47 protein-coding genes (1 of these 47 only partly in view) are annotated in these 57,671 nt (G+C 63.5%); 26 read left to right on the forward strand and 21 right to left on the reverse strand.

All coding sequences use genetic code 11. From position 1 onward, the window contains the following. Positions 1–7 precede the first annotated feature (7 nt). The 7 genes from ACD578_RS22765 to ACD578_RS22795 all read right to left on the reverse strand — a co-directional run bounded on the left by ACD578_RS22765 (position 8) and on the right by ACD578_RS22795 (position 8,491). Positions 8–2,575, reverse strand: a complete 2,568-nt coding sequence (locus ACD578_RS22765; protein ID WP_404288742.1) for an ATP-binding protein — start codon at positions 2,573–2,575, stop codon at positions 8–10. A gap of 497 nt (positions 2,576–3,072) precedes the next feature. Next, positions 3,073–4,473, reverse strand: a complete 1,401-nt coding sequence (gene ahcY / locus ACD578_RS22770) for an adenosylhomocysteinase (protein ID WP_404288745.1) — start codon at positions 4,471–4,473, stop codon at positions 3,073–3,075. A gap of 105 nt (positions 4,474–4,578) precedes the next feature. After that, positions 4,579–4,899: an HPr family phosphocarrier protein gene (locus ACD578_RS22775; RefSeq protein WP_152709453.1), complete on the reverse strand. Its 321-nt coding sequence runs from the start codon at positions 4,897–4,899 to the stop codon at positions 4,579–4,581. An 8-nt stretch (positions 4,900–4,907) separates the two neighbouring features. After that, entirely contained in the window at positions 4,908–5,309 is a 402-nt protein-coding gene (locus ACD578_RS22780; protein ID WP_036360951.1) for a PTS sugar transporter subunit IIA, read from the reverse strand. A gap of 88 nt (positions 5,310–5,397) precedes the next feature. Then, on the reverse strand, positions 5,398–5,853 hold the full coding sequence (locus ACD578_RS22785; RefSeq protein ID WP_404288748.1) for an HPr kinase/phosphorylase: 456 nt from the start codon (positions 5,851–5,853) through the stop codon (positions 5,398–5,400). Further along, positions 5,850–7,703 carry a sensor histidine kinase gene (locus ACD578_RS22790; RefSeq protein WP_152709449.1) on the reverse strand — a complete coding sequence of 618 codons (1,854 nt, stop codon included), beginning with the start codon at positions 7,701–7,703 and terminating at the stop codon, positions 5,850–5,852. The genes ACD578_RS22785 and ACD578_RS22790 overlap by 4 nt, the downstream gene beginning before the upstream one ends. Positions 7,704–7,792: 89 nt before the next feature. Next, positions 7,793–8,491, reverse strand: coding sequence for a response regulator transcription factor (locus tag ACD578_RS22795; protein ID WP_036354150.1), 699 nt, complete (start codon positions 8,489–8,491; stop codon positions 7,793–7,795). A 524-nt stretch (positions 8,492–9,015) separates the two neighbouring features. Between ACD578_RS22795 and ACD578_RS22800 the strand changes: the two genes are divergently transcribed. The 3 genes from ACD578_RS22800 (at position 9,016) to ACD578_RS22810 (ending at position 12,514) form a co-directional block, all read left to right on the forward strand. Next, positions 9,016–10,626, forward strand: coding sequence for a phosphoenolpyruvate carboxykinase (locus tag ACD578_RS22800; RefSeq protein ID WP_404288751.1), 1,611 nt, complete (start codon positions 9,016–9,018; stop codon positions 10,624–10,626). A gap of 180 nt (positions 10,627–10,806) precedes the next feature. Next, positions 10,807–11,727 carry a DMT family transporter gene (locus ACD578_RS22805; RefSeq protein WP_404288753.1) on the forward strand — a complete coding sequence of 307 codons (921 nt, stop codon included), beginning with the start codon at positions 10,807–10,809 and terminating at the stop codon, positions 11,725–11,727. Then, positions 11,720–12,514 (forward strand): SDR family NAD(P)-dependent oxidoreductase, encoded by a 795-nt coding sequence (locus ACD578_RS22810; RefSeq protein ID WP_404288755.1) that lies wholly within the window; start codon positions 11,720–11,722, stop codon positions 12,512–12,514. The genes ACD578_RS22805 and ACD578_RS22810 overlap by 8 nt, the downstream gene beginning before the upstream one ends. Here the strand turns inward: ACD578_RS22810 and ACD578_RS22815 are convergent, their stop codons facing one another. The 3 genes from ACD578_RS22815 to ACD578_RS22825 form a co-directional block, all read right to left on the reverse strand. Continuing rightward, positions 12,515–13,564, reverse strand: coding sequence for an aldose epimerase family protein (locus ACD578_RS22815; protein WP_404288757.1), 1,050 nt, complete (start codon positions 13,562–13,564; stop codon positions 12,515–12,517). Positions 13,565–13,625: 61 nt separating this feature from the next. Further along, the gene (araD, locus tag ACD578_RS22820) at positions 13,626–15,347 is read right to left on the reverse strand and encodes an L-arabinonate dehydratase (protein WP_404288759.1); all 1,722 of its coding nucleotides are present in this window, start codon (positions 15,345–15,347) and stop codon (positions 13,626–13,628) included. Between the two features lie 122 nt (positions 15,348–15,469). Then, entirely contained in the window at positions 15,470–16,258 is a 789-nt protein-coding gene (locus tag ACD578_RS22825) for a FadR/GntR family transcriptional regulator (protein WP_404288761.1), read from the reverse strand. 350 nt (positions 16,259–16,608) lie between these two features. Between ACD578_RS22825 and ACD578_RS22830 the strand changes: the two genes are divergently transcribed. From ACD578_RS22830 to ACD578_RS22885, 12 genes are all read left to right on the forward strand, one after another. Next, a complete protein-coding gene (locus tag ACD578_RS22830; protein WP_404288763.1) occupies positions 16,609–17,577 on the forward strand; it encodes a Bug family tripartite tricarboxylate transporter substrate binding protein in 969 nt (322 codons plus the stop codon). A gap of 78 nt (positions 17,578–17,655) precedes the next feature. After that, positions 17,656–18,594 carry a dihydrodipicolinate synthase family protein gene (locus ACD578_RS22835; RefSeq protein WP_404288765.1) on the forward strand — a complete coding sequence of 313 codons (939 nt, stop codon included), beginning with the start codon at positions 17,656–17,658 and terminating at the stop codon, positions 18,592–18,594. Positions 18,595–18,657: 63 nt separating this feature from the next. After that, positions 18,658–20,115 (forward strand): FAD-binding oxidoreductase, encoded by a 1,458-nt coding sequence (locus tag ACD578_RS22840; RefSeq protein ID WP_404288767.1) that lies wholly within the window; start codon positions 18,658–18,660, stop codon positions 20,113–20,115. Positions 20,116–20,256: 141 nt separating this feature from the next. Then, entirely contained in the window at positions 20,257–20,898 is a 642-nt protein-coding gene (locus tag ACD578_RS22845; protein WP_404288769.1) for a TetR family transcriptional regulator, read from the forward strand. 121 nt (positions 20,899–21,019) lie between these two features. Further along, positions 21,020–21,826 carry an ABC transporter permease gene (locus ACD578_RS22850; RefSeq protein ID WP_404288771.1) on the forward strand — a complete coding sequence of 269 codons (807 nt, stop codon included), beginning with the start codon at positions 21,020–21,022 and terminating at the stop codon, positions 21,824–21,826. Positions 21,827–21,866: 40 nt separating this feature from the next. Then, positions 21,867–22,877, forward strand: coding sequence for an ABC transporter substrate-binding protein (locus ACD578_RS22855; protein ID WP_404288773.1), 1,011 nt, complete (start codon positions 21,867–21,869; stop codon positions 22,875–22,877). A gap of 17 nt (positions 22,878–22,894) precedes the next feature. Beyond that, entirely contained in the window at positions 22,895–23,707 is an 813-nt protein-coding gene (locus ACD578_RS22860; protein ID WP_404288775.1) for an ABC transporter ATP-binding protein, read from the forward strand. Between the two features lie 5 nt (positions 23,708–23,712). Then, the gene (locus tag ACD578_RS22865) at positions 23,713–25,098 is read left to right on the forward strand and encodes an enolase C-terminal domain-like protein (protein WP_404288777.1); all 1,386 of its coding nucleotides are present in this window, start codon (positions 23,713–23,715) and stop codon (positions 25,096–25,098) included. 15 nt (positions 25,099–25,113) lie between these two features. Further along, the gene (locus ACD578_RS22870; RefSeq protein WP_404288779.1) at positions 25,114–26,301 is read left to right on the forward strand and encodes a Gfo/Idh/MocA family protein; all 1,188 of its coding nucleotides are present in this window, start codon (positions 25,114–25,116) and stop codon (positions 26,299–26,301) included. Further along, positions 26,288–27,478, forward strand: coding sequence for a dihydrodipicolinate synthase family protein (locus ACD578_RS22875; protein WP_404288781.1), 1,191 nt, complete (start codon positions 26,288–26,290; stop codon positions 27,476–27,478). The genes ACD578_RS22870 and ACD578_RS22875 overlap by 14 nt, the downstream gene beginning before the upstream one ends. Before the next feature lie 3 nt (positions 27,479–27,481). Further along, positions 27,482–28,348, forward strand: coding sequence for a sugar phosphate isomerase/epimerase family protein (locus tag ACD578_RS22880; RefSeq protein WP_404288783.1), 867 nt, complete (start codon positions 27,482–27,484; stop codon positions 28,346–28,348). 47 nt (positions 28,349–28,395) lie between these two features. Continuing rightward, complete coding sequence (locus ACD578_RS22885; RefSeq protein ID WP_404288785.1) at positions 28,396–29,673, forward strand: ABC transporter substrate-binding protein; 1,278 nt, start codon at positions 28,396–28,398, stop codon at positions 29,671–29,673. Positions 29,674–29,723: 50 nt separating this feature from the next. Here the strand turns inward: ACD578_RS22885 and ACD578_RS22890 are convergent, their stop codons facing one another. Further along, positions 29,724–30,836: an Ldh family oxidoreductase gene (locus tag ACD578_RS22890; protein WP_404288787.1), complete on the reverse strand. Its 1,113-nt coding sequence runs from the start codon at positions 30,834–30,836 to the stop codon at positions 29,724–29,726. Between the two features lie 84 nt (positions 30,837–30,920). Continuing rightward, positions 30,921–32,171 carry a Gfo/Idh/MocA family protein gene (locus tag ACD578_RS22895; RefSeq protein WP_404288789.1) on the reverse strand — a complete coding sequence of 417 codons (1,251 nt, stop codon included), beginning with the start codon at positions 32,169–32,171 and terminating at the stop codon, positions 30,921–30,923. A 362-nt stretch (positions 32,172–32,533) separates the two neighbouring features. Between ACD578_RS22895 and ACD578_RS22900 the strand changes: the two genes are divergently transcribed. The 6 genes from ACD578_RS22900 to ACD578_RS22925 all read left to right on the forward strand — a co-directional run bounded on the left by ACD578_RS22900 (position 32,534) and on the right by ACD578_RS22925 (position 38,565). Further along, a complete protein-coding gene (locus tag ACD578_RS22900) occupies positions 32,534–33,814 on the forward strand; it encodes an ABC transporter substrate-binding protein (protein ID WP_404288791.1) in 1,281 nt (426 codons plus the stop codon). Between the two features lie 88 nt (positions 33,815–33,902). Beyond that, positions 33,903–34,844 (forward strand): carbohydrate ABC transporter permease, encoded by a 942-nt coding sequence (locus ACD578_RS22905; RefSeq protein ID WP_244626956.1) that lies wholly within the window; start codon positions 33,903–33,905, stop codon positions 34,842–34,844. Continuing rightward, positions 34,837–35,706 carry a carbohydrate ABC transporter permease gene (locus tag ACD578_RS22910; protein WP_152709409.1) on the forward strand — a complete coding sequence of 290 codons (870 nt, stop codon included), beginning with the start codon at positions 34,837–34,839 and terminating at the stop codon, positions 35,704–35,706. Before ACD578_RS22905 ends, ACD578_RS22910 begins: the two co-directional genes overlap by 8 nt. A gap of 11 nt (positions 35,707–35,717) precedes the next feature. Then, positions 35,718–36,749, forward strand: coding sequence for a Gfo/Idh/MocA family protein (locus ACD578_RS22915; RefSeq protein ID WP_404288794.1), 1,032 nt, complete (start codon positions 35,718–35,720; stop codon positions 36,747–36,749). Continuing rightward, positions 36,749–37,627 carry an SMP-30/gluconolactonase/LRE family protein gene (locus ACD578_RS22920; RefSeq protein WP_404288796.1) on the forward strand — a complete coding sequence of 293 codons (879 nt, stop codon included), beginning with the start codon at positions 36,749–36,751 and terminating at the stop codon, positions 37,625–37,627. The genes ACD578_RS22915 and ACD578_RS22920 overlap by 1 nt, the downstream gene beginning before the upstream one ends. A 134-nt stretch (positions 37,628–37,761) precedes the next feature. After that, complete coding sequence (locus ACD578_RS22925; RefSeq protein ID WP_404288798.1) at positions 37,762–38,565, forward strand: NAD-dependent epimerase/dehydratase family protein; 804 nt, start codon at positions 37,762–37,764, stop codon at positions 38,563–38,565. Between the two features lie 93 nt (positions 38,566–38,658). Here the strand turns inward: ACD578_RS22925 and ACD578_RS22930 are convergent, their stop codons facing one another. Further along, on the reverse strand, positions 38,659–39,759 hold the full coding sequence (locus tag ACD578_RS22930) for a Gfo/Idh/MocA family protein (protein ID WP_404288800.1): 1,101 nt from the start codon (positions 39,757–39,759) through the stop codon (positions 38,659–38,661). A gap of 310 nt (positions 39,760–40,069) precedes the next feature. Between ACD578_RS22930 and ACD578_RS22935 the strand changes: the two genes are divergently transcribed. Both ACD578_RS22935 and ACD578_RS22940 read left to right on the forward strand, forming a co-directional pair. After that, positions 40,070–41,125 carry an ABC transporter ATP-binding protein gene (locus tag ACD578_RS22935; RefSeq protein ID WP_404288802.1) on the forward strand — a complete coding sequence of 352 codons (1,056 nt, stop codon included), beginning with the start codon at positions 40,070–40,072 and terminating at the stop codon, positions 41,123–41,125. 360 nt (positions 41,126–41,485) lie between these two features. Next, positions 41,486–42,586 carry an NAD(P)/FAD-dependent oxidoreductase gene (locus tag ACD578_RS22940; protein ID WP_404294002.1) on the forward strand — a complete coding sequence of 367 codons (1,101 nt, stop codon included), beginning with the start codon at positions 41,486–41,488 and terminating at the stop codon, positions 42,584–42,586. On the opposite strand, the gene ACD578_RS22945 is transcribed toward ACD578_RS22940, so the two are convergent. Further along, positions 42,583–43,989: a sodium:proton antiporter gene (locus tag ACD578_RS22945; RefSeq protein ID WP_404288804.1), complete on the reverse strand. Its 1,407-nt coding sequence runs from the start codon at positions 43,987–43,989 to the stop codon at positions 42,583–42,585. The two genes, ACD578_RS22940 and ACD578_RS22945, sit on opposite strands and share 4 nt — an antisense overlap. A 279-nt stretch (positions 43,990–44,268) precedes the next feature. On the opposite strand from ACD578_RS22945, the gene ACD578_RS22950 reads away from it, so the two are divergent. Next, positions 44,269–45,057, forward strand: coding sequence for a class II glutamine amidotransferase (locus ACD578_RS22950; protein WP_404288806.1), 789 nt, complete (start codon positions 44,269–44,271; stop codon positions 45,055–45,057). A gap of 17 nt (positions 45,058–45,074) precedes the next feature. Here the strand turns inward: ACD578_RS22950 and ACD578_RS22955 are convergent, their stop codons facing one another. The 6 genes from ACD578_RS22955 to ACD578_RS22980 all read right to left on the reverse strand — a co-directional run bounded on the left by ACD578_RS22955 (position 45,075) and on the right by ACD578_RS22980 (position 54,792). Then, positions 45,075–45,359, reverse strand: coding sequence for a hypothetical protein (locus tag ACD578_RS22955; RefSeq protein ID WP_404288808.1), 285 nt, complete (start codon positions 45,357–45,359; stop codon positions 45,075–45,077). 159 nt (positions 45,360–45,518) lie between these two features. Continuing rightward, positions 45,519–46,229: a glutathione S-transferase gene (locus tag ACD578_RS22960; protein WP_404288810.1), complete on the reverse strand. Its 711-nt coding sequence runs from the start codon at positions 46,227–46,229 to the stop codon at positions 45,519–45,521. Positions 46,230–46,426: 197 nt separating this feature from the next. After that, positions 46,427–49,213: a calcium-binding protein gene (locus tag ACD578_RS22965; RefSeq protein ID WP_404288812.1), complete on the reverse strand. Its 2,787-nt coding sequence runs from the start codon at positions 49,211–49,213 to the stop codon at positions 46,427–46,429. Between the two features lie 1,578 nt (positions 49,214–50,791). Beyond that, positions 50,792–51,088 (reverse strand): antibiotic biosynthesis monooxygenase family protein, encoded by a 297-nt coding sequence (locus ACD578_RS22970; RefSeq protein WP_404294004.1) that lies wholly within the window; start codon positions 51,086–51,088, stop codon positions 50,792–50,794. Positions 51,089–51,096: 8 nt separating this feature from the next. Further along, positions 51,097–54,156 carry a DNA polymerase I gene (gene polA, locus ACD578_RS22975; RefSeq protein ID WP_404288814.1) on the reverse strand — a complete coding sequence of 1,020 codons (3,060 nt, stop codon included), beginning with the start codon at positions 54,154–54,156 and terminating at the stop codon, positions 51,097–51,099. 57 nt (positions 54,157–54,213) lie between these two features. Further along, positions 54,214–54,792: a hydrolase gene (locus ACD578_RS22980; RefSeq protein WP_404288816.1), complete on the reverse strand. Its 579-nt coding sequence runs from the start codon at positions 54,790–54,792 to the stop codon at positions 54,214–54,216. A gap of 93 nt (positions 54,793–54,885) precedes the next feature. Here ACD578_RS22980 and ACD578_RS22985 point away from each other — a divergent pair, with 93 nt between their 5' ends. Then, positions 54,886–55,503 (forward strand): TetR/AcrR family transcriptional regulator, encoded by a 618-nt coding sequence (locus ACD578_RS22985; protein WP_404288818.1) that lies wholly within the window; start codon positions 54,886–54,888, stop codon positions 55,501–55,503. Positions 55,504–55,516: 13 nt separating this feature from the next. On the opposite strand, the gene ACD578_RS22990 is transcribed toward ACD578_RS22985, so the two are convergent. Beyond that, complete coding sequence (locus ACD578_RS22990; RefSeq protein ID WP_404288820.1) at positions 55,517–56,734, reverse strand: ROK family protein; 1,218 nt, start codon at positions 56,732–56,734, stop codon at positions 55,517–55,519. Positions 56,735–56,950: 216 nt separating this feature from the next. On the opposite strand from ACD578_RS22990, the gene xylF reads away from it, so the two are divergent. Next, on the forward strand, positions 56,951–57,671 hold the 5' portion of the coding sequence (gene xylF / locus ACD578_RS22995; protein ID WP_404288822.1) for a D-xylose ABC transporter substrate-binding protein. It continues 323 nt past the right edge of the window; only the first 721 of its 1,044 coding nucleotides appear in the window; it begins with the start codon at positions 56,951–56,953; the stop codon falls past the right edge of the window.

Below are 57,671 nucleotides of genomic sequence, written 5' to 3' on the forward strand. Positions count from 1 at the left end.
GCTGTTCCTACTCGGCTGCGATTGGAGTTAGCGCAGATTGCGCGGATCGGCCATCGGACGGCGTCTCGTGCCGGTCATTGGGGAAGACGCACGTGACAGTAGTGCCGACGCCCGGCGCGGACGATATCTCGATGCGTCCGCCATGCAGTTCCACGAAGGAGCGCACGATGGACAAGCCCAAGCCCACGCCGCGGTGGCGGGTTCCGAGCGTATGGCTCTCGAACCGCTCGAAGATGCGTGCCTTGATCTCGGGCGGAATGCCGCGGCCCTGGTCCTTCACGTCGAAGATCACCTCGCCGCCGCGCTTGCGCGCCGAGACCCGGATGGTCTGGCCGGGCGATGAGAATCCGACCGCATTGGAGAGCAGATTGAACAGGATCTGGCGCACGCGCTTCCCATCAGCCACGAAGGTGCCGATGTCGTCCGGGGTGTCGATGACGAGATTGAGCGAGGACTCGGCAAGCCGATCCTCCAACCCGCGCATGGCGGCCGCGATGGTGGAACGGATGTCGACGATCTCCGGCGTCAGCTCCAGCGAACCGGTGTCGATGGAGGCGAGATCGAGAATGTCGTTGAGGATCGCAAGCAGTGCCGCCGAGGAGCGCATGATGTGATCGGCATAATCGCGCTGGCGCGGATTGAGCGCGCCCACGGTCTCGTCGCCGAGCAATTGCGTGAAGCCGATGATGTTGGTGAGCGGCGAGCGCAGCTCGTAGGACACGTGATGCACGAATTCGTCGCGCAGCCGCGAGGCGCGCTCCAGCGCCTCGTTGCGCTCGGTGAGCGCACGCTCCACGTTCACGCTCGCGGTGACGTCGGTGAGGCTCAGAAGCGTCGCGCCGTCGGGCAGAGGCTGCGCGGTGCAGTCGAGCGCCGTGCCGTCATGACGCTCGATGCGGCAGGATAGACCCATGCGCATGTCGGCAAGGCCCGCCACCGCGCCGCGAATGTCGATCCACGGCTCGTCCTGCGATGCCAGAAGACGGCAGGCCTTGATGATCGTGTCGATGTGCGGGTTCTCAGCCGTCATCTCCGGCGACAGGTTCCACATGTCGGCGAAGGCGCGGTTGTGCAGCTTGAGGCGTCCGTCGGAACCGAACACCGCAACGCCTTCCTTCAGCGTGTCGAGGGTCTCGCTCTGCACGCGGGTGAGCGAATGGACCTGCGAGGCGAGTTCGAAGCGCTCGCTCACATCGTCGAAGAGATAAGTCACGCCGCCCTGCGGATTGGGGTTGATGACGACGCGCAGGGTTCGCCGATCGGGCAGGTGCCACCAGGTCTCCTGCTGCTCGACCGAACGGTAGCCCTGCAGGAAATCGGTTTTCCAGGCGCGGAAATCCGCCTGCTCCGGAAGCTTGCGGCCGGCGCGCAACTTATCGAGCACCTCGCTGTCGGTGGGGCGCGAGACGAGAAAGGTCGGATCGAGGCCCCAGAGACGCTGATAAGCGGCGTTGCTGAAGATGAGATTCTGCGATCCGTCGAAGATCGCCACCGCGGTGGGCAATTGATCGAGGGTGCGCACATGGGCATCCATCTGGCGCTGCAGGTCGGTGCGGACCGCCTCCAGTTCCGACACGTCCACCGCGATGCCAGCGCTGCCGCCGGCGGTCGGGCGTTCGATCACCTCGAGCACCGCGCGATGGCCTGCGACCACGGCCGTGACGCGGCCCGAGAAGGTAACGCCGGACTGGCGCTGGCGACGGGCTTCGTCCCGGGTCGGCGCGCTCAGGAGCTCGAGGGATCGGGCTATGGCATCATCGAGACCCTTGGCCTCGACGGAGCGGAGATAGGCCTGGTTTGCCCAGAGCAGCTTGTCGTCCGTATCGCGGATCCAGAGCGGATAGGCGACGTCGTCGAGCAGCATCGTCATCGAACGCAGGTCGCTTCGTGCGACCGACAGCTGGCCTTGAGCCTTCATGAGTTCGGCCCGGTCGCCGGTCACGTCCCGCAGGCGCAGGATCGCCCGTCCGCCGATGGTGCGGCCTTCCACGTCGACGAAGCGGCTGCCGATGCAGCGGGCGGTCAGGCGGAAGGCCTGACCGCGCTGCTTGAGCTGTTCAAGAGCGCCCTCGACGGCAGCGGCGTCGGCCGGTGCGAGCCAGGTGCCGAAGGCCAGGGCGCGCTGGGCCGGCGCGTTCTCGCCGAGGATGGTTGGATCGCCTTGGAAGCGCGGTTCTCCGTCCCGGCCGTGCCAGCTCACGAGGAGCTGGCGCTCCGAGCCCATGAGAAGGGCCGCGAGATCATCCGCGCCCCGCAAGGCATCGAGCTCGTTTCGCAGACGCCGTTCCATCCGGGCGGCGCGCTTGCGCTCGTGCATCAGCAGCAGGGCGGTGGTGGTCGAGAAGGCGACGAGGCCCATGAAGAGGCCGAAATAGGCGGCATTGTGCAGGTCGAAGCTGTGAAGGAAGCCGAGGAGGTCCGAGGCCCCTTCCGCGATGGGGAGCAGCAGGTCGTTGGCGAGGGCAGCCTGGGAGGTGCCCGTCAGGAGCATCAGGGACAGGGGTACACGGGCGGAGCCGACGAGGGGAACTCTCCCGTCGTTGCTGCCATCGTGACGTTCCCAATGCCCGGCCATGCCGTGCGGCCCTTCCTGTGTTGGCGACCTGATGACCAGGCCAAATTGGATCGATCCCCGGTCGCGCTTTCCGACGCTACAGAGGTCAACCGTCTACGCATGAACGGAACTGCCGGCGCAGGTTCGAAGCCACAGCACAGCCGGTCGATTCGCGTTCACTCTAGACCACCCCCGACTTCGCCAGAAAGGGGGTTAACACCGGCTTAAACTTCCTTTGGAGAACCTGTGTGCAATTCGTCGAACCATATTGCATTTGTGACACACACATGCGGGTGCGACATTCTGTTCGATTCGCCAGCGCATCGTGCGGAACCGGCGGTCCGCGGCAGTGAAAAGCAGATCCGGTTTTCCGCCCACAACGAGCGATGCCTTGGGAAATGAAGCATCGGATGGGTCCCGAAAGTGGGCCCACTTTCGGGACCGGGACTCTGCCCGGCGAACCAATGAAAAAGCCCGGCCGAAGCCGGGCTTTCGATGCTCCATAATCGGATGGCCGATCAGTAGCGGTAGTGATCCGGCTTGAACGGTCCCTTCTCGGAGACGCCGATATAGGACGCCTGGTCGGGACGCAGCTTGGTGAGCTTCACGCCGATCTTTTCGAGGTGCAGCGAGGCGACCTTCTCGTCCAGGTGCTTCGGCAGGGTGTAGACCTTCTTCTCGTACTTGCCGGCATCGTTCCAGAGCTCGATCTGGGCGAGCGTCTGGTTGGTGAACGAAGCCGACATCACGAAGGACGGGTGACCCATGGCGTTGCCGAGGTTCACGAGGCGGCCTTCCGAGAGCAGGATGATTCGGTGTCCGTCGGGGAACTCGATCTCATCGACCTGCGGCTTGATGTTGTTCCACTTGAGGTTCTTGAGGCCCGCGACCTGGATCTCGTTGTCGAAGTGGCCGATGTTGCAGACGATCGCCCGATCCTTCATCGCCCGCATGTGGTCGAGCGTGATGACGTCCTTGTTGCCGGTGGCGGTGACGAAGATGTCGGCGCGAGAAGCAGCGTCCTCCATCGTCGTGACCTCATAGCCTTCCATGGCAGCCTGGAGCGCGCAGATCGGGTCGACTTCCGACACCAGCACGCGGCAGCCGGCCTGACGCAGCGAGGCGGCAGAGCCCTTGCCCACGTCGCCGAAGCCCGCCACCATGGCGACCTTGCCGGCCATCATCACGTCCGTGCCGCGGCGGATGCCGTCGACGAGCGATTCACGGCAGCCGTAGAGGTTGTCGAACTTCGACTTGGTGACCGAGTCGTTGACGTTGATCGCCGGGAAGAGGAGCTTGCCCTCCTTGGCCATGATGTAAAGGCGGTGCACGCCCGTGGTGGTCTCTTCCGACACGCCCTTGATGGACTGGGCGACTTCCGCGAACCAGCCCTCCGGCTTTTCCCTGAGCAGACGCTTGATGAGCGCGAAGAGGACTTCCTCTTCCTCTGCGCCAGGCTTGTCGAGGAAGGCGACGTCGCCCTGCTCGGCGCGCAGGCCGAGATGGACGAGCATGGTGGCGTCGCCGCCGTCGTCGAGGATCATGTTCGGTACGCCGCCGCCGTGCCAGTCGAACAGCTTGGCGGTGTAGTCCCAGTACTCCGTCAGCGACTCGCCCTTATAGGCGAAGACCGGAATGCCGGCAGCCGCGATGGCGGCGGCGGCATGGTCCTGGGTGGAGTAGATGTTGCAGGAGACCCAGCGGATGTCGGCGCCGAGAGCCTTCAGGGTCTCGATCAGCACCGCGGTCTGGATCGTCATGTGGAGCGAGCCGGCGATCCGGGCGCCCTTCAGGGGCTGCTTGGGGCCGTATTCCGCACGGACGGCCATCAGGCCCGGCATCTCGGTCTCGGCGATCGAGATCTCCTTGCGGCCGAAATCGGCAAGGCTGATGTCTTTCACGATGTAATCCTGCGCCATGATGGCCTCTCTTTGCACCTGCTCGGTTGAATTGGCGCTGTCTCTATCAGAGCTAGCCGGGAGAGGCAATCAAGATATAAAGATGTCTTTATATGTTGGTTTCGATTACTCGTCTTCACCGAACCTGTTGGCGAGGAGGTCGTCGATGGCCTGGAGGCAGAGGGCGGCATCTTCGCCCTTGGCCGTGACGGTGATCGAGGTGCCCTGCGCGGCCGCCAGGGTGAGGAGGCCCATGATCGAGCGTCCGCCCACGGTCTCGCCGCAGCGGGTCACCGTGACATCGGAATTGAAGCGCTCGACCGTCTGGACGAACTTGGCCGAGGCGCGGGCATGCAGGCCCCGGCGATTGATGATGGGGAGTTCCCGGACCTCGGCTCCATCGGGCACAACGGCAGGCGGGCAGTCCTGATCGAGGGGCCGGTCCATGATGACGGTTACTTTCCGGAGAGAACGCGCGAGGCGATATTGATGTATTTGCGCCCCGCCTCCTGGGCGTGAGAGACGGCGTCTGACAGGGGCTCCTCGTCCCTCACGGAGGCCAGCTTGATGAGCATGGGCAGATTGATGCCGGCGACCACCTCGACGGAGCCGCCATTCATGCAGGACAGGGCCAGGTTCGAAGGCGTACCGCCGAACATGTCCGTCAGAACCACGACCCCCTGTCCAGAATTGACCCGGCACACGGCGGCCATGATGTCCTTGCGCCGTGTCTCCATGTCATCGTCTGGGCCGATCGTGATCGTTTCAAGCTGCTCTTGAGGCCCCACGACATGCTCGAGCGCCGCTTTGAATTCGGTCGCGAGCTGCCCGTGGGTGACGAGCACCATTCCAATCATAATGTTACAAGTCCGAACGCTCCGAGAGCGGAGCCGCTATTTTGTGCACCGCGAAGCCAAGCGCAAGAGCATTGAGAGGAAAAGTTCATCACAGTGTCACTATCGTGTCGCAAACACCACTCAGGCAGCCCAGGGCGACATCCGCTGAGATTGCCCCGGCTTGCATCCGGATGCGAGGGATCATGACGCCGCAGAGGACGACGTGCCTGTCCTGCTCCTCCGGATAGCGGGCCGGGTCATCGGAAAGATCGAGCACCAGACGGACGACGGCAGCGGCTTCGAAGGGCCGCCGGACGATGCCGAGACCGAAGACCTCGATGCTGCCGCCGAGAGGCTCCACCGGTCGCGCCAGAAGGCGGCCGTGATGCGCCTCGAGGCGGGTCCGATCGTCGCTGACCAGCCTTCCGAAGCGCCCGGTCCCGAGAGCCAGCGACACCACCTCGCGGGCGAGGGCCGACTTGCCGGATCCCGATGCACCCCGGATCAGGAGCCCCGCCTCGCCGATGAGCACGCAGCCGGCATGGATGGTCTCATGCGCGTTCAAGATGCTTTCTTCCCGGCTTCGCGCCTGGCTTTGTCCTTGTCCTTCTTCTCCTGCTCCTTCTTGGCCTTCGCCCCCTCAATCGGCAGGCGGATGACGAAGCGGGCGCCGAGCCGGGTCGGCTCCCCGTCCTCATCGGGAGGGCCGAGCCGGTTCTCGGCACGGATCGTGCCGCGATGAGCCTCGATGATCTGGCGGGAGATGGACAGGCCGAGGCCCGAGTTCTGGCCGAAGCCCTGCTCGGGCCGATCCGTGTAGAAGCGCTCGAAGATCCGGTCGAGGGCATCGGGCTCGATGCCGGGCCCGCTGTCCTCGACGAGGATCTCGACCTGGTTCTTGCGGCGGCGCATGGAGACCTTCACGGTCTCGTCGGGCGGCGAGAAGGAGCGCGCGTTGTCGATCAGGTTGTTGAAGATCTGGCCCAGGCGACTGTCATGGCCGAGGACCAGGAAGGCGTCGCGGCCCTGGGCCTGCCTGTCGATGCTGAGCGTGATGAGCGGATCATGCTCCTGGCGACGCTCGTTGGCAACCGACACCACCGCATCGAGAAGGCGCACCATGTCCACCGGCTCCGCATCGGCGCGAGCGAGCTCCGCATCGAGGCGCGAAGCGTCCGAGATGTCGCTGATGAGGCGGTCGAGGCGCTTCACGTCATGCTGGATGATCGACAGGAGCCGTTGCCTGGAATCGTCGTTGCGGGCGAGCGGCAGGGTCTCCACCGCGCTGCGCAGCGAGGTCAGCGGATTCTTCAACTCGTGCGCCACGTCGGCCGCGAAGCTTTCGATGGCATCGATGCGGTTGTAGAGCGCCTTGGTCATATCCCGCAGGGCGCCCGAGAGATGGCCGATCTCATCGGAACGGGTGGTGAAATCGGGGATTTCCTGGCGGGATTTCGTGCCCCAGCGTACCCGCTCCGCCGCCTCCGCCAGCCGCCGGACAGGGCCCGCGATGGCGCCGGCCAGAAAGAGCGACAGGACGATCATGACCACGGCCGCCACCAGGAAGACCTGGAGCAGGGCGAAACGTTCGGAGGCGATGATCGCGTCGATGTCGCCTTCCTGGGTCGAGAGCAGGAGCGCCCCCTGCACCGTGCGGAAGCGCTGGATCGGCACGGCCACCGAGACGATGGTCTCGCCACGGTTGTTGACGCGCACCACGCTCGATTGCTGGCCGGAAAAAGCCTGCTGCACCTCGGGCAGAGACTTGCCGTTGGCGGGACCGGCCTCTTCCTGCACGGGGCGTCTGGTGCGCCGGAACATCTTGCGGATGCTGTTCCAGGTGCGTTCGATGAAGCTCGTCGTATCCTCGACATTGGCAACCGGCGGCAGGTCCATGCGCAGGATGTCGCCGCGGGAATAGAACGACCTGGAATCGAGCAGCAGCATGCCTTCGCGGTCGAAGATGCGGGCGCGGGTCTTGGTCGGTGTCACCAGTCGGCGCAGCAGGGGAGCGACGCGTTCGGGATTGATGGAGAATTCGAGCGACGAGAAGGCCTCGTCGGTGAACCGCTCCGTCTCTCCCGCCTGCATCTGCAGGAGCTGATCCGGATCGATCGTGATGGTGTTGGTTTCGACCGTCGCCGAGCTCGCGATCGCGCCTGCGATGATCTCGCCCTGCGTGAGAAGGCTCTGCACCCGGGCTTCGATCAGTCCTTCGCGGAACTGGTTGAGGTAGAGAAAGCCGACGAGCAGGGCCACGAGTCCGGCCAGGTTGAGCACGACGATCCGGCGCGTCAGGCTCGACGAAGCGCGCTGCACGATCATGCGGCCGAAATGCTTCAGCCGCGCCAGAGCGCCCTGTGGAGCGGGCGGATCGTCGAACGCCGCCTCGGCGTGGATGGGGTCAGCCTTCATGCCATTCGTTCAAGCACGATCCGGTGCATTCCATCGGGTCGTGGCCGTCTTTCCAGGTTGCTCGCCAGGTTGCTTGCGCCACCAACGCGTCAGGCTTCCTTGAAACGGTAGCCCACGCCGTAGAGGGTCTCGATCATTTCGAAACTCTGGTCAACCGACTTGAACTTCTTGCGCAGGCGCTTGATGTGGCTGTCGATGGTGCGGTCGTCCACATAGACCTGATCGTCATAGGCCGCATCCATCAGGGCGTTGCGGCTTTTCACCACCCCCGGGCGCGTGGCGAGCGCCTGCAGGATCAGGAATTCCGTCACAGTCAGGGTGACCGGCTCGCCCTTCCAGGTGCACGCATGGCGCTCCGGGTCCATCTTGAGCTGGCCGCGCTCCAGGGCCTTCGGGTCGGCCTCCTTGGGGGCGCTCTGGTCCTTGGGGGCGAAGCGGCGCAGGACCGCCTTCACGCGCTCGACCAGCAGGCGCTGGGAGAAGGGCTTCCGGATGAAGTCGTCGGCGCCCATCTTGAGGCCGAACAATTCGTCGATTTCCTCGTCCTTGGAGGTCAGGAAGATCACCGGCAGGTCCGACTTCTGCCTCAGGCGGCGCAGGAGCTCCATGCCGTCCATGCGCGGCATCTTGATGTCGAAGATCGCCAGATCCGGCGGAGCATGCTTGAGGCCGTCCAGGGCCGAGGCACCGTCCGTATAGGTCTGAATGCGGTAGCCCTCCGCTTCGAGGGCGATGGAAACAGAGGTCAGGATGTTGCGATCGTCATCGACAAGGGCGATCGTTGGCATGAACTCTTCCTTAGCTTGGCACGGATTATGTCAGCTTTTCGTCTCGTCTGACAACGCAGAGGGCCCTAAAATGTCCCCAACTGCGCCTTTCTCGTGGCATAAATATGGTTTTCCCTCCGGCCGCGACCAGAGGGCGGCCCTGATAGTGGTGTCTAAGAGCCGCCTGTTCAACTGCAGATGAAGGATCCCTTACGGATTGGACAGAATGCCTCCGCTCCTCGAACGGTCCCGTGCCGTAGCGTTAGGGGCCGGGGCGTCGGGCCGAAAGCTCGTCAATCATACGAAAGAACTCCGAAAATACCTTCAAATTCGAAGGATTGAGACTGATGGAGGTCTGGCTCTCCGAAAAATAGAATGCGATGAAACGAGCTGAGTTGACGGCACCGTCAGCTGACCTAAAGAAGGTTCCATGTTCAAGCGAGACGGCAAAATTTTGCCAGGATTGTTTGACCCTACCCATGGGACGGTCAACGGACGGCGGCTGATCCAGCTGCGCGGTGGCCGCCAATCAGGAGAAGTCTTCCGTGGAAAATATCGGCGTCTTCAACAGCGCACAGGGCTCTGAGGCCTCCGGCCTCCGCAATCTCAAGCGGGTCTACTGGAACCTCGAGGCGCCCGCGCTCTACGAGCAGTCCCTGATCCGGGGCGAGACCAAGCTCGTGCAGGGCGGTGCGCTTCTGGCGGACACCGGCGTGCATACGGGTCGTTCGCCCAAGGACAAGTTCGTGGTGCGCGACGAGACCACGGAAGGCACCGTCTGGTGGGACAACAACGGCTCCATCACGCCCGGCCATTTCGACACCCTGCTGCAGGACTTCCTGGCCCATGCCGAGGGCAGGGAGTTGTTCGCGCAGGATCTCCATGGCGGCGCCGATCCGGCCTACCGGGTCAAGGCACGGGTCTTTACGGAATATGCCTGGCACTCGCTCTTCATCCGCAACCTCCTGATCCGTCCGGATCAGGGCGAGCTCAACGATTACGTCCCTGGACTGATCATCATCGACCTGCCGTCCTTCAAGGCCGATCCGGCCCGGCACGGCTGCCGCACGGAGACGGTCATCGCCTGCGATTTCAAGCGCAAGATCGTCCTCATCGGCGGCACGTCCTATGCGGGCGAGATGAAGAAGTCGGTGTTCACCTATCTCAACTATGTCCTTCCCGACCGGAAGGTCATGCCCATGCATTGCTCCGCCAATGTGGGCGACAAGGGCGACGTGGCGGTCTTCTTCGGCCTCTCCGGCACGGGCAAGACCACGCTCTCGGCCGATCCGAACCGCGTCCTGCTCGGCGACGACGAGCACGGCTGGGGGCCGAATGGCGTCTTCAACTTCGAGGGCGGCTGCTACGCCAAGACCATCCGCCTGTCCCGCGAGGCGGAGCCCGAAATCTTCGCCACCACCGAGCGCTTCGGCACGGTGCTGGAGAACGTGACCATCGATCCGATCACGCGCATTCCCGATTTCGACGACGCATCGAAGACGGAGAACACGCGCTGCGCCTATCCGCTCGACTTCATTCCCAATGCGAGCGCCACCGGCCGTGCGGGCATTCCGAAGAACATCGTGATGCTCACCTGCGACGCCTTCGGCGTGCTGCCTCCCATCGCGAAGCTGACGCCGGCCGAGGCCATGTATCACTTCCTCTCTGGCTACACCGCGAAGGTAGCTGGCACGGAAAAAGGCGTGAAGGATCCGGAGGCCACGTTCTCCACCTGCTTCGGCGCACCCTTCATGCCGCGCCATCCCTCCGAGTACGGCAACCTGCTGCGCGATCTCATCGCCAAGCACCATGTGGATTGCTGGCTCGTCAACACCGGCTGGACCGGCGGCAAGTACGGCGTCGGCCGGCGCATGCCGATCCGCGTCACCCGCCGCCTGCTGACGGCCGCGCTGGACGGTTCGCTCACCCGTGCCGATTTCCGCCGCGATCCTTACTTCGGCTTCGCGGTGCCGACCTCGGTGCCCGGCGTCGAGCCGCACATCCTGTATCCGGTGAAGACCTGGCAGAACAAGGCGGAGTTCGCCGAGACCGCCAAGCGCCTGATCGACATGTTCAACGAGAACTTCAAGCGCTTCGAGGGCCATGTGGACTCGGACGTCCGCTCGGCCGCGCCGCAGACGTCGATTGCCGCATAAGCTCTCAGAACACCCCAAACTTTTGAAAGGCGGCCCATGGGCCGCCTTTTTCGTTTCGGTTCTCCCACCGATGACGCTCCCCACCCATGCGCTGCGGGCATTCCGACTCTGGCAAAAGAATGTATGATGACAGGCAAATAAGATGGGGCCGCAGCCTCATGAGCCAGGTGGGATACGCCCGTGAGCCGATTGACAGGTGTCCTCTTTGCGATTGCCGCAAACGGGCTTTTTGCGACCAGCGACACCCTGGTGAAGCTCCTCTCCACCCGCTATCCGATCTTCCAGATCATCGCGATGCAGGCGAGCGTGGCCTGCCTCGTGGTGTGCATCGTCATCTGGCGCGAGAAAGCGTACAGGATCTCGGCGATCCGCAACCCGAAGATGCTGATCGGCCGCGGCTTTCTCGCCGGAATCGGTACCGTTTCGGGCTTCTATGCCTTCTCGCTTCTGCCGCTGGCCGATGTCTATGCGATCACCTTCGGCTCACCGCTTGTCGTCACGGTTGCCGCGACGTGGCTGCTCGGTGAGCGTACGGGGCTGGCGCGCTGGATTGCGATCCTGGTCGGCTTTTCCGGCATTCTGATCATGGTGCAGCCCGGCTATGTCGCATTGTCCCTCGGACATCTGGCGGCTTTCCTCAATGTCTTCGTCGGTGCCGGCGTCATTCTGATCATGCGCACGATCGGCTCGCAGGAAAACCGCGCGATCATGGTCGCTGCCGTGATGGCCGGGCAGTTGACGGCGAGCCTGCCTGGCGTGTTCCTGAGCCATGCTCCCGCATGGAGCGATGTGGGCCTCGTGACGATCTCCGGTCTCGTGATGGTAACGGCGCAGTTCCTGCTGCTGGAGGCACTACGCCGTGCGCCGGCTTCCAGCGTTGCTCCCATGCAATACACCAAGCTCGTCTGGGCGCTTCCCGTGGGGCTGTTCATCTTTGGCGACGAGCCGAAACTTCACGTCCTCGCGGGAGCCCTCGTGGTCATCGGATCGGTTCTGTTCCTGCTCAGCCATCAGCGACGGACGGAGAGCATGATCTCGACGGTGAGAAGGCCCGAGCCATCCGTGCGAACGGAACGCCTGAAAGGAGAGAAAATTGGTTGAGACAAAGGGCACATGGCCGATCCCCGGATCGCAGCTGTCGCTGCAGGGCAAGACGGCGCTCGTTGTGGGCGGATCGAGCGGGATCGGCAATGCCGTCGCCCATGGCTTCCAGGATAATGGCGCAAGGGTGGCGATCGCCGCCAGAACGCCCGCCAAGGTGAAGGCAGCGACGCAGCGCCTGCAGGAGGCCGACCCGGCAGCGCGCGGTTACGTGGTCGATGCCGCGCGACCGGAGGAGATCGACGGGCTCGTCGCATCAGCCGTGACGGATCTCGGTCACGTGGACATTCTGGTCGCGTGCCAGGGCATGACCATCCTCAAGCCGGCCGAGGAGTTCACGCCGGCGGAATACGACGAGATCATGCAGACGAACCTGCGCAGCGTGTTCTTCACCTGCACCCGTTTCGGCCGCCATATGCTGGAGCGCCGATCGGGCTCGATCATCACCATCGCGTCGCTGGCGGCCCACCGCGGTTGGCCCCTCGCTTCGGTCTATGCCGCCAGCAAGCATGGCGTCGTCGGGCTGACAAAGACGCTGGCTGCGGAATGGGCGGACAGAGGCGTTCGCGTCAACGCCATCTCGCCTGGCTTCTTCATGACCGAGCTGAACCAGTCCAAGATGGACGCGAGGCGCAAGGAGAACGCGCTTTTACGGACACCCATGGGCCGGTTCGGCCAGCTCGACGAACTTGTGGGCGCTGCGATCTATCTTGCCTCACCTGCGGCGGGATTCGCGACAGGCACCGTGCTCAATGTGGACGGAGGCTATCTGGCCTCCGGCATCTGATCAGGCATCCGCGACGAAGAACGGAATGCGCATCACGTGGCGATAGATTTCGCCGGGGCGCAGCACCGCCGGGGGGAAGTGCGGGATGTTCGGCGCATTCGGGAAGTTCTGCGTCTCGAGCGCGAAGCCGGCATGCTTCTCATAAGTAACGCCGCCTTTGCCAACGGCCGGGGCCTTGCCGAAATGATTGGCCGTGTAGAATTGAACGCCCGGCTGATTGGTCCAGATCTCCAATCCTCGGCGTGAGAGGGGGTCCATCGCACGCGCCGCACGGCGCAGAGGCTGTCCATGGTCGTTGAGACAGAAATTGTGGTCGTAGCCGGCTTCCGGAAGCTGGGTGATGTCGTCGATCATCGCGCCGATGGGCCGTGACGATCTGAAATCGAAGGCCGTTCCGGCGACGGGCGCCAATTCGCCGGTCGGGATCTTGCCGGGTCCGACCGGTGTGTAATGATCAGCGTCGATCAGGAGATGCTGATCGCGCACGTGGCCCGAACCGTGACCGGCGAGGTTCCAGTAGCCGTGATAGGCCATGTTCACGACGGTCGGCCGATCCGTCGTGGCCTCCATGACGATCTCCAGCGCTGGATCGTCCGTCAGCTTGTAGGTCACCGTTGCCGTGATGGCGCCAGGATATCCTTCGTCGCCGTCGGGCCGGTTCAAGGTCAGGCGGACGGCCTTGTTCGCCGTGTCGGACTCACCGGTCCAGATTCTCTTGCTGAAGCCGCCAAAGCCGCCGTGGATGTGATTGGGCGGTTCGTTGGCTGAAAGAGAATAGGTCTGCCCATCGAGCGTGAAGCGCGCATCGCCGATGCGGTTGGCGTAGCGGCCGCAGATCGCGCCGGCCGAGCCGCGGTTCTGAACGTAGGAGACCAGATCGTCGTAGCCCGGGACGATATCCGCCCATCGGCCGTCGCCATCGGGAACGAACAGCCGGCTCAAGGCGGCCGCATAGGTGATGATCGTCGCGCGGACAGCGCCGGATTCGATCTCGAAGGCCTCGACCGGCTGGCCGTCGATGGCGCCGAAGGCAGTTTTCTGAATGCTCATGAGCGAATGCGAAAATGCTGACAGCACTGCTGCACGGCAATGCTGTCAGCAGTGGGGAGGATTAGTGGATTTCGGGCTCGGGCACGCCGCCGGACCCCTCCAGGAAGTCGAAGTCGCAGCCCTCGTCAGCCTGGCGGATATGTTGAGCGAAGAGCTTGTTGTAGCCGCGCGGGTAATCGCGCGGCGGTGGCGACCAAGTGCTCAGGCGGTCCTTGATCTGCTCATCGCTGACGTGGAGATGGATCGAGCGGTTCGGTACGTCGACGGTGATGAGATCGCCCGTGCGCACGGCCGCCAGCGGCCCGCCGATGTGAGCTTCCGGAGAGACGTGCAGGATGCAGGCGCCATAGCTGGTGCCGCTCATGCGCGCATCGGAGATGCGGAGCATGTCGCGCACGCCCTGCCGCAGGAGCTTTTTCGGAATCGGCAGCATGCCCCATTCCGGCATGCCGGGACCGCCGATGGGGCCGGCGTTGCGCAGCACCATGATGTGGTCCGGCGTGACGTCGAGATCGAGGTCGTTCACGGCCTTCGTCATCTCGTCATAGGTGTCGAAGACGATGGCGGGGCCCGTGTGCTGCAGCAGCCGCGGCTCCGCTGCAGGCGGCTTGATCACGCAACCCTTCGGCGCCAGGTTGCCGCGCAGGATGGCCGTTCCGCCGGAGGCCGCGATCGGCTTGTCGAGCGGACGGATGACGTCGTCGTTATAGACGGCGGCGCCTTCGAGCGCGTCGCGCAGGGTTCCGGTCACGGTGCGCTCGTCGAGATGGAGCAGCGGCTCGAGGCGAGAGAGAAGGCCGCGAATGCCGCCGGCAATATGGAAATCCTCCATCAGCCATTGGCCGGATGGACGAAGATTGGCGATCACCGGCACCTTCTGGGCGAAGTCGTCGAAATCCTGCAGTGAGACCTCGACGCCCGCGCGGCCCGCCATGGCTACGAGATGGATCATCGCGTTCGTCGAGCCGGCGAGTGCGTTGTGAACCATCAGCGCGTTCTCGAACGAGCGCCGTGTGAGAATGTCGCTGGGTTTGAGATCGTCCCAGACCATCTCGACGATCCGCCGGCCGCTCAGGCTCGCCATGCGCGGATGAGCGGCATCGACAGCCGGGATGGAGGACGCGCCCGGAAGGCTTAGGCCGAGCGTCTCGACGATCGCTGTCATGGTGGAGGCGGTCCCCATGGTCATGCAGGTGCCGGGCGAGCGTGCGATGCCGGCTTCCATGTCGTTCCATTGCTGGTTCGTGATGGTGCCCGCTTCCTTCTCGGCCCAGTACTTCCAGATATCCGATCCCGAGCCCAGGATCGTGCCGGCATGGTGCCCGCGATTCATGGGGCCTGCCGGCATGAAGATCATCGGCAAATTCATGCTGACCGCGCCCATGACGGTGGCGGGCGTCGTCTTATCGCAGCCGCCCATGAGCACGGCGCCATCCACAGGATGGGAGCGCAGAAGCTCCTCCACTTCCAACGCAAGGAGGTTGCGGTAGAGCATCGTGGTCGGCTTCACGAAGTTCTCCGACAGAGACATCGCGGGCAATTCGATGGGGAATCCGCCGGCCTGCCACACGCCGCGCTTCACGTCCTCGACGCGAACGCGAAAATGCGCGTGGCACGGGTTGATGTCGCTCCAGGTATTGATGATCGCGATCACGGGCTTGCCCATGAAATCTTCACGCGCATAGCCCATCTGGAGCGTCCGGGACCGATGTCCGAACGAGCGCAGGTCCGTCGCGCCGAACCAGCGGTGGCTTCTCAACTGTTCAGGCGATCGCTTGGCCATTATTGCTTCACTCCCCACGCTTCGCGGCGCAAAAGCCATATATCATACAAATTTAGAAATTCGTCGCCGTTTTGCGGCTGGCTGTCAAGTACAGCCGCTCCTTTTGCCTGGCTTGCTTCGGCTCAGGCTTTCGCGGCGGACCGGACTTTGAGGGCCTTGGAAGCCGGCTTGGCGGCAGCCTGCAGAATTCGGGCCGAATAGCGGTTGCGGCTGTTGGCGAGATGCGCGCGCATCATGGCGGCGGCGAGGTTCGAGTCGCCCATGGCGATCGCATCCCGGATCGCCCGGTGCTCGCGCTCGATGACGCCAAGATAGTCGCGCTGACGCTGATCCTCTCCCACCGGGTTCGAGGCGCCGGGGCGGCGAGGGACGGCGAACTCCCCGAGGAAGTCGAGAAAGCGTGCGAAATAGGGGTTCTTGGTCGCACCCGCCAGGATACGGTGGAATTCGAGATCCGCCGCGATGCCGTAATCCTCGCCCTTGGTGATGTTCTCCAGCGCCCGGTCGAGCGCCGCCATCTCTTCCTCGGTCCGGCGCACGGCCGCGAGCGAAGCGGCCTCCACTTCCACGGCCAGGCGCAATTCCAGCATGGCCAGGATATCGTCGACCTCGCCGTTGCTGAGCGAGGCGAAGAAGTCCGATTTGGGCGGGGGCGGCAGCACGAAGGCGCCGGCGCCCTGGCGGGTCTGAACCAGCTTGGCGGCCTTGAGCGCCGCCACGGCCTCGCGCACCACGGTCCGGCTGACGCCGGCGGCCGAGGCGAGTTCCGCCTCGGTGGGCAGGCGATCTCCCGCCTGCAACCGTCCTTCAGCGATCTCACGCGAGATTGCTTCCGCCAGATCGCTCACGAGATTGCGCTTGCGGGCGACGGTGTTGAGAGACAAGCCGGAGAGGAAAGAGCGTTCGTTCATGGAGCCGTTGAGGGCCTCTTGCAAGGCGCTGAAACTGAAGGTGTCTGATGCCGCTGCCAATCGTTCGGAAGCGATCCGCCAAGCTTGCACCGGTTCCCGGAGCTGCGGCCGGCCTCACAGGTGATTTGCCCGATCAGGCAGGCCAACTTGTCGTATGTCTCACTACTTGCTGGCATCTCCCAAGTCAAAAGAAATTGCGATTACAGGCACATCCTCTGGTGGAAAGATGCTCTGGGCGGGATGAGTATGACCCTACTCGTGCCGGCTTGTCAAAATTTGTATGTTGCCATACAAGATATGCCGCAATTCCAGCGCCAAAGCTCAACAAAACGGAATCAGGGAGAGAACACATGAAGAAGTTTCTCGCGGCGGTCGGCCTCTCGCTCCTCGGACTCGGAGCGGTCCAGGCGCAAAGCCCGGCCTGGCCGCAGAAGCAGGTCACGATTGTCGTGCCCTTCGGCGCCGGCGGCACGACCGATCTGTTTGCCCGCATCGTCGCCGAGCAACTTCAGGCCAAGTATGGCAAGCCCTTCGTCATCGAGAATCGTCCGGGCGCGGGCGGCAATATCGGGACGACGGCGGTCGCCAAGGCCGCGCCCGACGGGCATACGCTCCTCGTCGGCACGGTGAGCACGCACGCCATCAATCCATTTCTCTACAAGAACCTCCCCCATGATGCCGAGAAAGACTTCATCCCGATCACGGGTCTGGCCAAGCTTCCGAACCTCCTGGTGGTGAATCCCAAGATCCCGGTGAAGACCTTCGCCGAATTCGTCGAATACGCCAAACAGAATCCCGGCAAGCTGAACTACGGCTCGTCCGGTGCGGGAACATCGCAGCATCTCGCGGCCGAGCTGTTCCAGCTCAAGACCGGCGCGAAGATGACCCATGTTCCGTTCCGCAGCTCCCAGGACATCGTCAATGGCCTCATCGGCGGACATATCGACCTCGCCTTCGACAACATGACCATCGCCTGGCCTCAGGCGCAGGGCGGAACCGTGCGGGCGCTCGCTGTGACCAGCACCGAGCGCAGCCCGCAGGCGCCGGAGATCCCGGCCGTCGCCGAGACGCTGTCCGGTTTCGACGCGACCTCATGGAACGGCCTCTGGGCGCCGGCCGGAACGCCGCAAGCCATCGTCGACACCATCGCGGCCGATGTGAAGACCATCCTCGAAAAGCCTGAGGTGCAGAAGAAGGCTGCCGAAATGGCTTCGACACCTGCGCCGATGACCCCCAAGCAGTTCGCCGAGTACATTCAGAGCGAGCGGCAGAAGTGGTCCGAGGTCGTCAAGACCGTCGGCATCCAGATCGGCCAGTGAGAACCCGATTTTTCGAAGAACGAGGCCGGGCATTGCTCGGCCATTCCGGAACCGCCCATAAACAGCGAGACACCATCCATGCTGACAAAGATTGAAACCTCTGAACTCGCCCGCTCCGTTCTGGCGGTTCCGCCGTTTGCCCTGACGCCCGATTTCGAGGTCAACCGGGACGCCAATGCGAAGCTGATCCGCCATCTCGAGGCCGGCGGCGTCTCGACGCTGCTCTATGGCGGCAACGCCAATGTTCACAACTGGCCGGTGTCGAAGTTTGCCGAATGGCTCGACAGCCTTGAGGAATCGGTCGCCGACGACACGTGGCTGATCCCCTCGGTCGGACCCGATTGGGGCAAGCTCGTCGACGAGGCGGCGATCTTGAAGTCCCGCCGCTATCCCGTCGCCATGGCGCTGCCGATGATCGCGCCGCAGACACCCGACGGCGTGGTCCGCGGGCTGGAGGATTTCGTCGACCGCTCCGGCGTCCCGCTAATCGTCTATATCAAGACCGACCAGTACGTGCCCGCCAAGGCAATGGGACGGCTTGTGGAACAGGGCGCTGTCTTCGGCATCAAGTACGCCGTTCCGCGGGCCGACCTGACGCAGGATGCCTATCTGCAGGAGCTGATCGATGCGGTCGGGGCCGACCGGATCGTCAGCGGCTTCGGCGAGCCTCCGGCGCTGCCGCATCTCGTGCACTTCAAGCTCGCCGGCTTCACCGCAGGCTGCGTCTGCATCGCGCCCCATCTGTCCATGTCCTTCCTTCATGCGCTGAAGCGCGGCGACGAGGCAGAGGCCAAGCGCCTGCTCGAAGTCTTCCTGCCGCTCGAAGCCCTCCGCGAGCGCCACAACGCGATCCGGGTGCTGCACACGGCGGTGTCCCTGTCGGGCGTGGCCGATATGGGGCCGATCCTGCCGCTCCTCACCGAGGCTGATCCGGCGATCCACGGGGAGATCAAGGAAGCCGCCAGGGCGCTCCTCGCCGCCGAAATGACCGCTCGACAGCAGGCCGCTGCTGCGTAATCTGGCCGGCATCGTCGGTCAGCCGGCTTTGCGCCGGCAGCATGTAAGGCGTCTGTGATCCCTATGCCCGAATCCCACTCCGATCTCCTGGGCGTGCTCTCAGCACGCCTGGGAGCCAAGCACGTCATCGTCGATCCCGCCGAAATGGAAGGCTATCTCGTCGAGGAGCGGAAGCTCTATCGCGGCACGGCCCTGGCCGTGGTCCGCCCCGGCAGCACGGACGAGGTGGCCTTTGTCGTCCGGGAATGTGCCACGGCGAACGTCGCCATTGTGCCGCAGGGCGGCAATACGGGTCTCGTCGGGGGCGGTGTGCCGCACAGAGGCATCGTCCTGTCGCTCGCCAGGCTCGACCGCATCCGCGAGGTCAACGCCTTCAACGCCACCATCACGGCCGAGGCCGGTTGCGTCCTGAAGACGGTTCAGGACGCGGCGAAGGAGGTGGATTGCATTTTCCCACTGTCGCTCGCCTCCGAAGGCTCCTGCCGGATCGGCGGCAATATCTCGACCAATGCCGGTGGCGTGAACGTGCTGCGTTACGGCAATACCCGCGATCTCGTTCTCGGCCTCGAGGTCGTCCTCGCGGACGGCCGGATCTGGAACGGCCTCAAAAGCCTGCGCAAGGATAACACCGGCTACGACCTGAAGAACCTCTTCATCGGTTCGGAAGGAACGCTCGGCATCATCACGGCGGCGGTGCTGAAGCTTTTCCCGCAGCCCAAGACAAAGGTCGTGGCCTTCGTCGGTTGCGCCTCTCCGCATGCGGCGCTCGAACTTTTCGAAACGCTGCGCCAGACCATGGGCGACGAGCTCACCGCCTTCGAGTTCATGCCGCGCTTCGCCCTGGAAATCGTGCTCAAGCACGCACCCGGCGCCGTTCGACCGCTGAGCGGTGATCACGCCGCCTACGCTCTGATCGAATTCTCGTCGCCGGATCCCGAACTCGACCTGCGCGAGCAGTTGGAGAAGGCCTTGGGAGCCGCCTTTGAGAACGGCGCGATCGAGGATGCGACGATTGCCGCAAGCGAGGCTCAGAATGCGGCACTCTGGCACCTGAGGGAAAGCCTCTCCGACGTCCAGGGGTTCGAGGGTGGATCGATCAAGCACGACGTTTCGGTGCCGGTCTCGGATGTCGCGGATTTCATCGTGACGGCGAGCAAGGTCTGCGAGGAGGCGTTGCCCGGCGTGCGCGTTTGCGCCTTCGGCCATTTCGGGGACGGCAACATCCATTTCAACCTGACCCAGCCCATCGAGATGGAAAAGTCGCTCTTTTTAGCTCAATGGGAGCGCTTCAACCGGATCGTCCATGACATCGTTCACGCCATGAATGGCTCGATTTCCGCCGAGCACGGGGTCGGCCTCATCAAACGCGACGAGCTGGCACGCTACAAGGATCCGGTTGCCCTGGATCTCATGAAGACGTTGAAGAGGGCTCTCGATCCCCAGAACATTCTCAATCCTGGAAAGGTCGTTGCTCTTGAAGGCGATCTGCCGCCTGCCTTGCCGGTGGCGCGCAAGGCCTGAGGCTTTCCGGACGGAGGATGTGGGTGAGTGCATCCTCCGTCCCGGCCCTCGTGGCTGTTTCGTTTTATCGGGGATTGAGGTAACAACATTGAACCTGCATGCCAGACCGGCGACAGCCGGACTGCAAGGATCTGGATCTTCATGAACGCTCCCGCAGTCAGCAAGCAAGCTGTTCGAGACGCCGAAGCGACAAAAAGGCGGATCCTCGATGCAGCGACGGCTGAATTTGCCGGTCACGGCTACGGCGGGGCGCGCGTAGACCAGATCGCGGACGCTGCCCGCACCAACAAGCGCATGCTCTACTATTATTACGGGAGCAAGGAAGCCCTGTTTCTCGCAACACTCGAAGCGGCCTACGACCATATTCGTGCCGCGGAGCGGGAACTGCACCTGGAGGAGCTTTCTCCCCTGCAGGCGCTCGAGGAACTCGTGCGTTTCACGTGGAACTATTTCGTCCTGTATCCCGAGTTCATGATGCTCCTGAATGCCGAGAACCAGCACCGCGCCAAGCATCTGAAGAAATCCACGCAGGTGCACACCATGAACTCCCCGGTCATCGAGACGATCGGGGTCATCTTGAAGCGCGGCGAGAAGTCCAAGGCCATTCGCCCGGGCATCGATCCGGTCCAGCTTTACGTGTCGATTGCCGGGCTCTGCTACTTCTATTTATCGAACGTCTACACCCTGTCCGTGGCCTTCGGACGCGAGCTCCTGTCCGCGCCGGCCATGAAGGAGCGTATCGATCATGTGGTCGATTTCGTCCTGGCGGGCGTGCGCGCCTGAATTTTCCAAACAGCGCTTGACATGTCGGACAACCGGGCATCTAATTAACCAGATAGTTACATAGAGCGGCAGAAGCCGCCATGAAACCGTTATTTGGAAACGCTCTTGAGGAAGACGCTTCATGACGTCGAAGCTCGCGCGCGCCAGTCAAAACCTGCTGAATTCCGCCTGGATCAAGCCGTTCGGGCTTCTCATCCTGACCGTCGTGCTCTGGGATCTCGCAGTGCGGATCTTTGCGATCCCGCCTTATCTGGTGCCTCCTCCGAAGGACGTGGCAGTGGCCTTCTGGAATGAAGGCGGCATGCTGCTCAGGGAGGCTGTTCCCACCACCACGGCGACGCTCGGCGGGTTTATCCTTTCCGCCCTGTTCGGCATCCCGATTGCGATGCTGATCGCCGGATCGCGGACGGTCGAGTCCTACGTCTACCCGCTGCTCGTCTTCTCGCAGTCGATCCCCAAGGTCGCGGTGGCGCCGCTCTTCGTGGTCTGGTTCGGCTTCGGCATGGCACCCAAGGTGATCTCGGCCTTCCTGCTCGGCTTCTTCCCTGTCGTCGTTGCCGGCGTTCAGGGCTTCAAGTCCCTCGATCCCGAGATGCACGATCTGGTGCGCTCCATGAAGGCGTCGCGCCTGCAATCCTTCTACATGGTCAGCCTGCCGCATGCGCTGCCGGCGATCTTCGCAGGGCTGAAAGTCTCGGTCACGCTGGCTGTCGTCGGCGCTGTCGTCGGAGAATTCGTTGGGGCCAATTCCGGTATCGGATTCGTGCTGCAGCGGTCCATCGGCAATTTCGAACTGCCGACCATGTTCGCGGCTCTCGTAATCCTGGCGATGATCAGCGTCATTCTCTTCTGGCTCATCGACCTGCTCGAGCGTTTCACGGTGCCCTGGCACGCCAGCCAGCGGCACGATTTCGCAGCAACCGCCTGAACCATAAGGGCGGAGCCCATAAAATCATCGGAGGAAGTCCATGAAGAAACGTACGTTCCTGAAAGCTACCCTCTTTGCCGCCACGGCTCTCATGCCCTTCGTGTCGCTGCCGGCCCAGGCGGCGGACAAGGTCGTGCTGATGCTCAACTGGTACGTCTATGGCGAGCATGCACCCTTCTTCTACGGCAAGGAAAAGGGTCTTTACGCAGCCGAGGGCATCGATCTCGAAATTCAGGAGGGCCGCGGCTCGGCCGTGACGGTACAGGCCGTGGCGGCCAAGACCGTCGACTTCGCCTATGCCGATGTTCCCACCATGATCCGTGCTGCGGTGAAGGGTGCTCCCGTCACGTCGCCGGGCGTGCTGCTGCAGAAGAACCCCATGTCGGTCATGGGCTTCTCCGACAAGAACATTCGTAAAGCCGAAGATTTGCGCGGCAAGACGGTCGCGACCACGCCGGGCGATTCCATGTCGCAGATCTGGCCGCTCTTCCTCAAGAAGGCGGGTCTCAAAGAGAGCGAGATGCGCATTGTGTCCGGCGACGCGCAGACGAAGCTCAATGCGGTCATCAACGGTCAGGCCGACGTGCTCCTCGGCTACGTCATGGACCAGAGCATGAAGATCAAGGACGCGACGGGCAAGAACGTCACGCCGGTCATGTTCGCGGATTACGGCGTCAACCTCGTCTCTTCCGGCATCATCGCGCACAAGGACACCCTGAAGGAGAAGGCCGATCTCGTCCGCCGCTTCATGAGCGCGACCACCAAGGCGATCGAAGGCGCCGAGAAGGCTCCTGCCGAGGCGACCCAGGCGGTTCTGAAGGCGCTGCCGAAGGCCGGCAAGCCCGATACGCTGCAGGAAGGCTTCGAGCTGACAATCCCGCTCTACCGCACGGAAGAGACGAAGGGTCAGCGTCCGTTCAATGTCTCGGATGCCAACATGGCCGAGACGGTGAATCTCCTCATCGAGTACGGCGGACTCGACCCGGCGGCGAAGAACGATCCGAAGTCCTTCTACACCCGTGACTTCCTGCCGAAGGCGCCCTCCCAGTGAGCAGGCAGGCGCACGCCATGGCACATCTCCGTGTCGTCCCCAAGAGCGAGGCGTCCGCGCCTCGCCAGCTGATCCAGATCCGCAATCTGGCTAAAACCTATCGCACCCGGAGCGGAGACGTTCCCTCTCTGCGGCCGATCGATCTCGACGTTACCGACGGTGAATTCGTCGCCGTCGTCGGACCGTCCGGGTGCGGCAAGTCCACACTCCTGAAACTCGTGGCCGGCCTCATACCGCCGACCGAAGGCGAGGTGCAGATCGGCGGCGTCACCGTACAGGAGCCGCCGGATGATGTGGGCATCGTCTTCCAGAATCCGGTGCTCCTGCCGTGGCGTTCGGTGCTGCGCAACGTGATGATGCCGGTCGAGGTGCGCAAGCTCGACCGGGAGACCCATCTCGCCCGGGCCCGCAAGCTCCTGTCCATGGCGGGGCTCGAGGATTTCCAGGCCAAGTATCCCTGGCAGCTCTCCGGCGGCATGCAGCAGCGCGCCGCCATCTGCCGGGCGCTGGTGCACGATCCGAAGATCGTCCTCATGGACGAGCCCTTCGGCGCGCTCGATGCCATGACGCGCGAGCGCATGAACCTGGAACTGCAGCGCATCCACCACGAGACGGGCAAGACGATTCTGCTGATCACCCACTCGATTCCCGAGGCGGTGTTCCTCGCGGACCGCGTGGTCGTCATGTCGGAGCGGCCGGGTTCGATTGCCGCCATCTACGACGTCACGCTGCCCCGACCGCGCAACCTGGAGATCATGGGGCACCCGACCTTCGTCGATCTCACGCAGAGAATCCGCGGCCATTTCTACGCCCGCGGCCAGCTGGACTAACGATCATGTCAGCGACCCGGCTTCGCATTCGCGAGATCCAGGCCTTCGAGCGTTCCATGCGCTTTGCGCGGCCATTCCGATTCGGTCTCGTGACCGTCGACGAGGCGCCGCAGGCCTTCGTGCGGGTTGTCATTGAGGTGGAAGGCGCCGGCCTGGCGACCGGCGTCACCGCCGAGATGATGATGCCGAAATGGTTCGACAAGAACCCGGCCAAGTCACCGCAGGACACGATCGCGGACCTGAAGGCGAGTCTCGGCGAGGCCGCCAGCAACTATGCCGAGGCGCAGGACTGGGACACGGCCTTCGGCCATCATGGGCGCGGTTTCGCGGCCCAGAAGATGTGGGCCGCCGACCAGGGGCTGCCGGGGCTCGTCGCCTCGTTCGGACCCGCGCTCGTCGACAAGGCTGTCGCCGATGCTGCCCTCAAGGCGCTGAAGCTCAACTTCCCTGAAGGATTGCGGCGCAATGTCTTCGGCATCGATGCGCGACAGACGCCGGATCTCGGCGCCGAGCGCATCCAGTCCTTCCTGGCGGACGTTCAGCCGGTCGGCGCGGTCCTGCTGCGGCACACGATCGGATTGCTGGATTCTCTCGATGGAGCCGGCGGGCTCGAAGACGAAATTCGGCTGGCCAACCTAAGGCTCTTCAAGATCAAGATCGGCGGTGACGTTGATGCGGATATCGCGCGCCTGCAGGCGATCCACGATCTTCTGTCCCGACATGTTCCGGACTATCGTGCAACCCTCGACGCCAACGAGCAGTACGATCCGCAACGCCTGCGGGTTCTTCTCCGGGCAATGAGCGGCGGCGGCTTGCGCGCCTTCCGGGAGCACCTGCTCTACATCGAGCAGCCGTTCGACCGGGCAGGGACCTTCGCTGCGCCCCTAGGCGATCTCGCCGGCGAGATCCCGCTCATCATCGACGAGGCGGATGGCGATTACGACGCCTTCCCGCGTGCGGTCGAGCTCGGCTATCGCGGCGTATCCTCGAAGGCCTGCAAGGGGTTCTACAAGTCTGTCCTGAATGCCGTCCGCGTCTCGGTTCTGAATGAGCCGCAGCCGAGTCGGTTCTTCGTCTCCGCCGAAGATCTCACGTGCCAAGCCGGGCTTGGGATTCAGCAGGACACGGCGCTTGTCGCTACGCTCGGCATGGCCCATGCCGAGCGCAACGGCCACCATTACGTCGAGGGCTTCGGCCCCGCACCGGATGCGGAGGCGGCGCGCTTTGCGGCCGCGCATCCCGATCTCTACCGGAAGCAGGGCGGCCGCATCGGCCTTGCTTTCGAACGCGGGTCGTTACCGACCACGTCTCTCCTGTCTGCTCCAGGTTTCGCCAGCGGTGCCGAGCCTGATTGGAGCAGCCTCGTTCCGCTCACACAACACCATCTTTGATAGGAGACATTTATTATGACTCAGCGCAGGTTAGGCATCGTCATGCATGGCGTGACAGGCCGCATGGGAATGAACCAGCATCTCATTCGCTCCGTCGCAGCCATCCGCGCCGAGGGCGGCGTGACGCTGTCCGACGGATCGAAGGTGCAGCTCGATCCGATCCTGGTCGGGCGCAACGCGGAGAAGATCCAGGAGCTCGCCAAGGCTCACGGCATCGACCGGTGGACGACCGATCTGGACGCTGCCATCGCGGACCCGAAGGATGAGATCTTCTTCGATGCCGCGACGACGCAGATGCGCCCGACCCTGCTGGATCAGGCGATCAATGCCGGCAAGCACATCTATTGCGAGAAGCCGATTTCCACGAATCTGCCGGAAGCCCTGCGGATCGTCCGTCTCGCCCGCGAGAAGGGCGTGAAGAACGGAACCGTGCAGGACAAGCTGTTCCTGCCCGGCCTGCAGAAGCTGAAGATGCTGCGCGATTCCGGCTTCTTCGGCCGCATGCTCTCCGTGCGCGGCGAGTTCGGCTACTGGGTGTTCGAGGGCGATTGGGGCCAGCCGGCGCAGCGCCCGTCCTGGAACTACCGCTCCGAGGATGGCGGCGGCATGATCCTCGACATGGTCTGCCACTGGCGCTACGTGCTCGACAACCTCTTCGGCGAGGTGCGCTCGGTCTCCTGCGTGGGCTCGACGCATATCCCCGAGCGCGTGGACGAAAAGGGCAAGCCCTATCAGGCGACCGCCGACGATTCCGCCTATGCCACCTTCATGCTCGATGGCGGCGTGATCGCCCACATCAACATGTCGTGGTGCACCCGGGTCTATCGGGACGATCTCGTCACGTTCCATGTGGACGGAACGCACGGTTCCGCCGTCGCCGGTCTCACCGATTGCGTGATCCAGCCGCGTCAGGCCACGCCGCGTCCGGTCTGGAACCCGGATCAGAAGCAGACCATCGACTTCTACGCCGACTGGCAGCCGGTGCCGGACAATACGGTCTACGACAACGGCTTCAAGACCCAGTGGGAGATGTTCGTCCGTCACGTGGTCGAGGACGCGCCCTATCGCTACACGCTGGTGGAAGGCGCCAAGGGCGTTCAGCTCGTTGAATGCGCTCTCGAGAGCTGGCGCGAGCGCCGCTGGGTCGACGTCCCGCCGCTGAATGTGGGCGCCGCGAAGGAGAAGCAGCATGAACCGGCCTGAGACCGTCAGCGCCCTGTCGATCCGCCTGCCGCAGGCGGATCGCAGCCTGGAAACCTATAAGCTCTCCGCGCCGAAATCCTTCCCGGACAAGGTGAGCGGGCCGATGAACCGCATCGCGTTCTCGGCCGCTCACGTGGTCGCTGATCCGCTCGCCGACGCGGACCCGTGGCTGCAGGCCGCCATCGACTGGGACAAGACGATCGCCTATCGCGAGCGTCTGTGGGATCTCGGCCTCGGCGTCGCCGAGGCGATGGACACCGCGCAGCGCGGCATGGGCCTCGACTGGCCCACGTCGCTCGAGTTGATCCGGCGCTCGGTCGGCGCAGCGAAGGCGCGGGGCGACGCCCTCGTGTTCTCGGGCGCCGGCACCGATCATCTGGCGCCTGACGCGGCCCGCAGCATCGATGACGTGATCCGCGCCTACGAGGAGCAGTTCGCCGCCATCGAGGCCGTCGGCGGGCGCATCATTCTCATGGCGTCGCGCGCGCTCGCCCGCGTCGCCAGGTCCGCCGACGACTACGTCAAGGTCTACGATCGCATTCTGTCTCAGGCGAAGGAGCCGGTGATCATCCACTGGCTCGGCGACATGTTCGATCCGGCGCTTGCCGGCTATTGGGGCACAGGCAACCTCGATGCCGCGATGGATACGTGCGTGTCGATCATCAACAGCCATGCGGAGAAGGTCGACGGCGTCAAGATTTCCCTCCTCGACAAGGACAAGGAGATCGCCATGCGCCGCCGCCTCGACGAGCGCGTGCGGATGTATACGGGCGACGACTTCAACTATGCCGAGCTGATCGCCGGTGACGACCAGGGCTATTCGCATGCGCTGCTCGGTATCTTCGATGCCATCGCGCCGGCGGCCTCGTCGGCTCTCGTGAGCCTCGCGGCCGGCAACCTCGACGCGTTCCACGAGGCGCTCGCGCCGACGGTTCCGCTGTCGCGGCACATCTTCCGGGCGCCGACGCGGTTCTACAAGACGGGGGTGGTGTTCATGGCCTATCTCAACGGCCATCAGGATCACTTCACCATGGTCGGCGGACAGGAGAGCGCCCGCTCGACCCTGCACCTTGCCGAGCTCTTCCGTCTGGCGGACAAGGCCGGCCTCCTGCGGGATCCGGACCTCGCAGTCGAGCGCATGCGCTTCGTCCTGGCCACGCATGGGGTGGAGGCGTAAGAGATGCGTGACTTTACAGGCGATCACCGCGCCCTGTCGATCAACACGGCGACGGTGAGGAAGCAGGGCGACCTCGTCGCCATCACGGAGGCCTGCGCCAGAGCCGAGATCAAAGCGATCTCGCCCTGGCGCGATCAGGTGGCCGCGGTCGGTCTCAACCGGGCCGTGGCGGCCGTGAAGGATGCAGGACTCGAACTCTCCGGCTATTGCCGCGGCGGCATGTTCCCGGCCGATGCGGCGCGGCTGCCGGAGGCGACCGACGACAACCGCCGCGCTGTCGACGAGGCGGTCGCGCTCGGCGCGCCCTGTCTCGTGCTCGTCGTCGGTGGCCTGCCGCAATACTCACGGCCCGGCTCGCAACCGTCGAAGGACATCGACGCGGCGCGCGCCATGGTCGAGGACGGCATCGCGACGCTGCTCGAATATTCCCGGCAGGCAGGCCTCCCGCTCGCTATCGAGCCGCTCCATCCCATGTATGCGGCCGACCGCGCCTGCGTGAACACCATGCGCCAGGCTCTCGACATCTGCGACCGGGTCGACCCGGAACGCACGGGGATGCTCGGCCTTGCGGTCGACGTCTACCATGTCTGGTGGGATCCGGAATTAAGGGAGCAGATCCGCCGCACCGGCCACGACCGGCTGCTCGCGTATCACGTCTGCGACTGGCTCGTGCCCACCACGGATCTGCTGCTCGACCGCGGCATGATGGGTGACGGCGTGATCGATCTGCGCGGCATTCGCCACGAGGTCGAAGCGGTCGGCTATGCCGGCTATTCGGAGGTGGAGATCTTCTCCGAGAACAACTGGTGGACGAAGCCGATGGACGAGGTGCTCGCCACCTGCATCGAGCGACACCGCACGGTCGTCTGACATGGCCGCATCAAAGAAAACGTCCTGACGAACAGGAGACAACAACGATGGTAGGAAACGTCTCACGACGCACCTTCATGGCAGCCGCCGGCGCGTCCATGCTTGCCCACAAGGCCGCATGGGCGCAGGAGAGCACCCGGTTCCGGATCTTCTGGTGGGGATCCAAGGAGCGCGCCGACAGAACCTTGAAGGCGGCGGCTCTGTACCAGCAGCGCAATCCGCACATCAGGATCGACGGCGAATCCCTGTCCTTCACCGATTACTGGCCGAGGCTTGCGACGCAGGTCGCCGGCCGCAATGCTCCCGATCTGATCCAGATGGATTATCGCTACCTCGCCGAATATGCGCGGCGCGGTGTCCTCCTTCCCCTCGATGAGTTCATGGGGGAGGACTTGCAGATCGGCGATTTCGGTCAGGCCTCTCTCGACAGCTGCAAGGTGGACGGAAAGCTCTATGCCATCAACCTCGGCAACAACTCCCATGCCCTGATCTACAACAAGGCGGCTTTTCAGAAGGCCGGCGTCGATGAACCCGTCATCGGAACGAGCTGGGACAAGTTCACCGCGATCTGCGCCGAGGTCACGAAAGCCCATGACGGTTCCTATTTCGGTACCGTCGACGCAGGTGCGGACGAAGCCGCCTTCGAGAACTGGCTGCGCCAGCGCGGCAAGGCGCTTTATACCGAGGACGGCAAGCTCGGGTTCGAAGAGGCCGATATCGGTGATTGGCTCTCGCTCTGGGTGAAGATGCGCGAGGTGAAGGCCTGTCCGCCCGCAGACATTCAGGCGCTCGACAAGAGCGGCCCCGATACCAGCCTGCTCACACAGGGTCGCGCGGGTTGCGCCTTCAACCACTCCAACCAGTTCGTCGGCTTCCAGGCCATCAACAAGAACACGCTCGGCATCGCCACCTATCCGCAGGGCGCTGGACCCCATCCGGGTCAGTATCTCAAGCCCTCGATGATGTGGAGCATCTATGCCCGCACGAAGGTTGCTCCGGAAGCGGTGAAGTTCGCCAACTTCACCGTCAAGGATCCGGAAGGCGCGCGGATTCTCGGCGTCGAGCGCGGGGTGCCGGCCTCGCCGTCGACACGGCAGGCGGTGTCGGATCAGCTTGATGAAATGAGCAAGAAGGTGGTCGATTTCATCGCGGAGGTATCGCAGCGCGTCGGGCCGATCCCACCTGCGCCGCCGCAAGGAGCTGGCGAGATCCAGGTTCTGCTCAGGCGTGTCAACGAGCAGGTCGGCTTTGGACGCTCAGCCGCATCGGCCGCGGCAAAGCAATACATCACTGAGGCGAATTCGATTCTGGCGCGCGGGCGCTGATCAGGCCGATCGCTCGGGGCTCCTGTTCGCGTGGCGGGAGCCCGTTATTCTCAGGCGGCCATCGCCGGCTGCAGCAGGTAAGGGGCGCCCGCGGCCTCGGCAATTTCCCGCACCTTCAGTTTCAACGTCTCAGGGATCGGAATGCCCGTGACGAGCCGCTCTTCACGAGCGGCCCATTCCGGTTCGCCCGGCACCAGGACCGGCTCGTCCTCGTGGACCGGCTTCGTGGCATGCAGGGTATCGATGACCACCTCCACGTCCGATTGGAAGGCATCGAACGGCCGGAAGGCCGCTGGGTTCAGGGCCATGAAGAAGTGGCCGATATTGTCGGGGTCGGACGGCTTCTGGGTCCTGTTCCGGACTGGCGAGAAGGACGCGCCGGACAGACTGCCCGACAGGATCTGGGCGATCAGGCCGAGCCCGTAACCCTTGTGTCCGCCCATATCGCTGCCATCGCCGCCCACGGGTGTGAGGCCACCTTCCTGGCCCTCGAAAATCTGACGGAAGGCTCGGCCGGAATCGGTGACGGGCTGTCCATCGCCGTCGATCACCCATCCGGCCGGAAGGTCCTTGCCCTGCAGGGCATAGACCTTGACCTTGTTGGCCGCGACGACGCTGGTGGACATATCGACGCAAAGGCTCGGATGCCGACCGGCCGGCACCGCGACGGCGATCGGATTGGTACCGAGCACGCGCTCGACCCCGTTCGTGGGCACGACGGAGATCACGCGGGTCGTCGACGACACCACACCGATCAGCCCACGTTCCGCGGCCATCGTGGCGTAATAGCCCGCGGCACCGAAATGGTGGGAGTTGAACACCGACACGATGCCAACATCGTGCGCCAGCGCCTTCTCGATGGCGAGGTTCATGCCCATGAGGGCGGCAGGATGACCCAAACCGGCTCCGCCATCGAGCAGGGCCGTGCTGGCGCTCTGCCGGACGATCCGGGGTTCGGCCTGCAGCTGGAGCTGCCCGGCCTTCTGCATCTGGGCATATTGGGTCAGCATCGAGATTCCATGGGAGTCGATGCCGCGCAGATCGGTCTCGACCATCACCTCGGCCGTGAGGCGCAGCTTCTCCTCGCCCATGCCCCAGGCCCGCAGGATCGCCTCGATCTGGGCGCGAATCACGTCCGCCGAGAAATTCTCGCTCACGATCATTGTGTGTTCTCTCGCGTGTTCAATCCGGCTGCTCCCGTCCGGGGAGCAGATGGGGAGGTGGCTGCAGCCACCTCCCGTCGAGCATCAAGCGGCAATGGCCTGCGCCGGATCGAGCAGCTTCGAGACGCTGACCATCTGGCCCGTCTTCGAGCTCTGAAGCGCTGCGATTCCGCACAGCACCGACATGGCGCCGGCGCGCGAACCGGCACGCTGGTTCAGCGGGTCAGGGGTCCCCGGCTTGAAGAGCATGTCCTGCAGCTTCGGATCGCCGCCAAAGTGCCCGCCCGGCTCGTGCGGGACCTGGATCGTCTCGACGCCGCCGAAATTCCGTACGAGCTGGATCTCGTCGTGTTCCGGCGTTTCCCAGGGCTGGCGCTCGAATTGGCGCATCTGGATGCGGCCCTTGGTGCCGTCGAAGGCGATGAAATGGCCCTCGATCGGCATGTAGGTGTTCACCGAATAGGTGACCTGCACGCCCTTCTGATAGCGAATCATGGCCGACATCGTGTCGGGAATGTTGATCTCTTCGCGGAACACGCAGGCATCGCGGACGTAGCCATCTTCGCGGGACGGATCCTCGTACAGGGCCTCAAGCCAGGGATCCTTGCTGATGTCGACATAGTAGTCGCAATAGCTTGCATGCGGGCAGGTCTTGCAGCGCTCGCCGCGGAAAGGATTGACCTTGCCGTATTTGCGCAGGCTCGCGAAGGCGAAGACCTGCTCCGGATCGTCGTCCAGGTACCAGTTCATCAGGTCGAAATGGTGGGTGCTCTTGTGCACGAACAGGCTGCCGGAATTCTCTTCGACCGCGTGCCAGCGGCGGAAGTAGTCCGCGCCGTGCTTGTTGTCGAGAAACCAGTGGAAATCGATCGAGGTAACATCACCGATCACGCCGGAGTTGAGGAGTTCCTTGATCTTCCGAACGGTCGGAGCGTAGCGGTAGTTGAAGGTCACATCGACGCGGCGTCCGGTGCGCTTCTCGGCCTCCAGGATGCGCCGCACCTTCTCGGCCGTGGTCGTCATCGGCTTCTCGGTGATGACGTCCACCCCGGCCTCGAGTGCCCGTACGATCATTTCATCGTGATTCGAATCCCGGGTGCAGACGATGACCTGGTCCGGCTTGACCGTCGCAATCATCTCCTGGGCGTCGGTATAGATGGGAGCATCGATCCCCAAAAAACCCCGGGCGCGCTCGGCGCGGAGCCGGTTCGTGTCGCAGAGGGCGACGATTTCCACGTAGTCGCTGTAGCCCTTGACCACGTTGATCCCCCACATGCCGGTGCCGCGGTGGCCTGTGCCGATGAGGGCAATGCGTTTCCTGCTTGAGCGATCCATTCTCTTGGGTTCTCCTGCTGCTTCGCTCTTAAAGGTTGTTCGAGCGTTAAATTTGTCTGACAAATGTGAGCTTCGGCCGTTGGTGAACCAGGGGGCAGGCTCTTTTTTGTCCGGTTGTCTCTTGGGAAGCTTCGGGGGAGAAGCTTAGATCGTCAAATTACATCATACAACTGGTTGACATACAACCGTTCTAAATTCTAGCTTCATGTCGGATGGCGACAAAAGAAAAGCGCTCCCGTAACGTATGGGGTCAAGGGACCGAACCCTCGGCGCGACGGGCACCAAAGAAAAAGAATTGTCGCCGAAAGAGGCACCAAGTTCGGGCGACCGTCGAAGCGGCGCCCAAGAGGGAGATACGCCACATGACTCACGACCTTAACCGCAGGACCTTGCTGAAGGCGGCCCTCGGGTCTGCCGGTCTCAGCGCTCTGGGAAGCCTTCCGGCTTTCGCGCAGGATGCTCGCGTCCGTCTGTATTGGTGGGGCTCGAAGGAGCGCGCCGACCGCACCCTGAAAGCGGTCTCGCTCTACCAGGAGCGGAACCCGAGCGTGAAGATCGATGGTGAGACCCTGGCCTGGGGCGACTACTGGCCGCGGCTCGCGACCCAGGCGGCTGGCCGCAACGCTCCGGACCTGATCCAGATGGACTACCGCTATGTCGCGGAATATGCCCGTCGCGGCGCGTTGCTGCCGCTCGACGAGTTCCTGGGCAAGTCGCTCGATATTAGCGACTTCGACAAGGCTTCTCTCGACAGCTGCAAGGTCGATGGCAAGCTCTACGGCATCAATATCGGCAACAACTCGAACGCCCTAATCTACAACAAGGCTGCGTTCCAGAAGGCCGGTGTGCCTGAGCCGATCGACGTGACGTGGGACAAGTTCTTCGAACTCGCGGCCGCCGTCACGAAGGCGCATAACGGCGACTATTACGGCACGTCGGACGGCAGCGCCGAAGAGGTTGCCTTCGAGAACTGGCTGCGCCAGCGCGGCAAGGCGCTGTTCACCGAGGACGGCAAGCTCGGCTTGGACGAGAAGGATGCGGGCGACTGGTTCGCCATGTGGGCCAAGGCGCGCGAGGCGAAGGCCTGCCCGCCGGCCGATCTCCAGGCGCTCGACAAGAACAACATCGAGACCAACCTGCTGACCCAGGGCCGCGCGGCCTGCGCGTTCAACCATTCCAACCAGTATGTCGGCTACCAAGTTCTCAACAAGAACCCGCTCGGCATCACCATGTATCCGCAGGGCGCTGGGCCCAATCCGGGCCACTACCTCAAGCCCTCGATGATGTGGAGCATCTATGCCCGCAGCAAGGTGGCCGAGCCTGCGGTGAAGTTCGCAAACTTCACCGTGAAGGACGTGGACGGCGCGAAGCTCCTCGGCGTGGAGCGCGGCGTTCCGGCTTCTCCGAAGATCCGCGAGGCCGTCGCGGCGGAGCTCGACGCCCAGGGCAAGCTCGTCGTGGACTATATCTCTCACGTCACGCCGAAGGTCGGTCCCATTCCGCCCGCTCCGCCGAAAGGCGCCGGCGAGATCCAGACCATGCTGCGCCGGATCTCCGAACAGGTCGGATTCGGACGCATGTCCACGGCCGACGGCGGCAAGCAGTACGTCAGCGAAGCTCAGGCCATTCTGAGCCGCGCCTGACGACAAGCGCCTCCTGACTCACCAGGCCGACCCAGCCGAACCGGGTCGGCCTGTCCGTCTATCATGACATTGCTGTGAGCCATTCTGCATGACAACAACTGCTCAAATTCCTTTGACGATCATCGAGCCGGAAAAGCGCAGCAAGGGTCGGGAGGGATTGTCCCGTGCGCTCGTCTCCTATTCCTTCCTGGCGCCCTGGCTCATCGGCTTTCTCGGGCTGACCCTCGGCCCGACGCTCGCATCCCTTTATCTGTCCTTTACCAATTTCGACCTGCTGCAGGATCCGCAATTCATCGGAACGGCCAACTACCAGCGCATCGTCACCAATGACGTGAAGTTCTGGCATTCCATGCAGGTGACGTTTACCTATGTCATCATGGCCGTCCCGCTGAAGCTCGCTTTCGCGCTCGGTCTGGCCATGGTCCTCAATCGCGGCATTGCCGGGCTGCCCCTCTACCGGGCTCTCTTCTATTTGCCATCACTGCTCGGCGCGAGCGTCGCCATCGCGGTGCTCTGGCGCCAGCTCTTCGCCAAGGACGGTCTTGCCAACGTGGCACTGGCCTTCTTCGGCATCGATGGGCCGAGCTGGATCTCCGATCCGAACTACTCCCTCTATACCCTGGTGCTGCTCAGCGTCTGGCAGTTCGGCTCGCCGATGATCATCTTCCTCGCCGGCCTGCGGCAGATCCCGTCCGACGTTTACGAGGCAGCCAGCATCGACGGCGCCAGCAAGATGCAGCAGTTCATCAAGATCACCGTTCCGCTGCTTACACCGGTTATCTTCTTCAACGGCATCGTGCAGACCATCGATGCGTTCAAAGCCTTCACGCCGGCCTTCATCATCAGCGAGGGCACGGGTGGGCCGATCGACTCGACCCTCTTCTACACCCTGTACCTGTACCAGGAAGGCTTCGCCTATTTCCGCATGGGATATGCGTCGGCTCTGGCATGGATCCTTCTGATCATCATTGCCTGCTTCACCGCCTTCTCGTTCCTCACCTCTCGTTACTGGGTCCATTACAATGACTGATGCTTCAACAACAGTCGCAACGACGCCGAATGCCGGCGGAGCCCGCTCTCTCCTCTATCACGTGATCCTGTGCGGCGTGTCGCTGCTCATGCTCTACCCGCTGCTGTGGATGCTCGCGAGCAGCTTCAAGCCCGACGACGAGATCTTCGGCAATGCCTCGCTCTTGCCCGATACCTTCACTCTCGACGCCTACATTCGCGGCTGGAGCGGCCTGACGGTGAGCTTCGGGACCTTCTTCTGGAACTCGCTGGTGATCGCGGTCCTCAGCGTGATCGGCAACGTGTTTTCCTGCTCGCTGGCGGCCTATGCCTTCGCGCGGCTGAAGTTTCCGCTGAAGAACTTCTGGTTTGCGCTCATGCTCGGCACGCTGATGCTGCCCTATCACGTGACCCTCATCCCGCAATATGTGCTGTTCCTGAACCTCGACTGGGTGAACACCTTCCTGCCGCTGGTGGTGCCCAAGTTCCTGGCCGCGGACGCCTTCTTCATCTTCCTGCTCTACCAGTTCTTCCGCGGCATTCCGCGCGAGCTCGACGAGGCGGCGATCATCGACGGAGCAGGGCCCTGGCGCATTTTCTGGAGCGTCATGCTGCCATTGTCGGTGCCGGCGCTCGCCACGGCGGCGATCTTCACCTTCATCTGGACCTGGGACGATTTCTTCGGCCCGCTGATCTACCTGAACGATGCGAGCCAGTACACGGTCCAACTCGGCCTGCGCACCTTCGTGGACTCGACGGGTAAGTCCGACTGGAGTGCCCTGTTCGCCATGTCCGTGGTCGCCCTGATCCCGGTCCTGCTGTTCTTCGCGGTCTTCCAGCGCCTGCTGATCGAAGGCATCGCAACCACCGGCCTGAAGGGTTGAGGACAGAGCGAATGTCAGCATCCGGAATTCGCTTCGCCGTCATCGGCATCAACCACAACCACATCTTCGGCCAGGTTGATGCCCTTCTCGGCGCCGGCGGCGAGTTCGTATCCTTCTTCGCCCAGGAGGACGACCTCGCCGCTCCCTTCAAAGAGCGCTACCCGCAGGCGGAACGCGTTCACGACGCCCGCCGGATCCTGGAGGACGAGAGCATCGCCATCGTGCTGAGCGCCGCGATCCCCAGGGACCGTGCGCGGATCGGCATCGAGGTCATGCGCCACGGCAAGGACTACATGGTCGACAAGCCGGGCATGATCACGCTCGAGGAGTTGGAAGAGGTTCGCCGGGTTCAGAAGGAGACCGGGCGCATCTATTCGATCTTCTATTCCGAGCATTTCAGCAGCCGCGTCACCAACAAGGCCGGCGAGCTGATCCGCTCCGGTGCCATCGGCAAGGTGGTGAACACCTTGGGCCTCGGCCCGCACCGGCTGAATGCGCCCATCCGCCCGTCATGGTTCTTCGAGCGTGAGGCCTATGGCGGGATCCTGACCGACATCGCATCCCATCAATGCGAGCAGTTCCTGTTCTATACGGGCGCGAAGGAGGCCGAGGTCACCTATGCGATGGTGGCCAACCGCAACAATCCTCAGACGCCGGGTCTTCAGGATTTCGGCGAGATGACGCTCAGGTCGGCCGATGCGACCGGCTATATCCGGGTGGACTGGTTCACGCCGGACGGCCTGCCGATCTGGGGCGACGGCCGCGTCATGATCGTCGGCACCGAGGGCACGATCGAGATGCGCAAATACATCGATGTCGCCGGACGCGAGGGCAAGGATCACCTCTTCCTCGTGGACAAGACCGGCATGCGTCATCTCGACTGCTCCAATGAGGACCTGCCTTACGGGCGCGATCTCCTCAATGACGTCCGGAACCGGACCGAGACGGCGATGGGCCAGGAGCACTGCTTCAAGGCCATGGAACTCACTCTCAAGGCTCAAGCGCTGGCGGAAGCGGCTCCGGCCGGGCAGGGGGCCCGGTGATGCTCGAATTCCGCCTGCTCAAGGACGTGCGCTGCGGGATCGGCGAGAGCCCCGTCTGGGACGATCGACGCCAGATCCTGTTCTTCATCGACATCAAGGCTCCCGCCATTCATTCCATCCGGCTCGACGGCACGGAGCATCGCGTCTGGGCGATGCCGAAGGTCGTCGGCTCCATCGGGCTCGGGACCAGCGGCCGGCTGGTCGTGGCGCTCGAGCGCACGATCGCCGTCTTCGACCCGGAAAGCGAAAGCCTGGAGGTTCTGGCGGAGATCGACGGCGAGCCAGCCTGGAATCGCCTGAACGACGGAAAGGTGGGGCCGGATGGCGCCTTCTGGGTCGGGTCGATGGACGACCGCCCGCAGAAGGAACCCCGCGGTTCCCTCTACCGGGTCGATGGCGGCGGTCGGGTGACCCGGGTGCTCGAGCATGCATGCCTCGTCTCGAACGGGCTGGCCTGGTCGGCCGACGGTCGCACCATGTTCCATTCGGATTCCCGCGGCCCCTGGATCGACCGCTACGATTTCGAGCCATCCTCGGGCCGTCTCGCGAACCGAATGCGCATCGCCACGCTCGATGAAGCCACGGGACGGCCGGATGGCGGCGCCTGCGACGCGGAGGGATTCTACTGGAGTTCCGGCGTATCCGCCGGGCGCCTGAACCGGATCTCCCGCGATGGAGAGATCCTGGCGTCCTATCCCGTTCCCGTGCCTGCGCCCACCATGCCGTGCTTCTGCGGAGACGATCTGAAGACTCTGGTCATCACATCCCTCAAGCCGGACGATCCCGATGTGCTGGCCTCCGCTCCGCAATCCGGCAGCCTGTTCATCGCGTCCTCTCCGGTGGCCGGAGCCCGGATCGAACGGTGGGCGGACGCCTGACGGGCATGTGTCGTCATCGATGCTCCTGACGATCCCGGTGGATTTCACCAGGATCGGCCACTCCCGGCGGAGTGGCAAAATTCATCATATGTCTTATAAATAAGCAACTCGATCATCAGCATCGCGAACCAGCCATGACCCTGAAACGAATTCTGCTCACCGGAGCCGCAGGCCATCTCGGAGGCGTTCTGCGCCGCTCCTTCGCCGGACAGTTCCAGCTGCTGCGGCTCTCCGATGTCGTCTCTTTGGGGACAGCGGGGGAGAGCGAGGAGATCCTCACCTGCGATCTTGCCGATGCTGCTGCCGCTCGGGCCCTGTGCGAGGGGGTGGATGCCATCATCCACCTCGGCGGCATCGCTTATGAAACCGGCTGGCCCGAATTGCTCCAGTCCAACATCGTCGGCACCATCAATCTGTATGAGGGTGCACGGCATGCTGGGGTCGATCGGGTGATCTTCGCGAGCAGCAACCATGCCACCGGCATGCATCCGAACGACAGGACGCTGTCGGGCGAAAGCCCGCCCCGGCCCGATTCGCGATACGGGCTGACGAAAGCCTTCGGGGAGGACGTGGCGGCGCTGTATGCCTATAAGCACGGCATCCGCAGCTTCTGCCTGAGGATCGGTTCATGCTTGCCCAAGCCCGACAACAGGCGCGCCTTGTCCACTTGGCTGTCCCACGCCGATTTCGTGCGTCTGGTCCAGGTGGGCCTGACCGCCGACTACATCCACGAAATCGTCTATGGCGTCTCCGACAACACCCGCTCCTGGTGGGACAACTCCGCAGCCTACCGTCTCGGCTACGAGCCGCAGGACAATGCGGAAATTTACGCGGCCGAAGTCGGGAATATCGAGCTCAACACCGAACTCGCCCGTCATTACCAGGGCGGAAACTTCGTGCCGAATGAGTTCTCCGGCCGGAAGGAATGGCTGGGCTGAGGTTGCCGCCGGCGCCGTCGATCCGCTCGACCGGCGGAACAAAAAAGACCCGGGGCGATGCGCATCGCCCCGGGTCTTTTCATGCGCTGAGGACTAGGCCCGAGCGGTGTAGCGCAGGATGTCGGCGCCTTTATTCGCGAGGCTCCAGTTCGTGTAACGCGGATGATCGGGGCCGACCTGAACGGGCTGCGGACGCTCGGTTTCGATGGATTGGTAGAAGGCCGTCAGCAGCTCCAGCGAGCGGCGCGCATCGGCCAAGGTGATGGGAAGTTCTCCGCCGGAAACGAGCGCTTCGTGATAGGGAGCAAACAATCCCTCGAAGCGCGTCGGGACGAAATTCCAGCCCTCGAACGCCTGATCGATTTGAGCCTGCACCTCCGGGGAAGCGGGGATGATCTTCCAGGGATCGTCGCCGGGTGCGTAGGGCTTCTGACTGCTCTCGAAGGTCACGTTCTCGAAGCAGAAGCGCAGGCGGCTGATCTCGTCCTGCGAACCCAGGGTCGCTGCCGTGGAGGCCAAAGCCCCGTTCTGCATCTCCAGGCTGCCGGCGACGCAATCCTCCACCTCGATGTTGTTCACGCGGGTGGCAGCGCGCGCAAACACGGACTTCACCGGACCCATGATGAAGGTGAGAAGGTCGTGGAGGTGGATCGCATGGGTGACGAGAACACCACCGAGCTCGGTTTCCCAGCGCCCGCGCCAGGGATTGTCGTAATACTTCGCGGTCCGCTTCCAGAACACCTCGACGGAGGCGAGATAGGGCTTCCCGGCAAGGCCCTGGTCGATGATGTGCTTGGCCTTCATGATGCCGTTGCCATAGCGGTACTGGAAGATCGGCAGAACCCGGCCGCGGGACTGCTTCTCGGCCTGGATCACCTTGTCCACATCCGCCACGGAGCCCACGAGCGGCTTCTCGCAGACCACGTTCTTGCCGGCCGCGAGAGCCGCCAGGATCTGTTCGAGATGGACCGCCGGAGGCGTGCAGACATCGACGATGTCCACATCGTCCATCCGCAGGATTTCGGCATAATCCTTGGTTCGGCGCTCGATGCCGAACTCATCGCCGATGCTCGCCAGGCGCTCGTCGTTGAGGTCGCAGATGGCGATCACGCGGAACTTGTCCGGATGGGCCGCATAGGAAACGATGTGGGTGCGGCCGATTCCGCAGCCGACGACCGCAACATTCTTGATCATGAGCGCCTTTCTCCCTTCACTCCGAGCCGCGCAGGCTGTTCAGAGCATGACGATGCAAAACCCGGTTCCTGTGTGTGGCGGCAGACGGATCTGCAAACGGACGACAGCGACTCATTGTGGCTGAGCTTCAGGAACCGCAATGTTCGCGATGCAACGGCACTCCGGCTTGCATGTCAAGATTTGTCGTGCAACATGATATGTGCTTAACTTGATCAAGTCGAAGAAACACCTACCATAGCGTAGCCGTATCAAGGTTCTGGCAGGGCACCCTTAGAGTGCCGCGAACGCACAAAGTTTTGGAGGAAGCCCCGTGGCCTCAGTCGAGATCCGTAACATCCGCAAGAATTTCGGAACGGTTCCGGTCATTCATGGCGTATCGATAGACATCCAGGACGGGGAATTCGTCATCCTCGTCGGGCCGTCGGGATGCGGCAAATCCACCCTCCTGCGCATGATCGCAGGGCTGGAGAACATCTCCGGCGGCGAGCTCCGGATCGGGCCGCGGGTGGTCAATGACGTCCCGCCCAAGGAGCGCGACATCGCCATGGTGTTCCAGAACTATGCGCTCTACCCGCATATGACGGTCGCCGACAACATGGCCTTCTCGCTCAAGCTGAAGCGGGCCCCCAAGTCGGAAATCAAGGCACGGGTCGACCGTGCCGCCGAGATCCTCGGCCTGGGCAAGCTCCTCGACCGTTACCCGCGCCAGCTCTCCGGCGGCCAGCGCCAGCGTGTCGCCATGGGCCGCGCCATCGTGCGCGATCCGCAGGTGTTCCTTTTCGACGAGCCGCTCTCGAACCTCGACGCCAAGCTGCGCGTCGCCATGCGCACGGAGATCAAGGCCCTGCACCAGCGGCTGAAGACCACCACGATTTACGTCACGCACGACCAGATCGAGGCCATGACCATGGCCGACAAGATCGTGGTGATGCATGACGGCGTGGTCGAGCAGGTCGGCGCGCCGCTCGACCTCTATGACCGTCCGGCCAATCTCTTCGTCGCCGGCTTCATCGGCTCGCCGGCCATGAACTTCCTCAAAGGTCACCTTCAGGGCGGCCGGTTCGTCGCCGAGAGCGGCATCTCCCTGCCGGTGGCCCACGCGCCCGCCGCCTCGGATGGTCAGCCGATCATCTACGGAATCCGCCCCGAGCACTTCATCCTCGACGAGTCCAATGGCTTGCCGGCGGAAGTGGCCGTCGTCGAGCCCACGGGATCGGAGACGCAGGTCTTTGCCAAGTTCGGCGGCACCGATGTCGTCGGCGTGTTCCGCGAGCGCGTCAATGCGCAGCCGGGCCAGCAGATCCGCGTCACGCCCGATCCGAAGCTGGTGCATCTGTTCGACGAGCAGTCCGGCAAGCGCCTCTGATCCATCGCACGAGAAGGGCGGCCCGCATGTGCGAGGCCGCCTTTCTCGTTCCCTCGCCGTCATGGCCGGCCTTGTGCCGGCCATCCCGATCCAGAAAAGCGCTGCGCCTCACACAATCGGGATCACCGGCACAAGGCCGGTGACGACCGGGGAAGGGTGTCAGTCCTTGAAAAGCCGGGCTTTCAGGCCGCCGCGCGGCCATTGTGCGGCCTGCAGTACCACGGGTCATCCAGACACCGACATGTCCGACATTCCGACCGACAAAGAGGTTATCCCTGGAGTGAAAGATCGGCCCAGGCTGGTGAGAAATATCCGCTTTATGCCCATAGACCGCAGGTCCTGTGAGAATGGGAGGCAATCATAGACGTCTTGGTCATTGGGGCAGGGGTCGTCGGGCTCGCCATTGCGCGCGCGCTCGGCCTTCGCGGTCATAGCGTGATCGTGGCCGAGGCCACGGGCGGCATCGGCAACGGGGTCTCCTCGCGCAACAGCGAAGTCATCCATGCCGGCATGTATTATCCCTCCGGCTCCTTGCGGGCGCGCCACTGCGTCAATGGGCGGCGGATGCTCTACGCGTTTTGCGAGAGCCACGGTGTGCCTCATGCCAGATGCGGCAAGCTCATCGTCGCCACCAATGATCTCGAGCAGGCCAAGATCGAGGGCATTTACGAACAGGGGCTCGCGAACGGTGTCGAGGGTCTCTCCTTCCTGGCGGGCGAAGAGGCGCGGCGGCTCGAACCGAACCTTGCCTGCACCGGCGCCGTGCTCTCGCAGGAAACGGGAATCGTCGACAGCCATGCCCTCATGCTGGCGCTCCAGGGCGATCTGGAAAATGCAGGCGGCGTCATCGCCTTTCATGCGCCGGTGGAGCGGGTTGCCCAGAATGAAACCGGATGGGACGTGCATGTCGGCGGATCGGAGCCGGCAGACCTCACCGTCGATGCCGTGGTCAACGCGGCAGGGCTCGGTGCCCAGGCGCTCGCCCGCGTGACGGAAGGCTATCCGGCTGGTCGCGTACCGCCCCTGGTGCTCGCCAAGGGCAATTATTTCGGTTGTCTCGGCAAGCCCGCCTTCTCGCGCCTGATCTATCCGGCGCCCGTCGATGGCGGATTGGGCACCCATGTGACGCTGGATCTCTCCGGCCGCATGCGCTTCGGGCCCGATGTGGAATGGATCGAGCGTGAGGAATACGAGGTCGATCCGCTCCGGGCCGAGAGCTTTTATGCTTCCATCCGCCGCTACTGGCCCGGTCTCCCCGATGGAGCGCTCGTCCCCGATTATTCCGGCATTCGTCCCAAGCTCACGGGCGCCGGCGAAAAGGCCGCCGACTTCATGATCGACGGCCCGGCGGAGCATGGATTGCCGGGGCTCGTGCATCTCTTCGGCATCGAGAGCCCGGGGCTGACCTCGTGCCTCTCGATCGCCGAGGATGTGGCCGAGAGGCTGAACGACCCGGCCTAACTCCTGAAGAACAGCAGCGTCAGCAGCAGGAAGGTCGGGATCAGGATCGCACCCGACCAGAGCAGATAGCCGAAGAAGCTCGGCATCTTCACGCCGCCTTCGCGCGCAATCGCATAGACCATGAAGTTGGGCGCGTTGCCGATGTAGGAGTTCGCCCCCATGAACACGGCCCCGGCCGAGACCGCGGTGAGCGTCATTGCCCCGGTCGTCATGAGCTGCTGCGGATCGCCCCCGGCGAGCTCGAAGAACACGAGATAGGTGGGCGCATTGTCGAGGAACGAGGAGAGGCCGCCCGAGAGCCAGAAATAGGCGGCATTGTTGGCGCTACCGTCCGGGTTGGTCACGAGCGCCACGAGAGGCGCGAAGGCCCCGTTCGCGCCGGCTTTCAGAATGGCCAGGACCGGAATGATCGCGATGAAGATTCCGGCGAAGAGCTTTGCCACTTCCTTGATCGGCCCCCAGGAAAAGCCGTTCTCGATGCGGTTGGCCTTCGGAGTCGTCTTCAGGGAAATGATGGTGACCACGATCATGATGAGATCGCGCAGAGCATTGGCGAGTTCGACCTCGGCGCCGAGCACCGTTACGCGGCCGAGATCGGTCGTGGCGCTCATGAGAATGGCCGAGATGATGATGAAGATCAGGAGGAAGTTGATGCCGCCCGTGACGCGGACCGGATTGTCCGGCGTCGGATCGGGGCGGACGTGGCCTTCCTTCTTGTAGACGACGAGATCGATCACGAAGAAGAGGGCGAGCAGGAGCCCGCTCGCGACAAGCGTTTCCGCAAAAAGATGCGTGGTGGTCCAGAAGAAGTCGACGCCGCGCAGGAAGCCTAGGAAGAGCGGCGGATCGCCGAGCGGCGTGAGCGAGCCGCCGATATTCGACACCAGGAAGATGAAGAACACGATTACATGGACGTTATGCCGCCGGTCGTCATTGGCTCGCATGATCGGCCGGATCATCACCATGGAGGCGCCCGTCGTGCCGATGAAGCTCGCGAGCACCGTGCCGAGGCCGAGCAGCATCGTGTTCGTGCCCGGCGCGCCATGGATGTTGCCGCGCACGAGAATGCCGCCCGCCACCGTGAACAGCGCGAGCAGCAGCAGGATGAACGGGATGTATTCGAGCAGCGCCGTGTGGGCGAGCGCATGGATAGCCGTCGTCGGACCGAAGGCAAGCGCCATCGGGATCAGCACCAAGAGGCCCCATGCTGCCGCGATCTTGCCCTGGTGATGCTCCCAGACGTGAGGTGCCAGCAGAGGGAACAGGGCGATGGACAGGAGAATGCCCGCGAAAGGCAGGGCCCAGGCGAAGCCGAGGCCCGCCCCATCGAACTCCGCCGCGAAGGCCGCCTGCGGCAGGAGGGTCAGCGCGGCAGCCAGCGCCAGGCGCGAGAGACGATGCATGTTGTCTGGTCCCCATGCCGGTCCGGCCGGCTCGTTCTTGGATGGTTCGGACGCTTTTATGGGAACAGGCGTGGGGTCGCAACGGCCCGCGCATCGTGCGGCCCTACGAGGCCGCCCAGAACGATGCGCTCATCAAAGAAGCGGAGCATCGGATGGATCCCAAAAGTGCAAGTCCACTTTTGGGTCCGATGCTTCGGCGTTAACCGGCTATTCACCATAAGTCAAAGATACTACAACATCGTTACAGAGCTTTGCTGGGTCAGGGGTAGCCTTAATCCGATGTGCCGCTTTCTCGCCTACAAGGGGGAGCCGATCTTCCTCGACGAACTCGTCTGCGCCCCGGCCCATTCGCTGGTCCACCAATCGCTGCACGCGGTCGAGGCCAAGACCGAGACGAACGGGGACGGCTTCGGGATCGGATGGTACGGGGAGCGCAGCGAACCAGGGATCTACCGGGAGGTGCGCCCGGCCTGGTCCGACGAGAATCTGAGGAGCCTATGCGAGCAGGTGCGGTCCCGGCTCTTCTTCGCCCATGTGCGTGCCTCCACCGGAACCTCGACCACCCGGGCCAACTGCCACCCGTTTGCCCATGGCCGCCATCTCTTCATGCATAACGGCCAGATCGGCGGCTACGGGCGCATCAAGCGCCGGCTGGAGGCCCTGATCCCGGACGATCTCTACGACCGCCGCCTCGGCACCACGGATTCGGAGGCGATCTTCCTCCTCGCCTTGGCCAACGGATTGTCCGACGAGCCCGTCACCGCCATGGCCAGGACCCTCAAGCAGGTTCGCGGCCTCATGGACCAGGCCGGCATCGAGGATGCCCTGCGCTTCACCGCCGCCTTCACCGACGGCGAGAACCTGTGGGCCTATCGCTGGGCCTGCGATGCCAAGCCGCCGACCCTCTATTTCCGTGAGGACGGCGGCAGCCTGCTCGTGGTCTCCGAGCCCATCGACGACAAGACCAGGGGCTGGCGCGAAGTGCCGAAGGGCTGCAGCCTCGTGGCCAAGGCCGGCAGCGTCACGGTCGAGTGCCTGAACGAAGCCATGGGACGTCTCGCGGCTTGAACGCCGCGCCGGTTCCTTTACGAATTCAGGCTGTCGGCCGGCCGCGCGATCAGGGACATCAAGGCGCCTTTGAGGGCTTCCATCTGAAGTTCGGTCTCGGTCCGGACGGATCCGGCATCCGGGCTGCCAAGGGCTCTCAACCGGGCATTCTCGGTGACGAGCCGGTCGTTCTCGGCCATGAGGATCGCGATCTTCTCTTCGGCGATCCGAAGGCGGGCCTGAGCTTCGTTCCGCTCCTGCTCGCGCAATTGCGCCCGGTCGCGCCAGAGACGGATCGCAACGCCCTCGGTGTCCTCATTCATGCTCTGCTCCTGATTGTCCCATAAGATTGAGGGGCAGCGTGGAAGAATTGAGGCATGGTGCCATTCGAGCGCATCGAATGAGCGCCGCCTGTCTCAGGTCATGGTGCCATCTGTCTCAGGTCATGGTGCCATCCAGTCCTGCCGATCCTTAAAAAGCCCTTAACGATCCAACTCGGGGTAGCGGCGGAAAATGCCCTCCTCGTTGAAGGGGATGCGCCGGGGACTGTCGCAATAGGCCGCGATGCGCGGTCGTCTCGCGACGGCGGTGTGCAGGGAGGCGACGCGCGGAGCGTCCTTCAAGGCGCGCTTCGTGGCCTTGGGAAAGGCATAGGTCAGTCCCTGGACGATTTGGAACAGGGAGAGATCGACATAGGTGAGCGTGCGGCCGACGAGATGCGCATCGCCGGCGGGATTGCGGGCGAGGATCGTCTCGAACCAGTTCAGGAACTTCGGGATCCGGTCGTCGCGAAACTCCTCCGCCCGCCGGAGCGCCTCCGCCTTCTGGTCCTCGTAATAGAGGCCGACCCCCACCGGGTGGTGCGTGTCGTGAGCTTCAGTGACGAAGTCCGCGATGGTGAGTTGGATCTGATGCGTCCACAATCCGCCCGCCGGATCCTTGGGCGCAAGGCCGTGCCGCGCCCCGAGATAGAGCAGGATCGCCGCACTCTGACCGATGATCGTCTCGCCATCCTTGAGGAATGGCGGTGCGAAGGGCGGATGCTTCACGTGGTCCATCATCCGCATCATCACGGCGAGCCCCTCCGATTCCCGCGCCACGTCGATATAGTCGGCTCCGGCTTCCTCGAGCGCCAGGCGCACGAATTCGCCGCGCCCCTGGATGGTCGGCCAGTAGTAGAGTTCATACGGCATGCTGCTCGTCCCGTGATGGTCTGACGCAAAGGATCATAGAGCCGGAAGGGTTCCGCTCAATGAATCACGTCGGGCATGCCAGGATCGGCCGCTCGAGGGGCACAGCATCCATCGGCGGAGAGGCAAAAAGAGGGCGCCCTGCGAAACAGGGCGCCCTTGCAGGTTGGGTTAGGCCTACGAGACAGGCCGGGCCCAGGTCAGATCACGAAGAACTCATGATAGTCGATCTTGAGCTTGTTCGTGATCGTGGCGAACAGCACGGCCTTCTTGGCGCCGTTGCCGTCGGGATCGTAGTACAATGCGCCCCCCTTATTCTTGTTGTAGATGATCCGATCGTCGGCATCATGTGCTTTCGTGCCGGCATAGAAATACTTGCTGGCCATCTGCTTCGGCTTCGCGAGCGAACCCTTAGGTCCGACCTTGAAGTACCTGTCTTCGAGGAAGATTGAGTCCTGCTTGTTGTAATTTTCGATCCGGTCGGCATTGCCCTTCGTGTTCCAATTCGTATCGAAGACGAAGATGTCCGGATCGTTTCCGCCCTTGAGCAAATCGACTCCAAGCCCGCCATGCAGCCGGTCCTTGCCTGCGCCGCCGTCCAGAAAGTCATTGCCGGCGCCGCCTTTGAGGGTGTCATTGCCGCCGTTGCCCCACAGGGTGTCGTTGCCGGCGGCGCCGTCGAAGACGTTGATGCCGTCACTGCCGTTGATGATGTTGTTGTCGGCAGTCCCCGTGAACGTGAAGGCAGCGGTACCAATGCCTGTGATGTTCTCGATGCCTACAAGCCTGTTGAGGTCGTAGGGTACGGTCACGGTCACGGAGTCGATGCCACCACCCGTGTCGCTCACCACATCGCCAGCATCGTCGATGACATAGGAGTCGTTGCCGGCGCCGCCGTCCATCGCGTCGGCACCTGCGCCGCCGTCGATCGCGTCATCACCAGCGCCGCCATTGAGGGTGTCGTTGTCGCCGCCGCCGCGGAGGACATCGTTGCCGTCTGCGCCGGAGATCAAATCCGCTCCGGCCCCTCCATCGAGGACGTCATTGCCCGCGCCGCCGTCGAGGGTGTCGTTGCCAGCGCCGCCATTCAAAACGTCGTTGCCGTCGCCACCACCCAAGGCATCGTTGCCGTCGCCGCCTTGCAGGTTATCGTCGCCGCTGCCGCCGGCCAAGTTGTCGTTGCCGACACCGCCGTCAAGGATGTCGCTGTCGGTGCCGCCATCCAGGATGTCGTCGCCGTCGCCGCCATTGAGAGCATCGTTGCCGGCACCGCCAATCAGGACGTCGCCTCCGCCGGCACCGTTCAGGGTGTCGTGACCGCCATTGCCGGTCAGCCGGTTCCCGGCCCCGTTGCCGACGATGAGGTTGTTGCTTTCATTACCGGTAAGATCAATCGGGTTCTCGCCGGACGCGAACAGGTTCTCGATACCGGCCGAGAGGGTGTAGGTGACGGTGGAATAGACCTGGTCGTATCCGCCGCCGGACTCGTCGATCACGGTGCTGGTGGCGGACACGGAATATGTGTCGTTGCCAGCGCCGCCGATCAGGGTGTCCGTCCCGGCTCCCGCGACATCGGTGAGGGTATCGTCACCTGCGCCACCTTCGAGTTTGTTGGCCACGGCGCTTCCGGTCAGGGTGTCGTTGAAGCGCGAGCCGATGATGTTCTCGAAGTTCTTATAGGTATCATTCTTGGCGTCGCCCGCTGACCCGCCTTGGGCGGCAAGACTGACTGCGACGCCGCTGTTCCTGGCGCCTTGGAACGTCAGCGTGTCGATGCCGTTGCCGCCATCGAAGTTGTCGAGTTCGTGAATCGATGGTGCGTAGATATCGTTGTGCGAGGTCCCGATCAGGGTCACAGGGTTCGCACGCGCATCGACGATTGAGGTCGAGATGACGCTGGGGCTGATTGAGGGATTATGAAACGATACTGCCAAGCGGCCATCGGCCATCTCGGAGATCGACGGCGTCCTCTGCTCGCCGCCATTGTTATGCACCTTGATGGGGTTACCCAAGGTACCATCCTTGTCGACAACTCTGACCCAGACATCCGCAGTGTCGACGTTGGGCGTCAATTGAAGATAAGCGATCGCGACCCCACCATCGCGGAGAGCCGTCACGCTCGCCTTGCTATCGCCCGTGCTCGGTTTTTGTCCGGATGAGACCGTGACCGGACCCCAATCAGCGGTGATATTGCCGTTGCTATTGAGGTGGAACTTCCTCACCTCGATCTTACCGGTGGAAGTATTGTCGCTATTCGTGACAATGACGAACTCACCCGTAGGCGCGCCGTTGGGAGCCTTCAACGCAATGACGTCCGCTTCGATCGCCGATTGTGCAAGAAAACTAGCGGTCGAGATCGTCGTGCCGCTGACACTCCTGATGAAGACCTTATTGTTCTGATTGATGTAAGTGACGATGTGGTTCGCGCCGCCGATCCAAGCGACATCGGGAAGGGAAGGTGAAGATTCATTCACGGGATCAGAAATGCTAAGAGGGGTGCCAGCAGCACCGGCCCCGCTATACTGGACCGCCCTCACGAAATTATTATTGCCGATCTTCTCGATATAGGTGGTCATCCAGCCCTGGTCGTTGGCACTCATCTGTGCGCTGTCAGGGACATTGTTCGTCGTGCTGAGCGTGACCACCGAGTTGGTGGTGCTTCCATCGAAGGAATATTTTAGGCTCTTCACGTCGCGGGCGGACGCGTTCGTTCCGAAGTTCTCGGTCCAGGTGATGGCGAAATCGCCATCAAGGCCGATGGGCTGCACATCCGCGAATTGTTGAATGCCCACCTTTGGGACGAATTGGTTGACGCCGACTTTGTCTCCCTTCCCGTCATAGAGTTGGAAGGCAATCCGCTCGTTGTCGCGCCAAGTGACGATGTACCCGCCGTTGGGGAGCATGGTCAGTGCATCGAGTTCGACGCCGCCATTGGCAGTGCTGACGTCGCTTTGGATTTTCCAGATCACGGGATCAACGAGTGTCATCTTGTGCTCTCCTGAAAGCGGAAGGGAATGTGTCGGGCGCGGCTGAACCGTCGAGGGATGCCCTCAGACTCAGGCGCGGAAAAAGGTTCGGCGGCCGTGGTCGCCGGTATTGGCTTGGGCGGTGAAAGCTTCACTCTGTATTGCGCCGGCTGTTGCCGTCATGAGTGCGGCGCCCGAAGCATTCGAGGCTGCGACAACATCGATGCAACTTGGTTTCAAGGCTATATGGGCGAGTGCCGGGGCTCACAACTCTCCGTTCAGAGAGGTATGGCCGTAAGGGAAGCTATCCTTGCGGCATGGCGGGGAGCCCGGTTTCGGATAAGTCTTTGCCATGGCATACGAAAGTCCCGTTGCTGCGACAATGTTGCAATACAGAGGAGATCGAAGCTGGGCTGTGTGCGGGAACACATGATGGAGCGGAATGGGCGCTTTTCCGATCCGCGGGGCGATCCGACGGGCGCAAGCGCGCATGGAAGTCATGATTCGGCCGCGGCGAAGCGGAATGGGCTGAGAGGCGTATCACGAGCACGACCGCATCCCGGGAGGCTGGTCCATCGTTCCAGGTCGAAGCGGCGTCCCGCTGTCATTCCCGGGGGGCGTCAGCGAGGGAAGGGGATCCACAGTCCGGCGTGGAGTTGATGGATTCCCTTCCCCTCCGCTGCGCTTCGGCCGGGAATGACACCGGCTGATTCCCGTGCATCCTCTCTCCCGTCAGGCCGGCCTTGTGCCGGCCATCCCGCGTTCAGACCCATGGCCCTCATCCTGAGGAGCAGCCGTGAGGCTGCGTCTCGAAGGAGGGTCCGGAAGAGCACTGAACTCTTCCTTCGAGACGCCGCTTGCCGCGGCTCCTCAGGATGAGGGCGAGCGAGACGATCGGGATCACGGCCGTACTAGACACGCTCTCCCGTCATGGCCGGGCCTGTCCCGGCCATCCCGATCCGGTGAGGCGCGGCGCTTCAGACCATCGGGATAACCGGCACAAGCCCGGCGATGACGGGGGAGGGCGGCAGGGGCGTTCCCGGAGGCGATCCGGAGGTCAGCGCCGGCTTTCAACGCTTTCCAAGATCCACATTCCTTATCCTGGTGCGGTCGTGCAGCGGCCGTCTCGATGGACGCAGGAGTGTCCAGAGAACACTGGAACCTCCTTCGGTACACGGCCTCTCGGCTGTTCCCTCAATGAGGTCGGAGCGAGAGGCGTGGCCCAGAAGCTCCTGGATGCCGCGCAGGTCGCCGCCCTTGTGCCGGCCATCCCGATCGGAGAAGCGCTGTACTTCAGACAATCGGGATTCCCGGCACGAGGTCGGGGATAACGAGATGTGGGTTGCGTCCAGGCTGGCGATGACGAGACAGGGATGATGGCTTTTCCGGACGTGTGCAGGATGACGGGCAGAGTGCCAGGGCTAGTCTTGAATTCGCCCATGCTCCCGGCCGGACACACGGCTCTCATCCCGACAGGCGGCCTTTTCGCGGGAGCGGTCTCGCCTCTCCTCCGCATTACGGCGGATGTTCTGCGCATCGCTGGGCCCGACCCGAAGAGCTGCTTTCATATGCGTCTCGTTTCTGAGCTGCGTCACCTTCTCAGGCTGCAGCACGGAATGTGCCGACCTTCACTTCGCGGGCCGTGAGGCTTTCGCATTGACGATCCAAACTTTCGTAAGCGGCACCGGATGTGCTCTTGAAAGCAGCAAAGTCCTCCGGCGTGCTCCACCGGTCGACGGTGAGATAGCGGCCGATCGTCTGCTCGTCCCTGAGAAGCTCGGTGCCGAGATAGCCCGGTGCTGTTCGGAACAGGACGGCCCAGGCCCCTTCCGGACCATAGACCTCTTCGAAAGCCAGCCTGTGTTCGCTTGGGACGCTGAACTCCCAGACGATCACATGCAAGGCTAGTGCGCCTCGTCCCAATTCTGCGCCGCACGGGCTTCCACGGCCAGCGGAACCTTCAGGGTCACGGCGGGGAAGGGGGCTTCCGTCATCACGCGGGAGATGACGGGGAGCGTTGCCTCGACCTCGTCGTCGGGCGCTTCGAACACCAGCTCGTCGTGCACCTGCAGCAGCATGCGGGCGGAGAGGCGCTCGGCCTTCAACGCGTCCTCCATGCGGACCATGGCGCGGCGGATGATGTCGGCGGCGGTGCCCTGAATGGGCGCGTTGATCGCCTGGCGCTCCACGCCGGCGCGCTCGGACGGGTTGCTCGACTTGATCTGCGGGTAATGGCAGACGCGGCCGAAGAGCGTGGTCACGTAGCCCTTGTCCTTACAGAACCGCTTCGTCTCGTCGATATAGGTGCGGATGCCGGGGAAGCGCTCGAAATACTGCTTGATGAAGGTGGAGGCCTCCTGGTTCGGAATGCCGAGGCGCGTGGCGAGGCCGAAGGCGGAGATGCCGTAGATGATGCCGAAATTGATGGTCTTGGCCTGGCGGCGCAGATCGCCGGTCATCTGATCGAGCGGCACGCCGAACATGGCGGACGCGGTCGCCGCGTGAATGTCGATTCCCTCCGCGAACGCGTCCTGCAATTGCGGAATGTCGGCGATGTGCGCGAGCAGCCGCAGCTCGATCTGGCTGTAATCGGCCGAGATGATCTTGTGGCCTTCCGGCGCCACGAAGGCCTTGCGGATCTTGCGGCCGACTTCCGTGCGGATCGGGATGTTCTGCAGGTTCGGATCGGAGGACGAGAGGCGCCCCGTCGTCGTGGCGGCGAGCGAGAACGAGGTGTGCACCCGCTTGGTTTCGGGATGCATGTGCTCCTGCAGCGTATCCGTGTAGGTGGATTTCAGCTTGGAGAGCTGGCGCCATTCGAGGATCTTCGCGGGCAGCTCGTGGCCGGCCTGCGCCAGCTCGTCGAGGAGCGTCGCGGGCGTGGCCCACTGACCCGACGGCGTCTTCTTCGCGCCGGGCAGGCCCATCTTGCCGAAGAGAATGTCGCCGATCTGCTTCGGCGAGCCGAGGGCGAACTTCTCGCCCGCCATTTCGTGAATCTCGTCCTCGAGCCGCGCCAGCGTCTGGGCGAAGTCGCCCGAGAGGCGGCTCAGGATCTGCCGGTCGACCATGATGCCGCGCATCTCCATGCGGGCGAGCGTATCGACCATGGGGCGTTCCAGCGTCTCGTACACGGTGGCGCGCCGCTCGGCGACGAGCCGCGGCTTCAGGATCTGCCAGAGGCGCAAGGTGACGTCAGCATCCTCCGCCGCATAGGCCGTGGCCTTGGAAATCTCGACCTTGTCGAAGGTCACCTTGTTCCGGCCCGTGCCGGCCACATCGGAGAAGCTGATGGGCGAGTGGCCGAGATGGCGGCGCGAGAGTTCGTCCATGCCATGCGAGCCCTTGCCGGCATCGAGCACGTAGGAAATCAGCATCGTGTCGTCGAAGGGATGCACGTCGATGCCGTGGCGCTTCAGGACGACCCAGTCGTATTTCAGGTTCTGGCCGATCTTGAGGACGGACGAATCCTCCAGGAGCGGGCGGATGGCGTCGAGCGCGTCGGTGATCGGGATCTGCCCCTTCACGAGACCGCCGCCGAAGAGATCCGATTCGTCGCGGTGCTGCAGCGGGACGTAGCACGCCTTGCCCGCCTCCAGGGCCAACGAGAAGCCGACGAGGTCGGCGCGGTTGGCATCGAGATCGCTCGTTTCCGTATCGACGGCAACGAAGCCCCGCTCGCGGGCCCGAGCGACCCATTCCTTCAGTCGCTCCAGGCTCGTGACGGTCTCGTAGGCCGTGACGTCGAACGGCGCGGACGATGCTTCCGTCGCGCGCTTTCCGGCCAACTGAGACGGCGTGCCGAGGCCCTCGACGGGTTTGCGAAGGGTCGCGGTCTCCGGCAGGTCCAGACCGGCGAAGGGATCGACCTCGCCCGCTGCGGTGTCGACCTTGCCGAAGAACGGCACGGCATCGTCGGTGGGAGCCGTCACGCCGGTGCCGGTTCCGTTGCGCTCCCAGCGGATCGCCTCGCCGCCGGGCATCAGGCGCTGGTCCGGCTCGATGGCCGCGGGGTCGGCCTCGTAGAGTTCCGCCACCCGCCGCGTGAGAGTGCTGAACTCCATGGCCTTCAGGAAGCCGATCAGCGTCTTCGGATCGGGCTGCGGCAGACGCAGGTCGTCGAGGGGCACCGGAACCGGGGCCTCGCAGTCGAGCGTCACGAGCTTCTTGGAGAGGCGCGCCGATTCCGCATTGTTGATCAGGGTCTCGCGGCGCTTGGGCTGCTTGATCTCGGGGGCCCGCTCCAGCAGGGTTTCGAGGTCGCCGTATTCCTTGATCAGCTGCGCGGCGGTCTTGAGGCCGATTCCTGGCACGCCCGGAACGTTGTCCGAGGTGTCGCCCATGAGGGCCAGCACGTCGCCGATCTTTTCCGGCGGGATGCCCTCCCACTTCTCGGTGACGGCGGCCTCGTCCAGGTTGCGCTCGGGCCGGTAGCCCGGCTTGCCCTTGGAGCCCGATTCGAAATCGTAGAAGCACACCGTCGGTCCGACGAGCTGCATCAGGTCCTTGTCGGAGGAGATGATGAGCACATCCGCCCCGCGGGCCTTCGCCTGCTGGGTATAGGTCGCGATCAGATCGTCCGCCTCGTAGCGCTGCAGCTCCACGGGCTCGAGCCCGAAGGCTCGGATCGCCTCGCGCATGATCGGCATCTGAACCTTCAGGTCCTCCGGCGCATCCGGCCGGTGGCCCTTGTAATCCTCGTAGAGCTCCTTGCGGAAGGAGCCCTCGGACTTGTCGAGCACGATGGCGAGATGCGTCGGCTTCAGGCCCGCCGCCCCGTCGCGCATGAACTGCAGGAGCTTGGATACGAAGAGCCGCACGGCCCCGGTCGGCATCCCGTCCGATGAGCGGGCATTGTATTTCTGGTCCTGGTTCATGGACTGGAAATAGGCCCGGAAGATGAAGGAGGAGCCGTCGACGAGGAAGACGTGGTCGCCGGCTTGGACGGGACGGGAGGAGGCCATGGGTTTCTTTTGGTGAGAAATCGACCTGTTACAGATAGTGTTTTTAGGGACTGATGGCTACGCCTCCAGGCTCTCAATGATCTCGGTTGTGGATCGTATCTGCGAGACCCTGGGCAGGCTCTTCGTGACGGCGAATTCGTGCATCTCGGCACTCAGGCTGCTCGAGGCATCCTCGGCGACAATGGTCCGATAATTGTGCTGCCAGGCATCACGCGCAGTTGATTCGACCCCAAAATTCGTCATCAATCCGCCGATCACCACATTGGAAATGCCGCGCCGCCGTAATTGCAGGTCGAGTTCCGTTCCATGAAAAGCGCTCCACTGCCTCTTGGTGATCAATACATCGGCATGGAGGGCCGCAATCTCGGCCGGGAATTCGGCCCAATCGGCTGGCAGGCCGCCGGGCGGGATGATCATGGGTACATCGGTCGGAGCGGCAGGCTTGTCGAGGTAACCTTCCGAGAAACTGACCCGAACCAGGATCACCGTCGCTCCCTTCTGCGTAAAACGGCTGCCGAGACGGGCACTGTTCGCGACGACGGTCGCCGGGGCGTGCGGTCCGACAGGCATGCCCAGGGTGCCCTTTTGCACGTCGATCAGAACAAGAGCGGTGGTGTGGGGATCGAGCTTCAGCATGGCGGGACTTTCCGGTATCTAAACGGAGGTGGAGCGGCGGCGATGAGCGGTTATGATTTATGAGGGCATCCTCATATTTGGAGTTATATGAGGATGCCCTCACAAAATGCAAGCGACAATGCGAAAGCCGCCATCCGCGCACCTCAGCGGCAGCGCGGACGCGAGCGGGTGGCCGCTCTTCTAAAAGCGGGGGAGGTGGTCTTCGCTGAAAAAGGCTTCGATGCCGCGACGATGACGGAAATCGCCGCGCAGGCCAAAGCCTCGATCGGATCTCTCTATCAGTTCTTCCCGACCAAGGAGCTGCTGGCCGATGCGTTGCAGGCAGTGAACGGCGAGGCCCTGTCGCGGATGCTGGAGGCGCTCGGCCAGAAGTCGGAACGTCTGACGCCGACGGAGCTGCTGGACTGCTTGTTCCAGGACCTGTCCGCTTTCCTCATCGCGCATCCGTCATTCGTCACTCTGGCCGATCGTCCTGCGGCGGATAAAGCGCAGAAGACCGAACGGCGGAACCGCATGCGCAGCCAGATTGCGACGCTCCTGTCCCGGACGAACCCACCATTGCCTCGCGAGCGAGCCGACGTCATGGCCGTCATAATCCTGCATCTCATGAGGGTTTCCGTTGCGGTGAGCGGGGAAACGGATCTGCCGATTCGCGATGCCGTTCTTCGCGACCTGCGCGCGATGCTCGTCAGACAGATCAACGAGCCTTGATGGCGATCAAGGCTCAGGCTGCCTTGAGGCGCGCGAGATCGAGGTCGAGTTCGCGCAGGGCCTGCATGACGACGCCTTCGGTCAGCAGGTCCATGGAGGATTCCACCACATGGATGGCGGCGAGCGCCCGCAGTTCGGGAATGGTCTGCGATTCGAGCGCCGCCTCGAAGGAGGGACGCAGCAGGTCCATGGCCCGGGTGCCAGGGCCGCAGATGACGATGTGGTCGGGCTCCAGCGTCTGGATCAGGATGCCGACCGCATCGCCCAGAACCTCGCCGGCCGCCTGGAAGAGATTGAGGAGCGCGGGGTCGCCTGCCCGGGCCTGCTCGACGATGGCCCCCATGGCGTCCTCGCTCGGCAGCAGCAGGGTCGGGGCCGGGCGGTGGTCGATGAGCTGCGCGTCCCGGTGCAGGGCGTAATCGGCGAGATAGGCCTCGATGCAGCCGCGCCCGCCGCAGCGGCATTGCGGGCCGCTCCGGCGCAGGCGCACATGGCCGAACTCGCTGCCGCCGAAACGGGCGCCGCGGTAGAGCTCGCCCTGGATGAGAAAGCCGAGACCGACGCCGTCGCCGACCATCAGGCAGGCGGTGCGCCCGGATCGCAGATCCGCATTTCGCTGCGTGATCGCAAAGGCCATGGCGCTGGCGTCGTTCTCGATGAGAACAGGCCTGCCGAGCCGTTCGCCGAGGCCAGCGGCCAGCGGCAGATCGCGGGTGCCGAGCACCGGGCTCCAGGCCACGATGCCGTCCCTCGTGTCCACATAGCCCTGGCAGGCCAGGCCCACGGCCTTCACGGTGTGGGCGCCGGTCTCCTGGGCAAAGGCCGTGATCGTGCCCGCCAGCACGTCCATCAGCTCCTCGGCGCCGAGATTGCGCAGGGGACGCTCGATATGGCGGCTGGCACGGTTGCGCCCGGCGCTGTCCACGAGGCGCAGCTCGATGCGATTGAAGCCGGTCCAGACGCCGATCACCGAGCCGAGACTTTCCGCAAAGTAGAGGCGCGTCTTGGGCCGTCCGCGGATCAGGCCGGAGGCCGGGTCGGCAGCCTCCTCGGCGACCAGAATTCCCTCGTCGAGGAGGCTCGCCGTTAGGTCGGAGACGCTCGCCGGGCTCATGCCGAGATGCTGGCCGATCTCCACCCGCGCCATAGGACCCTCCCGGCGCAGGGCATCGAGCAGGCGCCGCCGGGCCGTTTCACGAGGGGAGAGGGGAAGCATGGTCATCGCGGTCATTTGTTCGATCTATGAATAAAACAATTCCAGCATAGATGGGTATCAGACGAAAATATAAGCCAGAAGGTGCTTGAAGGTCGGAATAGCTGAGATAATTATTTCCGCGCTCGAAATATAAAGCATGGCAGCGCGAGCCATCCCGTCGATCCGCCTCGGAGCGACAGCCTGTCATGAGCAAGGGACCTGCAAGGGAACGCAAGGTCCAGGAGGAAGCCGATGCTATCGAAGAAACACGCGTTGATCAGTCTTGCCGCTCTGGCTCTTTCCGCCACTGCCGCTTTCGCCCAGAAGGGCCCGGTCGTCGGCGTCAGCTGGTCGAACTTCCAGGAAGAACGCTGGAAGACCGACGAGGCCGCCATCAAGGCCGCGGTCGAAAAGGCCGGCGGCACCTATGTCTCGGCCGATGCGCAATCCTCGCCCGCCAAGCAGCTCACCGATATCGAGAGCCTCATCTCCCGCGGCGCCAAGGCGCTGGTCGTGCTGGCGCAGGACGCCGATGCGGTGCGCCCGGCCGTGGAGAAGGCGATCGCCGAAGGCATCGCGGTCGTCGGGTATGATCGCCTCATCGAAATTCCGCAGGTCTTCTATCTCACCTTCGACAATGTCGAGGTCGGCCGTCTTCAGGCCCGCGAGGTGCTGAAGCTGAAGCCCGAGGGCAATTATGCCTTCATCAAGGGATCGGGCTCCGATCCGAACGCCAACTTCCTGTTCCAGGGCTCGATGGAAGTGCTGAAGCCCGCCATCGATGCCGGCAAGATCAAGAATGTGGGCGAGGCCTACACGGACGGCTGGCTCCCCGCCAATGCCCAGCGGAACATGGAGCAGTTCCTCACCAAGAACAACAACAAGATCGACGCGGTGATCGCCGCCAATGACGGTACCGCAGGCGGCGCTATCGCAGCGCTGGGAGCGCAGGGCCTCGCCGGTTCCGTTCCCG

The sequence above is a fragment of the Microvirga sp. RSM25 genome, assembly GCF_044784385.1.
GTDB classification, from domain to species: domain Bacteria; phylum Pseudomonadota; class Alphaproteobacteria; order Rhizobiales; family Beijerinckiaceae; genus Microvirga; species Microvirga tunisiensis.

Bases quoted from the DNA above. Each gene is read 5' to 3' on its own strand.
- ACD578_RS22765 (WP_404288742.1), bottom strand. From the start codon at position 2,575: ATGGCCGGGCATTGGGAACGTCACGATGGCAGCAACGACGGGAGAGTT.
- ahcY (WP_404288745.1), bottom strand. From the start codon at position 4,473: ATGGCGCAGGATTACATCGTGAAAGACATCAGCCTTGCCGATTTCGGC.
- ACD578_RS22775 (WP_152709453.1), bottom strand. From the start codon at position 4,899: ATGGACCGGCCCCTCGATCAGGACTGCCCGCCTGCCGTTGTGCCCGAT.
- ACD578_RS22780 (WP_036360951.1), bottom strand. From the start codon at position 5,309: ATGATTGGAATGGTGCTCGTCACCCACGGGCAGCTCGCGACCGAATTC.
- ACD578_RS22790 (WP_152709449.1), bottom strand. From the start codon at position 7,703: ATGAAGGCTGACCCCATCCACGCCGAGGCGGCGTTCGACGATCCGCCC.
- ACD578_RS22795 (WP_036354150.1), bottom strand. From the start codon at position 8,491: ATGCCAACGATCGCCCTTGTCGATGACGATCGCAACATCCTGACCTCT.
- ACD578_RS22815 (WP_404288757.1), bottom strand. From the start codon at position 13,564: ATGAGCATTCAGAAAACTGCCTTCGGCGCCATCGACGGCCAGCCGGTC.
- araD (WP_404288759.1), bottom strand. From the start codon at position 15,347: ATGGCCAAGCGATCGCCTGAACAGTTGAGAAGCCACCGCTGGTTCGGC.
- ACD578_RS22825 (WP_404288761.1), bottom strand. From the start codon at position 16,258: ATGAACGAACGCTCTTTCCTCTCCGGCTTGTCTCTCAACACCGTCGCC.
- ACD578_RS22830 (WP_404288763.1), top strand. From the start codon at position 16,609: ATGAAGAAGTTTCTCGCGGCGGTCGGCCTCTCGCTCCTCGGACTCGGA.
- ACD578_RS22835 (WP_404288765.1), top strand. From the start codon at position 17,656: ATGCTGACAAAGATTGAAACCTCTGAACTCGCCCGCTCCGTTCTGGCG.
- ACD578_RS22840 (WP_404288767.1), top strand. From the start codon at position 18,658: ATGCCCGAATCCCACTCCGATCTCCTGGGCGTGCTCTCAGCACGCCTG.
- ACD578_RS22845 (WP_404288769.1), top strand. From the start codon at position 20,257: ATGAACGCTCCCGCAGTCAGCAAGCAAGCTGTTCGAGACGCCGAAGCG.
- ACD578_RS22850 (WP_404288771.1), top strand. From the start codon at position 21,020: ATGACGTCGAAGCTCGCGCGCGCCAGTCAAAACCTGCTGAATTCCGCC.
- ACD578_RS22855 (WP_404288773.1), top strand. From the start codon at position 21,867: ATGAAGAAACGTACGTTCCTGAAAGCTACCCTCTTTGCCGCCACGGCT.
- ACD578_RS22860 (WP_404288775.1), top strand. From the start codon at position 22,895: ATGGCACATCTCCGTGTCGTCCCCAAGAGCGAGGCGTCCGCGCCTCGC.
- ACD578_RS22865 (WP_404288777.1), top strand. From the start codon at position 23,713: ATGTCAGCGACCCGGCTTCGCATTCGCGAGATCCAGGCCTTCGAGCGT.
- ACD578_RS22870 (WP_404288779.1), top strand. From the start codon at position 25,114: ATGACTCAGCGCAGGTTAGGCATCGTCATGCATGGCGTGACAGGCCGC.
- ACD578_RS22875 (WP_404288781.1), top strand. From the start codon at position 26,288: ATGAACCGGCCTGAGACCGTCAGCGCCCTGTCGATCCGCCTGCCGCAG.
- ACD578_RS22880 (WP_404288783.1), top strand. From the start codon at position 27,482: ATGCGTGACTTTACAGGCGATCACCGCGCCCTGTCGATCAACACGGCG.
- ACD578_RS22885 (WP_404288785.1), top strand. From the start codon at position 28,396: ATGGTAGGAAACGTCTCACGACGCACCTTCATGGCAGCCGCCGGCGCG.
- ACD578_RS22890 (WP_404288787.1), bottom strand. From the start codon at position 30,836: ATGATCGTGAGCGAGAATTTCTCGGCGGACGTGATTCGCGCCCAGATC.
- ACD578_RS22895 (WP_404288789.1), bottom strand. From the start codon at position 32,171: ATGGATCGCTCAAGCAGGAAACGCATTGCCCTCATCGGCACAGGCCAC.
- ACD578_RS22900 (WP_404288791.1), top strand. From the start codon at position 32,534: ATGACTCACGACCTTAACCGCAGGACCTTGCTGAAGGCGGCCCTCGGG.
- ACD578_RS22905 (WP_244626956.1), top strand. From the start codon at position 33,903: ATGACAACAACTGCTCAAATTCCTTTGACGATCATCGAGCCGGAAAAG.
- ACD578_RS22910 (WP_152709409.1), top strand. From the start codon at position 34,837: ATGACTGATGCTTCAACAACAGTCGCAACGACGCCGAATGCCGGCGGA.
- ACD578_RS22915 (WP_404288794.1), top strand. From the start codon at position 35,718: ATGTCAGCATCCGGAATTCGCTTCGCCGTCATCGGCATCAACCACAAC.
- ACD578_RS22920 (WP_404288796.1), top strand. From the start codon at position 36,749: ATGCTCGAATTCCGCCTGCTCAAGGACGTGCGCTGCGGGATCGGCGAG.
- ACD578_RS22925 (WP_404288798.1), top strand. From the start codon at position 37,762: ATGACCCTGAAACGAATTCTGCTCACCGGAGCCGCAGGCCATCTCGGA.
- ACD578_RS22930 (WP_404288800.1), bottom strand. From the start codon at position 39,759: ATGATCAAGAATGTTGCGGTCGTCGGCTGCGGAATCGGCCGCACCCAC.
- ACD578_RS22945 (WP_404288804.1), bottom strand. From the start codon at position 43,989: ATGCATCGTCTCTCGCGCCTGGCGCTGGCTGCCGCGCTGACCCTCCTG.
- ACD578_RS22950 (WP_404288806.1), top strand. From the start codon at position 44,269: ATGTGCCGCTTTCTCGCCTACAAGGGGGAGCCGATCTTCCTCGACGAA.
- ACD578_RS22955 (WP_404288808.1), bottom strand. From the start codon at position 45,359: ATGAATGAGGACACCGAGGGCGTTGCGATCCGTCTCTGGCGCGACCGG.
- ACD578_RS22960 (WP_404288810.1), bottom strand. From the start codon at position 46,229: ATGCCGTATGAACTCTACTACTGGCCGACCATCCAGGGGCGCGGCGAA.
- ACD578_RS22965 (WP_404288812.1), bottom strand. From the start codon at position 49,213: ATGACACTCGTTGATCCCGTGATCTGGAAAATCCAAAGCGACGTCAGC.
- polA (WP_404288814.1), bottom strand. From the start codon at position 54,156: ATGGCCTCCTCCCGTCCCGTCCAAGCCGGCGACCACGTCTTCCTCGTC.
- ACD578_RS22980 (WP_404288816.1), bottom strand. From the start codon at position 54,792: ATGCTGAAGCTCGATCCCCACACCACCGCTCTTGTTCTGATCGACGTG.
- ACD578_RS22985 (WP_404288818.1), top strand. From the start codon at position 54,886: ATGCCCTCACAAAATGCAAGCGACAATGCGAAAGCCGCCATCCGCGCA.
- ACD578_RS22990 (WP_404288820.1), bottom strand. From the start codon at position 56,734: ATGACCGCGATGACCATGCTTCCCCTCTCCCCTCGTGAAACGGCCCGG.